The organism is Phyllobacterium sp. 1468, assembly GCF_031455525.1.
Taxonomy (GTDB): Bacteria; Pseudomonadota; Alphaproteobacteria; order Rhizobiales; family Rhizobiaceae; genus Phyllobacterium.
The window spans coordinates 51687-107979 of record NZ_JAVDSX010000002.1 but is presented as its reverse complement, the minus strand read 5'-3'; the positions used below and the strand labels follow the sequence as shown (position 1 = coordinate 107979).

56 protein-coding genes and 2 pseudogenes (2 of these 58 only partly in view) are annotated in these 56293 nt (G+C 56.3%); 30 read left to right on the top strand and 28 right to left on the bottom strand.

Features of this window, described 5'->3' with window-relative positions:
* A protein-coding gene (locus J2X72_RS06005) for an adenylate/guanylate cyclase domain-containing protein (RefSeq protein WP_310069659.1) crosses the window boundary here: on the top strand, positions 1 to 253 show its end. 1961 nt of this gene lie to the left of the window's left edge; 253 of the gene's 2214 nt are visible here — the last part of the coding sequence; the start codon falls outside the window, past its left edge; the stop codon is at positions 251 to 253.
* A gap of 8 nt (positions 254 to 261) precedes the next feature.
* Here the strand turns inward: J2X72_RS06005 and J2X72_RS06000 are convergent, their stop codons facing one another.
* From J2X72_RS06000 to J2X72_RS05980, 5 genes are all read right to left on the bottom strand, one after another.
* Complete coding sequence (locus J2X72_RS06000) at positions 262 to 786, bottom strand: YHS domain-containing (seleno)protein (protein ID WP_210004498.1); 525 nt, start codon at positions 784 to 786, stop codon at positions 262 to 264.
* Positions 787 to 833: 47 nt separating this feature from the next.
* The gene (locus J2X72_RS05995; RefSeq protein WP_210004739.1) at positions 834 to 1391 is read right to left on the bottom strand and encodes an ankyrin repeat domain-containing protein; all 558 of its coding nucleotides are present in this window, start codon (positions 1389 to 1391) and stop codon (positions 834 to 836) included.
* Between the two features lie 246 nt (positions 1392 to 1637).
* Positions 1638 to 3581: an elongation factor G gene (locus J2X72_RS05990; protein ID WP_210004499.1), complete on the bottom strand. Its 1944-nt coding sequence runs from the start codon at positions 3579 to 3581 to the stop codon at positions 1638 to 1640.
* Positions 3582 to 3725: 144 nt separating this feature from the next.
* Positions 3726 to 5012 carry a CynX/NimT family MFS transporter gene (locus J2X72_RS05985; RefSeq protein WP_310069657.1) on the bottom strand — a complete coding sequence of 429 codons (1287 nt, stop codon included), beginning with the start codon at positions 5010 to 5012 and terminating at the stop codon, positions 3726 to 3728.
* Positions 5009 to 5686 carry a FadR/GntR family transcriptional regulator gene (locus J2X72_RS05980; protein WP_310069655.1) on the bottom strand — a complete coding sequence of 226 codons (678 nt, stop codon included), beginning with the start codon at positions 5684 to 5686 and terminating at the stop codon, positions 5009 to 5011. The genes J2X72_RS05985 and J2X72_RS05980 overlap by 4 nt, the downstream gene beginning before the upstream one ends.
* 164 nt (positions 5687 to 5850) lie before the next feature.
* On the opposite strand from J2X72_RS05980, the gene gatB reads away from it, so the two are divergent.
* The 5 genes from gatB to J2X72_RS05955 all read left to right on the top strand — a co-directional run bounded on the left by gatB (position 5851) and on the right by J2X72_RS05955 (position 9341).
* On the top strand, positions 5851 to 7353 hold the full coding sequence (gene gatB, locus J2X72_RS05975; RefSeq protein WP_310069653.1) for an Asp-tRNA(Asn)/Glu-tRNA(Gln) amidotransferase subunit GatB: 1503 nt from the start codon (positions 5851 to 5853) through the stop codon (positions 7351 to 7353).
* Positions 7354 to 7863, top strand: a complete 510-nt coding sequence (locus J2X72_RS05970; protein ID WP_112531297.1) for a GNAT family N-acetyltransferase — start codon at positions 7354 to 7356, stop codon at positions 7861 to 7863.
* Positions 7864 to 7898: 35 nt separating this feature from the next.
* Positions 7899 to 8342: a GNAT family N-acetyltransferase gene (locus tag J2X72_RS05965; RefSeq protein WP_310070975.1), complete on the top strand. Its 444-nt coding sequence runs from the start codon at positions 7899 to 7901 to the stop codon at positions 8340 to 8342.
* A gap of 72 nt (positions 8343 to 8414) precedes the next feature.
* The gene (locus J2X72_RS05960; RefSeq protein WP_210004504.1) at positions 8415 to 8813 is read left to right on the top strand and encodes an NADH:ubiquinone oxidoreductase subunit NDUFA12; all 399 of its coding nucleotides are present in this window, start codon (positions 8415 to 8417) and stop codon (positions 8811 to 8813) included.
* Positions 8814 to 8894: 81 nt separating this feature from the next.
* On the top strand, positions 8895 to 9341 hold the full coding sequence (locus tag J2X72_RS05955; protein ID WP_310069649.1) for a DUF2155 domain-containing protein: 447 nt from the start codon (positions 8895 to 8897) through the stop codon (positions 9339 to 9341).
* Positions 9342 to 9361: 20 nt separating this feature from the next.
* Here the strand turns inward: J2X72_RS05955 and J2X72_RS05950 are convergent, their stop codons facing one another.
* The 8 genes from J2X72_RS05950 to J2X72_RS05915 all read right to left on the bottom strand — a co-directional run bounded on the left by J2X72_RS05950 (position 9362) and on the right by J2X72_RS05915 (position 18253).
* Entirely contained in the window at positions 9362 to 9775 is a 414-nt protein-coding gene (locus tag J2X72_RS05950) for a VOC family protein (protein WP_310069646.1), read from the bottom strand.
* Positions 9776 to 9913: 138 nt separating this feature from the next.
* A complete protein-coding gene (aat, locus tag J2X72_RS05945) occupies positions 9914 to 10483 on the bottom strand; it encodes a leucyl/phenylalanyl-tRNA--protein transferase (protein WP_310070973.1) in 570 nt (189 codons plus the stop codon).
* A 48-nt stretch (positions 10484 to 10531) separates the two neighbouring features.
* Positions 10532 to 11893: an acetyl-CoA carboxylase biotin carboxylase subunit gene (gene accC, locus J2X72_RS05940; protein WP_210004507.1), complete on the bottom strand. Its 1362-nt coding sequence runs from the start codon at positions 11891 to 11893 to the stop codon at positions 10532 to 10534.
* Between the two features lie 10 nt (positions 11894 to 11903).
* Positions 11904 to 12371: an acetyl-CoA carboxylase biotin carboxyl carrier protein gene (gene accB / locus J2X72_RS05935; protein WP_310069643.1), complete on the bottom strand. Its 468-nt coding sequence runs from the start codon at positions 12369 to 12371 to the stop codon at positions 11904 to 11906.
* Positions 12372 to 12408: 37 nt separating this feature from the next.
* On the bottom strand, positions 12409 to 12852 hold the full coding sequence (aroQ, locus tag J2X72_RS05930; protein WP_310069641.1) for a type II 3-dehydroquinate dehydratase: 444 nt from the start codon (positions 12850 to 12852) through the stop codon (positions 12409 to 12411).
* A gap of 101 nt (positions 12853 to 12953) precedes the next feature.
* Positions 12954 to 13751 carry a DsbA family protein gene (locus tag J2X72_RS05925; RefSeq protein WP_310069638.1) on the bottom strand — a complete coding sequence of 266 codons (798 nt, stop codon included), beginning with the start codon at positions 13749 to 13751 and terminating at the stop codon, positions 12954 to 12956.
* A 48-nt stretch (positions 13752 to 13799) separates the two neighbouring features.
* On the bottom strand, positions 13800 to 15185 hold the full coding sequence (locus J2X72_RS05920; protein WP_310069635.1) for a M48 family metalloprotease: 1386 nt from the start codon (positions 15183 to 15185) through the stop codon (positions 13800 to 13802).
* Positions 15186 to 15337: 152 nt separating this feature from the next.
* Complete coding sequence (locus J2X72_RS05915; RefSeq protein WP_310069632.1) at positions 15338 to 18253, bottom strand: ribonuclease E/G; 2916 nt, start codon at positions 18251 to 18253, stop codon at positions 15338 to 15340.
* Between the two features lie 704 nt (positions 18254 to 18957).
* Here J2X72_RS05915 and J2X72_RS05910 point away from each other — a divergent pair.
* Positions 18958 to 20163: an N-acetylmuramoyl-L-alanine amidase gene (locus tag J2X72_RS05910; protein WP_405044669.1), complete on the top strand. Its 1206-nt coding sequence runs from the start codon at positions 18958 to 18960 to the stop codon at positions 20161 to 20163.
* A 14-nt stretch (positions 20164 to 20177) separates the two neighbouring features.
* Positions 20178 to 20984, top strand: coding sequence for an alpha/beta hydrolase (locus J2X72_RS05905; protein ID WP_310069628.1), 807 nt, complete (start codon positions 20178 to 20180; stop codon positions 20982 to 20984).
* Between the two features lie 522 nt (positions 20985 to 21506).
* On the opposite strand, the gene J2X72_RS05900 is transcribed toward J2X72_RS05905, so the two are convergent.
* Positions 21507 to 23039, bottom strand: coding sequence for an acyl-CoA carboxylase subunit beta (locus J2X72_RS05900; protein WP_210004532.1), 1533 nt, complete (start codon positions 23037 to 23039; stop codon positions 21507 to 21509).
* A 126-nt stretch (positions 23040 to 23165) separates the two neighbouring features.
* Positions 23166 to 23606, bottom strand: coding sequence for a VOC family protein (locus tag J2X72_RS05895; RefSeq protein ID WP_112531313.1), 441 nt, complete (start codon positions 23604 to 23606; stop codon positions 23166 to 23168).
* 268 nt (positions 23607 to 23874) lie between these two features.
* Between J2X72_RS05895 and J2X72_RS05890 the strand changes: the two genes are divergently transcribed.
* From J2X72_RS05890 to J2X72_RS05870, 5 genes are all read left to right on the top strand, one after another.
* The gene (locus J2X72_RS05890; RefSeq protein ID WP_210004533.1) at positions 23875 to 24456 is read left to right on the top strand and encodes a cold-shock protein; all 582 of its coding nucleotides are present in this window, start codon (positions 23875 to 23877) and stop codon (positions 24454 to 24456) included.
* Between the two features lie 146 nt (positions 24457 to 24602).
* Positions 24603 to 25088, top strand: coding sequence for a DUF192 domain-containing protein (locus J2X72_RS05885; RefSeq protein ID WP_310069624.1), 486 nt, complete (start codon positions 24603 to 24605; stop codon positions 25086 to 25088).
* 11 nt (positions 25089 to 25099) lie between these two features.
* Positions 25100 to 25855: an alpha/beta hydrolase gene (locus J2X72_RS05880; RefSeq protein WP_310069621.1), complete on the top strand. Its 756-nt coding sequence runs from the start codon at positions 25100 to 25102 to the stop codon at positions 25853 to 25855.
* 211 nt (positions 25856 to 26066) lie between these two features.
* Entirely contained in the window at positions 26067 to 26891 is an 825-nt protein-coding gene (gene cysE, locus J2X72_RS05875) for a serine O-acetyltransferase (RefSeq protein ID WP_210004540.1), read from the top strand.
* Between the two features lie 107 nt (positions 26892 to 26998).
* Positions 26999 to 27205 carry a DUF3126 family protein gene (locus tag J2X72_RS05870; protein WP_099999261.1) on the top strand — a complete coding sequence of 69 codons (207 nt, stop codon included), beginning with the start codon at positions 26999 to 27001 and terminating at the stop codon, positions 27203 to 27205.
* A gap of 27 nt (positions 27206 to 27232) precedes the next feature.
* Here J2X72_RS05870 and J2X72_RS05865 read toward each other — a convergent pair whose 3' ends face one another.
* Complete coding sequence (locus J2X72_RS05865; protein WP_310069608.1) at positions 27233 to 27958, bottom strand: hypothetical protein; 726 nt, start codon at positions 27956 to 27958, stop codon at positions 27233 to 27235.
* 134 nt (positions 27959 to 28092) lie between these two features.
* Between J2X72_RS05865 and J2X72_RS05860 the strand changes: the two genes are divergently transcribed.
* Positions 28093 to 28620, top strand: coding sequence for a gamma carbonic anhydrase family protein (locus J2X72_RS05860; RefSeq protein ID WP_210004543.1), 528 nt, complete (start codon positions 28093 to 28095; stop codon positions 28618 to 28620).
* A gap of 47 nt (positions 28621 to 28667) precedes the next feature.
* On the opposite strand, the gene J2X72_RS05855 is transcribed toward J2X72_RS05860, so the two are convergent.
* The 3 genes from J2X72_RS05855 to J2X72_RS05845 form a co-directional block, all read right to left on the bottom strand.
* The gene (locus J2X72_RS05855) at positions 28668 to 29264 is read right to left on the bottom strand and encodes a transglutaminase-like cysteine peptidase (protein WP_405044655.1); all 597 of its coding nucleotides are present in this window, start codon (positions 29262 to 29264) and stop codon (positions 28668 to 28670) included.
* A 373-nt stretch (positions 29265 to 29637) separates the two neighbouring features.
* Positions 29638 to 30246: a PilZ domain-containing protein gene (locus J2X72_RS05850; protein ID WP_310069603.1), complete on the bottom strand. Its 609-nt coding sequence runs from the start codon at positions 30244 to 30246 to the stop codon at positions 29638 to 29640.
* Positions 30247 to 30352: 106 nt separating this feature from the next.
* Positions 30353 to 30994 (bottom strand): PAS domain-containing protein, encoded by a 642-nt coding sequence (locus tag J2X72_RS05845; RefSeq protein ID WP_310069600.1) that lies wholly within the window; start codon positions 30992 to 30994, stop codon positions 30353 to 30355.
* A 569-nt stretch (positions 30995 to 31563) separates the two neighbouring features.
* On the opposite strand from J2X72_RS05845, the gene J2X72_RS05840 reads away from it, so the two are divergent.
* Both J2X72_RS05840 and J2X72_RS05835 read left to right on the top strand, forming a co-directional pair.
* The gene (locus tag J2X72_RS05840) at positions 31564 to 32298 is read left to right on the top strand and encodes a rhomboid family intramembrane serine protease (protein ID WP_310069597.1); all 735 of its coding nucleotides are present in this window, start codon (positions 31564 to 31566) and stop codon (positions 32296 to 32298) included.
* Positions 32299 to 32408: 110 nt separating this feature from the next.
* Positions 32409 to 32840: a CBS domain-containing protein gene (locus J2X72_RS05835; RefSeq protein WP_210004556.1), complete on the top strand. Its 432-nt coding sequence runs from the start codon at positions 32409 to 32411 to the stop codon at positions 32838 to 32840.
* 6 nt (positions 32841 to 32846) lie between these two features.
* Here the strand turns inward: J2X72_RS05835 and J2X72_RS05830 are convergent, their stop codons facing one another.
* The 3 genes from J2X72_RS05830 to folE form a co-directional block, all read right to left on the bottom strand.
* The gene (locus J2X72_RS05830) at positions 32847 to 33815 is read right to left on the bottom strand and encodes a patatin family protein (RefSeq protein WP_210004560.1); all 969 of its coding nucleotides are present in this window, start codon (positions 33813 to 33815) and stop codon (positions 32847 to 32849) included.
* Between the two features lie 326 nt (positions 33816 to 34141).
* Positions 34142 to 34564 carry a phosphoribosyl-AMP cyclohydrolase gene (gene hisI, locus J2X72_RS05825; protein ID WP_271896460.1) on the bottom strand — a complete coding sequence of 141 codons (423 nt, stop codon included), beginning with the start codon at positions 34562 to 34564 and terminating at the stop codon, positions 34142 to 34144.
* A 17-nt stretch (positions 34565 to 34581) separates the two neighbouring features.
* Positions 34582 to 35208 carry a GTP cyclohydrolase I FolE gene (gene folE / locus J2X72_RS05820; protein ID WP_210004562.1) on the bottom strand — a complete coding sequence of 209 codons (627 nt, stop codon included), beginning with the start codon at positions 35206 to 35208 and terminating at the stop codon, positions 34582 to 34584.
* 272 nt (positions 35209 to 35480) lie between these two features.
* Between folE and J2X72_RS05815 the strand changes: the two genes are divergently transcribed.
* Both J2X72_RS05815 and yidD read left to right on the top strand, forming a co-directional pair.
* A complete protein-coding gene (locus J2X72_RS05815) occupies positions 35481 to 35927 on the top strand; it encodes an iron-sulfur cluster assembly scaffold protein (RefSeq protein WP_210004564.1) in 447 nt (148 codons plus the stop codon).
* A 5-nt stretch (positions 35928 to 35932) separates the two neighbouring features.
* Complete coding sequence (yidD, locus tag J2X72_RS05810) at positions 35933 to 36298, top strand: membrane protein insertion efficiency factor YidD (protein ID WP_310069588.1); 366 nt, start codon at positions 35933 to 35935, stop codon at positions 36296 to 36298.
* An 85-nt stretch (positions 36299 to 36383) separates the two neighbouring features.
* On the opposite strand, the gene J2X72_RS05805 is transcribed toward yidD, so the two are convergent.
* Positions 36384 to 36692 carry a hypothetical protein gene (locus J2X72_RS05805; RefSeq protein WP_310069584.1) on the bottom strand — a complete coding sequence of 103 codons (309 nt, stop codon included), beginning with the start codon at positions 36690 to 36692 and terminating at the stop codon, positions 36384 to 36386.
* On the opposite strand from J2X72_RS05805, the gene thrS reads away from it, so the two are divergent.
* Entirely contained in the window at positions 36686 to 38674 is a 1989-nt protein-coding gene (gene thrS / locus J2X72_RS05800) for a threonine--tRNA ligase (protein WP_310069582.1), read from the top strand. The genes J2X72_RS05805 and thrS overlap by 7 nt on opposite strands.
* A gap of 96 nt (positions 38675 to 38770) precedes the next feature.
* Positions 38771 to 39592 (top strand): lysophospholipid acyltransferase family protein, encoded by an 822-nt coding sequence (locus tag J2X72_RS05795; RefSeq protein ID WP_310069580.1) that lies wholly within the window; start codon positions 38771 to 38773, stop codon positions 39590 to 39592.
* A gap of 3 nt (positions 39593 to 39595) precedes the next feature.
* Here the strand turns inward: J2X72_RS05795 and J2X72_RS05790 are convergent, their stop codons facing one another.
* Positions 39596 to 40558, bottom strand: coding sequence for a hypothetical protein (locus tag J2X72_RS05790; RefSeq protein ID WP_310070968.1), 963 nt, complete (start codon positions 40556 to 40558; stop codon positions 39596 to 39598).
* 190 nt (positions 40559 to 40748) lie between these two features.
* On the opposite strand from J2X72_RS05790, the gene J2X72_RS05785 reads away from it, so the two are divergent.
* Together J2X72_RS05785 and J2X72_RS05780 are read left to right on the top strand one after the other, a co-directional pair.
* The gene (locus J2X72_RS05785) at positions 40749 to 41342 is read left to right on the top strand and encodes a nitroreductase (RefSeq protein WP_112531332.1); all 594 of its coding nucleotides are present in this window, start codon (positions 40749 to 40751) and stop codon (positions 41340 to 41342) included.
* Between the two features lie 39 nt (positions 41343 to 41381).
* Positions 41382 to 41996, top strand: coding sequence for a flavin reductase family protein (locus J2X72_RS05780; RefSeq protein WP_310069576.1), 615 nt, complete (start codon positions 41382 to 41384; stop codon positions 41994 to 41996).
* Here the strand turns inward: J2X72_RS05780 and J2X72_RS05775 are convergent.
* Together J2X72_RS05775 and J2X72_RS05770 are read right to left on the bottom strand one after the other, a co-directional pair.
* Positions 41985 to 42851, bottom strand: a complete 867-nt coding sequence (locus J2X72_RS05775) for a CoA ester lyase (RefSeq protein WP_310069574.1) — start codon at positions 42849 to 42851, stop codon at positions 41985 to 41987. The genes J2X72_RS05780 and J2X72_RS05775 overlap by 12 nt on opposite strands.
* A complete protein-coding gene (locus tag J2X72_RS05770; protein ID WP_310069571.1) occupies positions 42851 to 43306 on the bottom strand; it encodes a MaoC family dehydratase in 456 nt (151 codons plus the stop codon). Before J2X72_RS05770 ends, J2X72_RS05775 begins: the two co-directional genes overlap by 1 nt.
* Before the next feature lie 161 nt (positions 43307 to 43467).
* On the opposite strand from J2X72_RS05770, the gene J2X72_RS05765 reads away from it, so the two are divergent.
* From J2X72_RS05765 to lpdA, 5 genes are all read left to right on the top strand, one after another.
* Positions 43468 to 44610 carry a DUF2336 domain-containing protein gene (locus J2X72_RS05765; protein WP_310069569.1) on the top strand — a complete coding sequence of 381 codons (1143 nt, stop codon included), beginning with the start codon at positions 43468 to 43470 and terminating at the stop codon, positions 44608 to 44610.
* Between the two features lie 279 nt (positions 44611 to 44889).
* Positions 44890 to 46131, top strand: a complete 1242-nt coding sequence (locus tag J2X72_RS05760; RefSeq protein ID WP_310069566.1) for a 3-methyl-2-oxobutanoate dehydrogenase (2-methylpropanoyl-transferring) subunit alpha — start codon at positions 44890 to 44892, stop codon at positions 46129 to 46131.
* Positions 46132 to 46134: 3 nt separating this feature from the next.
* Complete coding sequence (locus tag J2X72_RS05755; protein WP_210004587.1) at positions 46135 to 47148, top strand: alpha-ketoacid dehydrogenase subunit beta; 1014 nt, start codon at positions 46135 to 46137, stop codon at positions 47146 to 47148.
* Between the two features lie 4 nt (positions 47149 to 47152).
* Positions 47153 to 48451 carry a dihydrolipoamide acetyltransferase family protein gene (locus J2X72_RS05750; RefSeq protein ID WP_310069561.1) on the top strand — a complete coding sequence of 433 codons (1299 nt, stop codon included), beginning with the start codon at positions 47153 to 47155 and terminating at the stop codon, positions 48449 to 48451.
* 18 nt (positions 48452 to 48469) lie between these two features.
* Positions 48470 to 49867 carry a dihydrolipoyl dehydrogenase gene (lpdA, locus tag J2X72_RS05745; RefSeq protein ID WP_310069558.1) on the top strand — a complete coding sequence of 466 codons (1398 nt, stop codon included), beginning with the start codon at positions 48470 to 48472 and terminating at the stop codon, positions 49865 to 49867.
* A gap of 957 nt (positions 49868 to 50824) precedes the next feature.
* On the opposite strand, the gene parE is transcribed toward lpdA, so the two are convergent.
* Complete coding sequence (gene parE, locus J2X72_RS05740; RefSeq protein ID WP_310069555.1) at positions 50825 to 52891, bottom strand: DNA topoisomerase IV subunit B; 2067 nt, start codon at positions 52889 to 52891, stop codon at positions 50825 to 50827.
* A 505-nt stretch (positions 52892 to 53396) separates the two neighbouring features.
* Between parE and J2X72_RS05735 the strand changes: the two are divergent.
* Positions 53397 to 53480: pseudogene (locus tag J2X72_RS05735) on the top strand (GIY-YIG nuclease family protein); the annotation flags it as partial.
* Positions 53481 to 53676: 196 nt separating this feature from the next.
* On the opposite strand, the pseudogene J2X72_RS05730 reads toward J2X72_RS05735, so the two are convergent.
* Positions 53677 to 53955, bottom strand: a pseudogene (locus J2X72_RS05730) (GIY-YIG nuclease family protein); the annotation flags it as partial.
* 356 nt (positions 53956 to 54311) lie between these two features.
* Here J2X72_RS05730 and J2X72_RS05725 point away from each other — a divergent pair.
* A complete protein-coding gene (locus J2X72_RS05725; RefSeq protein WP_310069553.1) occupies positions 54312 to 55238 on the top strand; it encodes an EamA family transporter in 927 nt (308 codons plus the stop codon).
* A 63-nt stretch (positions 55239 to 55301) separates the two neighbouring features.
* Positions 55302 to 56293, top strand: partial view of an acetyl/propionyl/methylcrotonyl-CoA carboxylase subunit alpha gene (locus tag J2X72_RS05720; RefSeq protein WP_310069550.1) — the 5' end (the start) only. It continues 1021 nt past the right edge of the window; only the first 992 of its 2013 coding nucleotides appear in the window; it begins with the start codon at positions 55302 to 55304; the stop codon falls past the right edge of the window.

Sequence of the window (56293 nt, the reverse complement as noted above, 5' to 3'; positions counted from 1 at the left end):
CAAGCACAAGAACGGCACCGAATTCATCCAGTATTTCGACACGGCGGGAAACACCGCATACCGCAGCGCCAACACGAATATTACCGGCTTGATCGAAGTTCGCGGCAACCGGCTATGCGAGCGGTTCGGGGGCTATTTCCTGGATCGGATGGTATGCGGCTATGTCTACCGCAACACGGCGCCAGAGCAGCGCGACGCGAAATATGTTCATGTCACGCCGCGCGCATTGATGTATTTTTCCATTACCCCCTGAGATTTCCGTCAGTTGGCGGGGGCCTTCTGCCAATCCGTCTGCAATTTCTCCGCAACGAGCGTGTGCTCCACATCGGACCAGTGCTTGCGGGAGTCGGTGAGCTTGCTCGGGTTCTTTTCAAATCCATCCGCTGCTCCCGGATCATAGCTTATGTACAGTTTGCCCTCGATGATCCGCCAGGCTTTCGGGTCGACATTGGTCGTGACCGTCCCGAACGAAACGCCGTCTGCGCAATAGCCGCCATATTGCGGCGCATATTTTGCAGGTTCTGCGATGAACAGATCGCGATTTTCTGCGCTGGCGAACTGCCAAGTCGCGCCAAGCCAGCGGTATGAATACTTGTCTGATCCCTGAACGGCCTGGTTTTGCGTGAAATAGGCGACCGGGTCATAGCCCTTGATCGCCACGTCGCCAAAATAGCCGGTGTTGACGAGTTCTTCGGCCCCGGCCGGCGGCGTGAACGAGAGCAGCATCACGGCCGCAGCCATAGATGCAGCAATTTGAAACCTGCGTTTCAAGCGATGTTCCAGCATTTCAGTTTCTCCCTTAGTTCCGGTGCGGCATTACCGGCGACCAGCCGTCATTTGCGCTTGGTGCACTCGGTAAAAAGCCATTGGCCAACCAGATCGGCCTTCTGGCATTCAGCGCCCGCCTTCATCAGCAGGGCAGCCGCATCCCAATGTTCCCGCCAACCAGCCTGGGTGAGGGGCGTATAACCGTTACGTTCTTTTGGTTCGACTTCAGCCTTGTTGGCCAAGAGGTACGCTACCACATCGGCATGACCTTCTTCGGCTGCCGCATGCAGAGGTGTCATGTGATAGAAGTTCTTTTCGTCATTGACCGCCGCGCCCTTCTCGACCAGCAACTTTACCGTATCGAGATTTCCGCCATAGGCAGCAGCGTGCAACGCCGTCAGCCCGCCTTTGTTGCGGATTTCGATGTTCGAACCGCGTTCGAGCAAAATAGCCACCACGTCCCGCTTTCCGGCGAGCGATGCGATAAGCAGAACCGGCTCGCCGGCATCGTCCGGTTGTGCAATGTCCGCGCCCTGATCCAGCAATTGTTTGACGGTCGCGACATCGCCATTTTTCGCGGCGTCATGCAGTGGCCCCGCCAGCACGGACGAGACCCCCAACATTCCCCCGACAAATGCAATGCAAAAAAAGTTCAACGAACGTCCCCCGTCTCAGCATCCATGAGCGGAACGCGGGAAAATATCACATTATGGCGTATACCGGAATTAACCCCTAGGGATTAGAAGGCATCGATATTCACGCCTTGACGGTCTGCGAGCGGTATTTTTCTGCGATACGGTGCTTACCCACTATAAATACGCTTCTCGGAAACCACCGTTTCCGCCTCGCAACGATCGCGAATCTCGTATTTAACTTGCGTGGGCGCTGATGATAGCATCGGCCTCTTTCCCATAAAGTTCTTCGAAATGATCGAAATTCTTCGAAAATGTGCCGATGCCCTGTGTAGCGGAGCGCAGCGAGCGCGCCAGCTCGTCGAGCGCGCTGCCGGGAATGAGCGCGCGGAACACATCCCATCCCTTGGCGGATTCATCGCGGTCGAAGCCAAGCACCTGGCCTTTGAAGGAAGAGACGATGGGTACGAGACTGCCGGAATAAATGGAGGGGATGTGGATCTCCACACGGAAGATTGGCTGCATCAGCACGGCGGATGCTTGGGCGAGCGCGTCCCGCACCCCCATTTTCCCCGCTGCCCGGAATGCGAATTCGGAACTATCGACTGAATGGTGCTGGCCGTCGGTCAGCGTCACGCCGACATCGATGACCCGCAGACCCAGTGGGCCCTTTTCCATCGCTTCGCGAGCTCCTGCCTCGACTGCGGGAATGAAATTGCGCGGAACGGCACCACCCTTCACCGTTTCGTCGAAGCTGAAGCCTTCGCCGCGTTCATTCGGGTGGATGCTCAGCTTCACATCGGCGAACTGTCCGGCACCGCCGGTCTGCTTGCGGTGCCGATAGTGAACATCGGATGTTTTCGAAATCGTCTCGCGGTAGACAGGGCTTGGTTGCCGGTCGGTCACGTTGACATGAAAGACTTCCGCCAGGGTCTTGCAGAGGTCGCGCAAATGCACCGGTCCCTGAACGCAAATCAGCTGGGCGCCGGTCCCTTCCTCCTGCGTGACCTTGAGGCCGTGATCGGTCTCTGCGAGCTTTGCCAGCGTTTCGGAGAGCTTGGTTTCGTCCCGTTCGCTGTCGGGCACCAGTATGCGTTCCAGCATCGGGGTGGGCGGCGTTGTCCATGCCGGCGATGCGACGGCGGCGTCAGCTGTCAGCAACGACGGAACCGGCAAATGGTCGGATTTGACAGTGGCGAAAACGTCGCCCGGGAGTATCGCCGCTGGAACAGGTTTGCCGGTTCCAGGATCCTGAACTGGTCCCAAACGGGACCCGCCAAGCAGGGACCCTTGCTTGAGACCATCACCGAGAGCACGGACAAGCACCGTCTTGCCGACATTCTGGCGGTGGTAGGCGTGAAAGCTCACGCCGACCAACGCCGCCTCCTTTATGTTGGCGGCCGCTGCAAGGCGCGCGCGAAGGACATCGTTCTGCGGCGCTTCGTGACGCAGGGCCTTCATCAGGCGCATGATGCCATTGCTATGGCTGGCGGCCCCGACAAGAACGGGAATGATCCGATTTTCCCGCAGAACGCGCGAAGAGATGGCATAAATGGCATCGCTGGCTGGCTCGCGGTCTTCGATGAGTTCCTCGAGCAGCCAGTCGTCGAATTCAGAAAGAGATTCGAGAAGTTCGGCACGCGCTTCGTGTTCGCGCTCCACGACATCGGCGGGAATTTCAACAAGGGCCGACGTCTGGCCCTCGCGGTAGCGCCAGGCACGCTCCGAAATAAGGTCGCAGCTGCCGACGATCTTGTCGCCCTCGCGGATGGGGATCTGCCGCAGGAGCAACGTGTGGCTGGCAAAATCCTGAAGCGAGGCGATGACGTCTCTGAGCCGCCCCCTAGGTTCGTCCATCCGGTTCACGAACACGATGCACGGTGTTCCCGAAGCTTCGATCACCCGCAGATAGGGAGCCGCAAGAACCGCTTCCTCGGGGTTTGGTGACACACACAGGATGCAAGCATCACTGGCCAAAAGCGCATGCTGGGCGTGGGCCAGAGCCTCGCCCGATCCGGGCGCATCCAGCGCGCACCATGCTTCGTTTCCGAACTCGAATTCCGTCAGGCCCAGTCCGTATGGAGAGATGGATTTTTTCGATGCACCTTCCAGTGCGGACAGTTTCTCCACGAGCGTGGATTTCCCGGCCTGCGAAGGACCGAGTACCGTAAAGCAGCGCATGGCGTTCCTCCCTGCCACGAACAACAATCTCCACTGGTAGGATGCCCCAGACTGGCGCAAAGCGCTAGGGTCAGGACCTGCTAATCTGGTCGAAATGGCATGCCGGGGGGAAGTCCCCGCCCTTCACGCTTCTCCTCGCCTAAGTCAAAGCTCGATTGTTTTCGCGCCAACGTGGATCGAGCGCCCGGCGCCCCAACCGAACATTGCCGCTCCAAGCCCGAGAAGGACGAATAGCCCAGCTGTAACCGCGAAGCTCCCGGTGAGGCTATGAATAAGGCCGACCAGAAGCGGACCGGTAGCGGCGAGCATATAGCCGATGCATTGCGCCATGCCGGAAAGATGCGACGCCACATGTGCATTCGGTGATCGCAAAACGATAATAGTCATGGCAATGGCGATCAGGCCGCCTTGACCAATGCCCTGGATGAAAGCCCACAGCCAGACCGTTGACAGTGGTGCGAACAGAAAACCGAGCAGGCCGGTGACCGCAAGCGCGACGAGCGCAACATTGATGAACCGCTGGTCCCTGCAGCGCACTGCGATCGACGGAACGAGGAGGCAGGCAAGAACCTGCGCCATAACCGACACGGAAACCACGACGCCCGCTGTAACTCCGTCGAGCCCGCGCTCGCGCAGGATCGGCGACAGCCAGCCGAAGACGCAGTAAGCCAAAGCCGATTGCAGTCCCATGAACAAGGTGACCTGCCAGGCAAGTCGATCGCGCCAGAGCCCTTCAACTCTGAAGCCGGCATGTTTCGTGCGGACCTTCCTGAGGAAGGCATGCGGGAACCAGATCACCGCGACGAGTATCGCCGGTATCGCCCATGCACCAAGCGCCAAGGACCAGGAACCGCCGAGCATGCGCTGCAAGGGCAGGGTGAGACCAGCTGCACTTGCTGCTCCTGCACAGAGCGCCATCGTGTAAAGGCCGGTCATCATGCCGGTTCTCGAGGCGAAGTCGCGCTTCACAAGACCCGGAAGCAGAACATTGCCCACGGCGATACAGGAGCCGGCAAGGGCCGTCCCGAAGAATAGCAATGGCAGCGAGCCAAAGCCACGCAACGCGGTACCCAATGCAAGAAGCAGCAGCACGGCCAGCAGCGTTCGTTCCGCGCCGATGCGCTGTGCCAGCCTTGGCGCGAGCGGGGCGAAGACGCCAAGGCAGACGACGGGCAGGGTTATCAGAACGCCGGCGCCGAACGAGGACAGCCCCGTCTCTTCAATGATCTCAGGCAAGAGCGCAGACGCACTGGAAAAGACCGGACGGAGATTGAAGGCGATGAGGACGAGGCTCAACCCCGTGACGATCTGTGCCGCGCGACTTGCAAAAACCGGAGGCCTGGGCTGTGGAACGCTGTCGGCTTCTGCATCGATCAATTGCTCGCTGGCGATATCCTGTGGTCCGGACCTGGCAGATATATGCTGATTCATGATGCGAGAAGCCGATCGAGTTCAAGAAGAATGGGAGCCATGAAAGCCCGGGTGGTGAGAGTTGCTTTCTCCGGATCGCCCGAGGCGATGGCATCGATGATCGCGGAATGGGCAGCCATGTCAGGCTCGGGGAGTTCGCCGGTCACCGTTGCCTTGATGATTTCCTGGGTCGAAGTCGAGAAGAACTCATAGACCTCGATCAGTGCTTTATTTCCCGAAGCGGCGACGACCGCCTTGTGAAATGCAAGGTCTTGTTCGACATAGCGATCATGATCGGCGGAATTGTACTCGCCGCGATCGCTAAGCATTTGCCGAAGTTCGGCGATGATCCCCGGTGTATGTCGCGTTGCCGCAAGGCGCGCGGCCTCTACTTCCAGCGCACAACGCGTCTCGACCTGATCGCGGAGCCCGGTTCGCCGGATTCGGAGCAGACGGTCCTCCGCATCGATCACCGAGCGGACATAGGTGCCGGAGCCCTGCCTGGTTTCAAGGATGTTCTGGGAAACAAGGACGCGAACAGCTTCCCGCACGGTACCCCGACTGACGCCCAACATGTCGGCAAGCGTCGCTTCATTGGGGATGCGCTCCCCGATCTGCCAGCGGCTGGCGGTGATTTCAGCACGAATATTTTGGATCGCGGTGTCCGCAAGATTGGTACGTATGGCGGGCTGCATCGGTATAATTCCTAAAGTCATCTGATGACTTAATGAGTACTCCCGACTTCCCCCTCTGTCAATTCATCGACATATCGGCCGCCTGAGGCGCGAAAGACTTGCCTCATGCGGCAGATTGCACTAGCCAATAAGGACAAATTTTTAGCCAGGAATTACACACCAGCATGACCCTCGTTGATACGCGTACGCCGGAACCCAAGCGTTTTGTTTCAGGTGCCACAGGCGATTGGGAGATTGTCGTCGGCATGGAAGTCCATGCGCAGGTCACCTCCAATTCGAAATTGTTTTCCGGTGCATCGACCACTTTCGGCGCTGAACCGAACGAGAATGTCTCGCTGGTCGATGCCGCCATGCCGGGAATGCTGCCGGTCATCAACGAATGGTGCGTGCGTCAGGCGATCCGTACAGGGCTCGGGCTTAAGGCGCAGATCAACCTGAAGTCGGTTTTCGACCGCAAGAACTATTTCTATCCCGACCTGCCGCAGGGTTACCAGATATCCCAGTTCAAGCAGCCTATCGTCGGCGAAGGCAAGATGATCATCTCGGTCGGCCCAGATAAAAAGGGCGAGTTCGAAGATATCGAAATCGGCATCGAGCGTCTGCATCTGGAACAGGATGCCGGCAAATCGCTGCACGATCAGAATCCGACGATGTCCTATGTGGATCTGAACCGGTCCGGCGTGGCGCTGATGGAGATTGTCTCCAAGCCAGACATGCGCTCCTCCGATGAAGCGAAAGCTTATCTCACCAAGCTGCGCACCATTGTGCGTTACCTCGGCACCTGTGATGGCAATATGGATGAAGGCTCAATGCGCGCCGACGTCAACGTTTCGGTGCGCAAGCCCGGCGGTGAATTCGGCACACGCTGCGAGATCAAAAACGTAAACTCGATCCGCTTTGTCGGCCAAGCCATTGAATATGAGGCGCGCCGCCAGATCGCCGTCCTTGAAGATGGCGGCTCCATCGATCAGGAAACGCGGCTTTTCGATCCGGTAAAGGGCGAGACACGTTCGATGCGCTCCAAGGAAGAGGCGCATGACTATCGCTATTTTCCTGATCCAGATCTCCTGCCGCTCGAATTCGAGCAGTCCTATGTCGAAGAACTGAAGGCCGACCTGCCGGAACTGCCGGACGACAAGAAGGCGCGCCTCGTCTCGGAGCTGGGGCTTTCCGTCTATGACGCATCTATTCTGGTGACGGAAAAAGCCATTGCCGATTACTACGAGGCTGTTGCCAAGGGCCGCGATGGCAAGCTTTCCGCCAACTGGGTGATCAATGATCTGCTCGGGGCACTGAACAAGGCTGGCAAGGGAATAGAGGAATCGCCTGTGTCGCCGGCGCAGCTCGGCGCGGTGATCGATCTGATCAAGGAAGGGACGATTTCCGGCAAGATCGCCAAGGATCTTTTCGAGATCGTCTGGAATGAAGGTGGCGATCCCCGCGAACTCGTGGAAAGCCGGGGCATGAAGCAGGTCACGGATACCGGCGCGATCGAAAAAGCCATCGATGATGTCATCGCCGCCAACCCGGACAAGGTGGAGCAGGCCAAGGCAAAGCCAAGCCTTGCCGGCTGGTTTGTCGGACAGGTGATGAAATCGACAGGTGGCAAGGCCAATCCGCAGGTTCTCAGCGACATGGTCAAGGCAAAACTCGGGATAACCGAATAGATGTGGGTTCGCAGCGCAACGAAGGAAGATCTGGATGCGGTGCGCGACATGCTCGCCCTGACCTGGCACGCGACCTATGACGATGTTTACGGCGTTGAAAAAGTGAAGGCGATCACGGATCGCTATCATTCCCTCGATGCGTTGAAGAAGCAGTTGGCAAAACCCTATTCGGAATTCATCATCGCCGATGATGGCGCCGATATCATGGGAATGGCCTATGCGTCTCAGAAGGATCACAAGCTTTCGATCCTCAACCAGCTCTATGTGCATCCGGAACATCAGAAGAAGGGTGTGGGTTCGTTGCTGCTGGCGGAGATGGAGAGTGCCTTTCCCGGTGTCTACGCGCTGCAGCTCGAAGTTATCGAATCGAATCAAAGGGCTCTGAGCTTTTATGAAAGCAGGGGATTCGAGCGTACCAACAACCGGATCGAAAACTGGGGCGAGCCGAATTCCGGTATTTCCGTGGTCGTGCTGGAGAAATCCCTGACTGGATTTGAGCTCGCGCCGTGACAACAGAAGTTGATGTGACGTTCCGGCAGGCAACGATGGATGACCTGCGAGCGGTGATCGCGCTGTTTGCCGACGATGCAATCGGTGGTCACGGCGACACAACCGATTCCTCGGCGTTGCCACTTTATGAAAGTGCCTTTGCCGCGATCGAAGCCAGTCCAAACGATCTGCTCTTCGTCGGCGTTCTCAGGGATGAGGTGGTTGCCACCGCACAAGTGACCTTCATTACGTCGCTCACGGGCCGGGGAACGAAGCGCATGGCTATCGAAGCGGTGCAAACACGAGCCAACATGCGCGGCAAGGGAATTGGCGCGAAGTTGATCCAGCATTGTCTCGATGTTGCGCGCGATCGGGACATTGCTCTCGTGCAACTGACATCGAACGCCAAGCGCCAGGACGCGCACCGTTTCTACGAGCGCCTTGGTTTCGAGAAGAGCCACGCGGGATTCAAAATGCGCTTGGCTCCAGCGTCAACTTGACCCTTGCTATCGAGCAATGATACGGCCATAAACCGATGAGTTGCCAATGGCGACATTCCAGGCAGGATTGCTATGAAGACCTTCATGACCCAGTTTTTCACGTGGTGGAATGGACCGACACTCGGTACCCGCTTCTTCACATGGCGCAAAGGCACGAAAGTTGGCGAAGATCAGTTCGGCAACGTCTATTACGAGGGCACCTTCGATTCGGAAGGGCGCAAGCGACGCTGGGTAATCTACAACGGCTATGCCGAAGCTTCGGCTATCCCTGCCGGCTGGCATGGCTGGATACACCACAAGGTTGACACTGCGCCTTCGCAGGAAAACTATAAACCATATCCTTGGGAAAAGAATCATCAGGCGAATCTTACCGGTTCTGCCGCTGCCTATCGACCGCAGGGCTCGATTGCGCATGGGGATAACCGGCCGACCGTGACCGGCGATTACGATGCCTGGACACCGGGCGCCTAGTCGGATCTTCTTCTGCCACATTTGCTCTTTATCGACAGGCTGGAATCGAAATCCTCTTGTGCGCGCTTAACCGGAAATGACATGATCAGTCGGAAATTTCGCTCTCTTGCCGTCGGGCTGATCATTGCTGGTCTATGCGGTGCTGTGTCCGGCGCATCGGCCCAGTCGGCCGACAAGATTTCGAATCCGATTGCCGTCTTTTCCGGTCTCGACAAGATCACCGGACGAATCACCACCTTCGACGTCTACATCAACGAGACCGTGCAATTCGGGGCGCTGCAATTGACGCCGCATGTCTGCTACACGCGTCCCGATACGGAGGCGCCGAAGACAGATACATTTGTCGAAGTGGACGAGATCACGCTGGATCGCAAAATCCGCAAGATCTTTTCCGGCTGGATGTTTGCCGATAGCCCCGGCCTGAATGCGGTCGAGCACCCGGTGTACGATGTATGGCTGAAGGCCTGCAAACAGAAGTCGGACGTTCCAGCCCCGGATGCCGCCCAGACGGGCGGAACCCAGAATTAACTATTCCCCAAGCTGATAGCCTACATCGGCTTCGGGCAGTTGATCATCCAGGGTGTGCCGTAGCGATCGACGAACATGGCAAAGCGCTGAGCCCAAGATGTTTCGCCAATCGGCATCATGATGCTGGTCGCGCCTTCAGAAAGTTCGGCGAACACACGGTCTGCTTCTTCGGGTTTATCCGTGTTGATGCTCACGGTCATGCCCTGTGCCTTCTGAAAATAGGGCGGCGGTGCATCTGATCCCATCAGCATCGAATCCCCGACTTTCATGCTGACATGCATGATGTTTTTGGCCAGTTCCGGCGCCGATGAGTTGCCTTCGGGCATCTCGTCATAGCGGACCATGAACTCGATCTTTCCGCCCAGCACTTTCTCGTAAAATTTGAAAGCTTCCTCACATTGACCGTTGAAGTTCAAATAAGCATTGAGTTTCACGATAGTTCTCCTTGTGGCTTTGGGTTGTTCCGTTTCAAGGACGAACGGAATGGCAGCTCCCCGACATTCTTCTCAGGAATGTTTCGGACATCGGCCGGGTTCCGACAAAGGAGCATACAACCGGATATGCGACGGTTTTTAGAATTCAGCCGGCTGTGCCAAGGCATTTTCCAGCATCTTCTGGTATTGACGCCGGGGCACCTCGACGGCGCCAAAGGTTTCCAGATGATTGGTGGTGAACTGCGTATCGAGCAGCGTAAAATTTTTTTCAATCAGACGGCTGACCAGATGGACGAGGCAGACTTTCGATGCATCCCGCTCGCGTGAGAACATGCTTTCACCGAAAAATGCTGATCCCAGCGCGATGCCGTAAAGGCCGCCGACAAGTTTACCATCGCGCCAGGCTTCAACCGTGTGGCAATAGCCAAGATCGAACAGCCTGCCATAGGCTTCGCGGATCGGGCGATTGATCCATGTGCGGGCGCGTTCGCCGCTGCCGCTGGCGCAGCCGGCAATAACGCCGGCGAAATCGTTATCGTAGCGAATGTCGAAGCGGCCCTGGCGCACCGTCTTGCGCAGGCTGCGCGAGACGTGGAAATTCTCGAAGGGGAGGACCCCGCGCTTTTCCGGACGCACCCAGAAGATTTCCGGATTGTCTGCCTCTTCGGCCATGGGAAAAACCCCGGTTGCATAGGCGCGCAGCAACAATTCGGGGTCTATTCTGTATGCTTCTTGCGGGTTCTTACCCGTCATACCTTATTCTTCTGCAGCGTCTGCTGCGTCACCAGCCAGATAATGTTCCAGCCAATGGATATCATAATCCCCATTGGCAATGTCAGGATTATTGATCAGATCCTGAAACAGCGGCAGCGTGGTCTTGATACCGTCGACAACGAACTCGTCGAGCGCCCGGCGCAGGCGCATCATGCATTCGACGCGGTTACGGCCGTGAACGATGAGCTTGCCGATGAGGCTGTCATAATAGGGCGGGATCTTGTAGCCGGTATAGACGCCTGAATCGACGCGAATGCCAAGGCCTCCCGGCGTATGCCAGTGGGTGATCGTACCCGGCGACGGCGTAAACGTGCGCGGATCTTCTGCATTGATGCGGCATTCGATGGCATGACCGGAGAAGCGAATATCCTCCTGCGTTACCGATAGTCCGCCGCCCGAGGCAACGCGGATCTGCTCGTGCACAAGATCGATGCCGGTTATCGCCTCGGTTACGGGATGTTCGACCTGGAGGCGGGTGTTCATTTCGATGAAATAGAACTCGCCATTCTCGTAAAGGAATTCGATGGTGCCTGCGCCGCGATAACCCATGTCGGCCATGGCGTTGGCGCAGATCATCCCGATACGCTCGCGCTCATCGGAATTGAGGGCAGGCGAGTTGGCTTCTTCCCAGACCTTCTGGTGCCGGCGCTGCAGCGAACAATCGCGTTCACCGAGATGGACGGCTTTGCCGAAGCCATCGCCCATGACCTGAACTTCAATGTGGCGCGGCTGCTGGAGATATTTTTCGATATAGACAGCATCGTCGCCGAAGGCTGCGCCCGCCTCGGTGCGGGCGGTTGACAGGGCGACCGACAGCTCGTCTTCGTTCATCGCGACCTTCATGCCGCGACCCCCGCCGCCGGCCGAGGCCTTGATGATGACCGGGTAACCGATTTCGGCACAGATGCGCGCTGCTTCCTTATCGTCAGTCACGCCGCCGTCGGAACCCGGGACAACCGGAATGCCGAGCCGCTTCGCAGTGCGCTTGGCCTCGATCTTGTCGCCCATGATGCGGATATGCGCGGCAGTCGGGCCAATGAAGGTAATGTTGTGCGCTTCGAGGATTTCGGCGAACTTGGCGTTCTCCGACAGGAATCCGTAACCTGGATGGATCGCATCAGCGCCGGTGATTTCGCAGGCCGCAACGATCTGATGGATGTTCAGATAGCTATCGCGGGAAGGAGGCGGACCGATGCAGACACTTTCGTCGGCAAGCCGCACATGCATGGCATCGGCGTCGGCAGTTGAGTGGACCGCAACGGTCTGGATGCCGAGCTCCTTGCAGGCGCGCAGGATGCGCAGGGCAATCTCGCCGCGATTGGCTATGAGTATTTTCTGAAACATTACGCTCTCGCTACTCGATCACAACCAGAAACTCACCATATTCGACGGGTTGGCTGTCTGTGACGAGGATAGCGGTAACCGTACCAGAACGTGGAGACGGTATCTGGTTCATCGTTTTCATGGCTTCGATGATCAGAAGCGTCTGGCCTTCCTTGACCTGTGTTCCGACCTCGATAAAGGCGCGGGCACCAGGCGCGGGGGAAAGATACACGGTTCCGACCATCGGTGAAGGAACGGCATTCTTCGAGGGATCCGCGACGGCAGATGCGACCGGAACAACCGTTGCCGCCGGAGCGGGAGCCCCGCCCGCCGGAGCTTGGGCATAGACGGGAGCTGCAGCCTGCACCGTTATCTGCCGCGATACGCGAATGCGAAGGTCGCCCTGCTCGATCTCAATATCCGTGAGGTCGGTGTCATTCAGGATTTCCGCGAGATCGCGGATCATGACCTTATCGATCCCGGTGGTTCTGTTAGCCATGCTTTTTCAAGCCCCTTATACCTGTTTTGGCGGTACGCTATTGCGACGCTGCCAGCTTGACGAGTGCGCGCAGGCCCATCACGTAGCCATCGACCCCGAAGCCACATATCACCCCTTTAGCCAAAGGGGAAACGTAGGAGTGATGGCGAAATGACTCGCGCGCGTGAATGTTGGAAAGATGAACCTCCACCAGCGTGACGGCGGCAGCGCGGATGGCATCATGCAATGCGATGGATGTATGCGTGTAGGCGGCGGGATTGATCAACACCAATGCCTTCTGCTCGCCTGCCTCCTGAATCCAGCTCACCAGATCACCTTCGTGATTGGACTGGCGAAACACGACGTCGACGCCCAGATTTTCACCTTCGGCCCGGCACAAACCTTCGATATCGCTCAACGTCGCGGCGCCGTATATTCCCGGCTCACGCTTACCAAGCATATTCAGGTTCGGGCCGTTGAGGATAAAGATCTGCTGTTTCATGGTGGTCCCATATAGACGGCTTATCGCCAAGCGAAAAGCCCGCAAAGCACCCTTATTGCTTGTCCACAAAGGGTTTTGCCAAGCAAAAGTAAATATTCAGGCTATTTGTTGCGAATATGGCTGATCTTTTCAGCAAGGACATCCGCACCAAGTGCGCCGGGCACGACTTCATTGCCCACGACGTAGGAGGGGGTTCCGGTAATGCTCAAGCTGTTTGCCAGTTCGAAGTTTTCATTGAAAGCCTTCGTGACTTCGGGAGAGAGCATTTTCTCGCGGATTTGAGCTTCGTTTGCGCCCAGCTTGACCGCAATGGCGATCGCCGAGGCTTCGGTTGCGCGTCCTTCGCCACCGAGGAGATCACGGTGGAACTCGAGATATTTGTCCGGCATGAGCGCTTTGAACGCCTTGGCGACGATATGCGCGCGCGTGGAATCCGCACCAAGAATGGGGAATTCCTTCATCACGAAGCGCAGGTTTGGATCACTTTTCAAGAGAGCATCCATGTCCGGCAGAGCTTTTTTGCAATAGCCGCAATTATAGTCGAAGAACTCGACGATCGTGACATCGCCTTTCGGATTGCCGAAAACCGCATCCATCGGCGAGTGAAAGATCTTGTCCTGGTTTTCGCTGATGACCTCGGTCGAAGCTTCCTTCTGCGCGGCTTCCTGCTTGGCATTGAGAGCCGTCTGGACCTCGATCATGACCTCAGGATTATTGATCAGATAATTCCGCACAATCCCTTCGATCTCAGCTCTGTCGGTCGCGGAGGCGGTGGTCGACGACATTTCCGGCGCAGGGCTGGCAACAACGACATCAGACCGTCCGGCCTGATAGCCCAGAGCGAGGGCGGCAACGCCAACAATGCCGGCGGCGGCACCGATCAGAGCGACTTTTGTCATGATGAACTGTCCTTTTTCAAATTCTGCCGGAACGCGTGTTGCCGCGTCTCACTTGCGCTTTGCATTGATGATATCTTGAGCCTGTATCCACTCGGGCGTGCCGTTTTTCAAGCCGCGCTGTGCACGAATGGCAAAGATTTGTGCGTCCTGGATCTTGCCTGAATAATATTTCTGCTCTGCACTGGCGAGATCGGACCTGACCATGTCGCCCGTCTGGGCATAAGCCTGGGCCAAATAGCCATAACCCGATGGATATTCGCGATCGCTGGCAATTCCGGCCTTGATTTCCTTTATGGAGGCCTTGAGATTATCCGGCGTACCCGACAGCATGAGAGCCCGCCCATAGCTCATGCGGATCAAACTGGATTTGCGCGGATCGAGCGCATTTGCCTTCTGAAAAGCATTCGCCGCGTCGCTCGCCTTGTTCTGCTTCAACAGGATCTCGCCCCGGATCTCCTGGAAATAGGGGTTCTTCGGTTGTTCCTTGATCAACACATCGATCTTTGAAAGCGCGGACTGGGAGGAGCCGTTGAGATAGGTCGCGACGGCATCGCCGTAGCGCGCTCCGATATTGCGCGGATCCTTGCGGAAGGTCTGCAACACGCTTGCACCACCGCCAGTATAGGCCGCAATCTTGCCTCGCATCATATCATGACGTTGCTGCAGTGCCGGACTGTCAAGCTTGTCGTAATACGGACTTGCGCGGGCCAAAACCTCAAGGTTTGCAATACGTTCCCGTGGCATCGGATGGCTGATGCGGTATGGGTCGACGCTGGTTCCCGTCAACGCGAGCGCATTGGAAAAGCGCTCGAACGTCGTGAGCATGCCTTTGGCGGATTGTCCGGTGTTTGCGAGATAAGTAATGGCGGAACGGTCAGCGGCCATTTCTTCGGAGCGTTGATAGTTGAGTAGGTTACGCATGGCGGCTTCGGGACCAGCCATGGCGACGCCCATACCCGCTTTAGACAGACCGTTGGCACCGCCGGCAGCTCCGCCGACGACCGCGCCGATACCAAGCAGACTTGTAACGACGGCCATGGTCTTGGCGGCGGCCAATTGTTCGCGCAGTTTGAATTCGTGACCGCCAGCCAGGTGACCCGTTTCATGCGCAAGAACGCCGATGATTTCATTGGGCGTCTGCGCTTGGAGCAGGGCACCCGTATTGATGAAGATGCGCCTGCCGTCGACGAATGCATTGAAGCTGTTGTTATTGACCAGAACTATCCTGATCGCGTTTCTGGAAAGTCCTGCTGTTTTGATTATCGGCGTCGCATAGTCGGTGACCAGCGCCTCGATTTCCGCATCGCGAACAATAGGTACGGATGATGATTGGGCAGTCGCGATGGCGGTTTGTGCCAAGCACAGCGCGCTTGCGGCGGCCGCAGCAATCGCACCACGTGCAAAATTTGCTATTGGTCGAAATAAACCAGTCATTTGAAACGCTGCCATATCTATTCGTACCGAAATCGATGTTTGAAGGAAAGTGAGCTTATTAGAACTCCTTGAATTGTGAAAAGCCCTAAGGCCCACCAAAGAAAAACCGGCACGTGTGCCGGTTTTTCAAATCACTTACAGTTCAGCGCTTTTCAAAAGAAGCCTTTTTTCTGCCACCAGCCTTTTTTGGCCGGCTCGCTTTCGGATTTCTTCTCTTTGCCTGTCGATGTGACGACAGGTGTGCTGACCTCAACCACTTTGGGCGCGGGTGCCGGTGCAGGCTCCACTGCGGGCTCCTTTGCCTCCACCGGTTCAACTGCGGCGGTTGGCTCCGGAGCTTCTGCTACAACGGGCGCATCAGCCTTTTTCGCCGATTTACGCGGAGCGCGTTTCGGCTTTACAGGGGCTTCGGGTTCCGCTTCGGCCAGAACTTCAGCAACGGCGATCTCGGCTGCTTCGATTGCCGCCTTGGAGCGTGATCTGCGTTTTACCGGCTTCTTTGCTAGGATTTCCTCGATTGCCACGGGCTCTTGGGCAGCAAGCACCTCAGCCGTCACTGGTTCCGAAGCAGCTTCAGCTGCATCCGCGATCGCTTCGATCGTCTTCGGCTTGAAGAAGTCGGGCAATGGGATCGACACGAATACGGGCTCGGCATCCGGCACCGTCTTGGCCGTTACGCGATTTTCGGCATCGTCACCATCGTCGAAGCGCTTGTTCTTGCGCCCGCCGCGACGACCCCGGCGGCGCTTCTTGCGCCGTTCGTTTTCTTCCTCGCGTGCTTTGGTTGCAGCCGCATCTTCGCCTTCAACCGCTGGCTGGTCGGCGTCATCGTCATCGCTGATGGCCTGCTGGCCATGCTCGGCACCGGCCGATTCCTGGCGATCGCGACCGCCGCGCCGCCGCCGCTTGCGCTTGCGTTTGCGCGACGCGTCGTCATTGTCAGCGCTCCGTGCGGTATCGCCGGTTTGCACTTCGGCGCCATCATCATCCGCATCTTCGATGACCGGATCGCTTTCGTCGAAATCATCGGCGATGCCGAGAGTTGGTGTCTCGGTCAACGGAACGATCGGGCCAAGGGCTATCGAGCCCTTGTCGATGGCGAAGTGCTGGGCGCCAACGCTATCATCGGCTTCAATGCTGATGGTCAGGCCAAAACGCGCTTCGAGATCGGCGAGATTCTGGCGCTTGTGGTTAAGAACATAGAGTGCGGTCGCGACGGTCGTGCGAACGATGATGTTGTTCTGCGAATGACGTAGCAGATACTCCTCGATCGAGCGCATGACGTGCAACGCGACGGAGGAGGCGGAGCGTACATGTCCCGTGCCACCGCAAACGGCGCAAACCTGGGTCGTTGATTCGAGAACGCTGGCACGGATGCGCTGACGCGACATTTCAAGCAGGCCGAAATGGGAGATGCGGCCGACCTGGATGCGGGCACGATCATCTTTCAGACAATCCTTCATCCGCTTTTCAACCGCCCGGTTGTTGCGGTTTTCTTCCATATCGATGAAGTCGATGACAATCAGGCCGGCTAGATCGCGCAGACGCAGCTGACGCGCGATTTCATCCGCTGCTTCAAGATTTGTCTGCAACGCGGTGTCTTCAATGGAGTGTTCGCGTGTCGAGCGTCCAGAGTTGACGTCTATCGCGACCAACGCCTCGGTCTGGTTGATGATGATATAGCCGCCCGACTTCAACGTCACTTGCGGCTGCAGCATGCGATCGAGTTGTGCCTCGATGCCGTTGCGCGCAAAGATCGGCGTCAGTTCGCGGTAGGGTTGAACGACTTTCGCGTGGCTCGGCATGAGCATGCGCATAAAGTCCTTGGCCTCGCGATAGCCTTCTTCACCGGCAACGGCGATCTCGGTGATGTCCTTGTTGTAAAGATCGCGGATCGAACGCTTGATCAGGCTGCCTTCCTCATAAACGAGAGTGGGTGCAGACGATGCAAGTGTGAGGCTGCGGACATTCTCCCACAGCCGCATCAGATATTCGTAGTCGCGCTTGACTTCCGGCTTGGTGCGCATGGCACCAGCGGTGCGCAGGATCACGCCCATGCCTTTCGGCACTTCAAGATCCTTGACGATGTCCTTCAGGCGCTTGCGATCCTGGATGCTGGTGATCTTGCGCGAAATACCGCCGCCACGTGCGGTGTTCGGCATCAAGACAGAGTACCGGCCCGCGAGCGAGAGATAGGTCGTGAGAGCTGCACCCTTGTTGCCGCGTTCTTCCTTGACGACCTGAACGAGCAGGATCTGACGGCGCTTGATGACGTCCTGAATATTGTACTGACGGCGCTGGAACCGCTGATGCGTCGGAACTTCTTCCATCGCATCTTCGGCGCCGACCGATTCGACTTCATCGAGTTCGTCGTGGACCTCATCTTTGTCCTCGTTCGAGCGACTCCGCGATCTCCTCGAATTGCCTTCGCCGGCATCATCAGATACCGGCCTTTCACTGTCGCTTGCTGCAGCTTCGTCCGCAGCGCCGGTATTGACGGCTTCCGAGATCACATCCGCTTCAATGGCAGCGGCCATCGTCTGGCTATCACCTTCAGGTGTGGAGTCGTCGTCGCTTGATTCGGGCGAAGCGGCCTGTGCAGAGGTTTCGCCCTCGTCATCGGAAGTGGCGCCGTCTTCGTCGGAGGCGTCGAGCTTGGGTGCGTCGTCTTCCTGCCGTGGACCACGGCGCCCGCGACGGCGATTGCGCGTCCCGCGATCATTGCGATCACGACTGCGCTGTTCGCTGGCATTTTCCTCGTGATCTTCATCCTGGCTCGCGGCTTCCGCCTCGGCATCGATGAGGGCCTGCCGATCGGCGACCGGGATCTGATAGTAATCAGGGTGAATTTCGCTGAAAGCGAGAAAGCCATGACGATTACCGCCATACTCGACGAATGCAGCCTGAAGGGAAGGTTCTACACGCGTTACCCGCGCCAGATAGATATTGCCTTTGATTTGCTTCTTATGTTCAGATTCAAAGTCAAATTCTTCAATTCGATTGCCGCGAACCACGACAACCCGTGTTTCCTCCTGGTGGGAGGCGTCTATTAGCATTTTGTCCGACATTATACTTCTTCTCCCCGGCCGAAACGCTGCCAACGCGAGACAGCCAGGAAACCTTCAAGGTTTCTGGCGCCGCGTCTTCACGTTTGCCGGATATATTAAAGTTCGCAGAAACAGACAGACACGGCGACACGCGGAGTTGCCCTCGGGCAGCCGCGGCTTGCAAGCCGGTTATATTCACGTCTGTATTAAACATTCCTGTTCCTGACGAAACGACCTCTACGAATGGCACGCTTCTCAGCTGTGCCGACACTGTTAATACCCCCGAGAGGGCTGGCTCGATGCGCCTTGGCTGCGCGATCTGCCGTTCACAAAAAGCGTTGCCGACAATCCCTGTCGGCTCGCGCTAAATTCTTTTTTGGTTACCCCCAGCGAATTCGCCGATGCCGCTCCAAGCCCTGTCTTCGTTGTCAGCCGGTCATTTACCGTGACATCAAAGAGCCCGATTCTGGACGGCAGAAAAGTAACCCACCTTTGCTTTTAGGAGGTGCGCCGCGTTATGACAAGGCCTTCTTCATAATCGTGTCATCCGCGCATCATGCACCGGGACCGCATAAGATAATATTAACCATGCTTCCATACCTACTGCTTATACATAGTGTGTCATTGGCAGGGTTCCAATGTGTGCCATGTCTGATACAACGATGGAGAGGGGAAGCCTGTCCATCGGCGGGCCAAGCGAGATGAGCGTGATCTGTCGGATATTCATGGCTGCCGTATTTGGCCTTCTTGTCTTTGTGCAGGCAGGCGAGCCTTCTCATGCAGCAGGTGAGCTGGCCGCATTGACCTATCAAGCCGCCGGAGACGAGCTGCGTACGCGCGTCGTCATCAACTTCGACCGCGAACCTGATGTGTCGACAATGCTGCTAGATCAGCCGCACCGGCTGGCAATCGACATTCCAAAAGCGGTTTTTGCCTTTGACAAGAAATCTGTGGAGCCGCGCGGGCTGATAACAGATGTGCGCTACGGATTGATCGACGATCAGCGTTCGCGCCTCATCTTTACACTCAAGGGGCCGTTTGTGGTCGAGCAGCTCAACGTCATCAAGAATGACACTAGTCCTGGTTACCGGCTGGTGGCGGATTTCGTCGCTTCGTCGGACCGTGCATTTGCGGAAGCCTTGAAGACACAAAATGCGACCACTGCTTCGACGAATGCCGCGCCTAAGGGCGACCGGCTCGCATCCGCTGCGCCAGATGAGGCAAGCAAGGGGCCGAAACCGTTTACTATCGTCATCGATCCTGGTCACGGCGGTATCGACAGTGGCGCGGAAAGTGCGGGCGGCATCATGGAAAAGAACGTTACATTGATGTTTGCCCAGCAATTACGCGATGAGCTTGCCAAGCTTCCGGGTCTGCGGGTCGAGATGACCCGTAGTGACGACACTTTTTTGCGCCTGACCGAACGGGTTCGTATCGCCCGCCAATACGAGGCAAACCTCTTCATTTCGATTCATGCGGATACGATCAATCGCGGCAATATACGGGGCGCTACCGTCTATACTGTTTCGGACAAGGCGTCGGACGCGGAATCGCGTGCCATGGCCGATCGCGAAAACCGTGCCGATGCGGTGGCTGGCATCGCCTACGACAGCGAGACACCGGAAATCGCCGATATTCTCATGGACCTGACGCGGCGTGAAACCCACACATTCTCGCTCAGCTTTGCTAAAACTGTGGTGAAATCACTCAAGAAAGACGTGAACATGATCAACAACCCGCATCGTTTCGCGGGGTTTCAGGTGCTGCGCGCCCCGGATGTGCCGTCTGTGTTGGTCGAGATTGGCTATCTTTCCAACGCCGAGGACGAGAAGCTCATGCTTGATCCAGTGTGGCGAAGCCATGTTGCGGAGAGGCTTGCCTCCGCTGTCGGCGAGTTCGCCACCATGAAGACGGCCGGAGCGCTGAACTAGGTCAGGTCTCTTCAATGCTGCCGAATGACGACGATCTCGAGAATTTCGCAGCGCATGGCGCCGCGCCCTTGCCGGTCACGAACGATCAAGGTTACGTGGACCATGATGGCGCGCGGATCTGGTTTGCCACTTACGGCGCCGGTTCGCCCGTAATCCTGCTGCATGGCGGCCTCGGCCATAGCGGCAATTGGGGTTATCAAATTCCAATGGTGGTTGGCTCCGGCCGTCGCGCGATCCTCATTGACAGCCGGGGTCATGGGCGCAGCACGCGCGATTTGCGGCCGTTTACCTATGAGTTGATGGCGTCCGATGTGCTGGCCGTAATGGATGCACTGCACGTCGAAAAGGCGGCCGTTGTAGGCTGGAGCGACGGCGCGTGCATAGCCCTTGTCCTCGCCATGCAAGCTCCTGCACGAATTGCTGGCGTATTCTTCTTTGGTTGCAACATGGATCCCAGCGGCACAAAGGAAATCACACCCAGCCCGGTCATCGATCGATGTTTCAGCCGTCACGCCAAGGATTACGCCGAGCTTTCGGCCACGCCGGATCAATTCATGGCGTTTGTTGATGCGGTTGGCCTGATGATGAAAACCGAGCCCAACTATACTGCGAGCGATTTGGCTGACATCCATCTACCTGTCGCGATCGTACAAAGCGAGCATGATGAGTTTATCAAGCTCGAACACGCCCAATATCTCGCTGGGAGTATTCCGCGGGCGGAGTTGTTCCTCTTGCCTGGCGTGAGCCATTTCGCACCGCTGCAAAGACCTGAGCAATTCAATAGTATAATGCGGGCCTTCCTCGACAAGGTTCTGGCGTGAAGAACGAGAATGCTCGCATTATGACTCAACCAGACCGCGGCAGTAATTTACGCAAGTTTTTTACATACGGGAACATAAGTATTGCGCTGCAGCATGACGATTTGAAACGAATAGCTATTTTATGCACTGGTGAAGGAACCTTTTACCAATCCATTGGTTTCATTCAAATGCAAGTCAAAATCCGATACAAATAGTGATTTGTTAAATCGGTTTAGTTCTCGTACATAGTGTGCAGTGCAACGGAATATAAATCCGATTGCGGTAAGGATTGCTCGCGTAAAGAGCGGCTTTAATAGAGGGTGTTCTAAGAATGATAACAATAACCAAAGACACATCATTAGCAAATGAAACAAATGTATTGAAGATGGCACAAGTGGCCACTGCCAAGACGATCGTCAAGGCGACCAAGAAGCTAAGCGAGCCTTGCGACAAGCGGACGATTTCCCAGATTTTGCGGGAATCCAATGGTGGTTTCAGCTTCCGTCGCTGAAACCATAGTTCAATTCAGAACATACCAGACTGTCAGAGCGGAATATTATCGTGCTTTTTCCAAGGATTTTGGAGATCCTTGTTGCGTAACATGCGAAGTGCCCTCGAAATCCGCTTGCGGGTTGAATGGGGCATAATGACCTCATCGACATAACCCCGCTCTGCAGCGACAAATGGCGAAAGAAAACGATCCTCGTAGCGCTTTGTATGCGCTGCGATCTTTTCCGCGTCGCCAATATCCTTTCGATAGATAATTTCGACCGCGCCCTTGGCGCCCATCACCGCGATTTGGGCCGAGGGCCAGGCATAATTGATATCGCCGCGCAAATGCTTTGACGCCATCACGTCATAGGCGCCGCCATAGGCTTTGCGGGTAATCAGGGTGATCTTCGGCACGGTGGCCTCGGCATAGGCAAAGAGCAACTTGGCGCCGTGCTTGATCAAGCCGCCATATTCCTGTGCCGTCCCCGGAAGAAAGCCTGGAACGTCGACAAAGGTCACGATCGGAATGTTGAAACAATCGCAGAAGCGTACGAAGCGCGCTGCCTTGCGGGAGGCGTCACTGTCGAGAACACCCGCAAGAACCATGGGTTGGTTGCCGACGATGCCGACAGTGCTGCCTTCGATCCGGCCAAATCCGATGACGATGTTTCGTGCGAAATTCTCCTGGATCTCGAAGAAATCGGCCTCATCGACGATTTTACGGATCAGCTCCTTGATGTCGTAGGGCTTGTTGGCATTGTCCGGCACCAGGCGATCCAATGAGTAATCCATTTCGTCAATCGACTGATAGCACTCGACCGTGGGAATTTCGGCCGTATTGGAAGCAGGCAGGAAATCAATCAGGCGGCGCATCTGCAGGAGCGCGGCAACGTCATTGTCGTAGGCGCCATCGGCAATCGAGGACTTGGTCGTGTGGATAGATGCGCCTCCGAGCTGCTCCGCCGTCACCGTTTCATTGGTAACGGTCTTCACCACGTCGGGGCCGGTGACGAACATATAGGACGTGTCGCGCACCATGAAGATGAAGTCGGTCATGGCAGGCGAGTACACGTCGCCGCCAGCGCAAGGCCCCATGATGACGGAGATTTGCGGGATGACGCCGGAGGCGAGCACGTTGCGCTGGAAAATCTCCGCATAACCGCCGAGAGCCGCCACGCCTTCCTGAATACGGGCGCCGCCGGCGTCATAGAGACCTATGACCGGGGCACGATTGCGCAGCGCCATGTCCTGGATTTTTTGAACCTTCTCCGCATGGGCCTCGGAAAGTGATCCGCCGAAAACCGTGAAATCCTTGGCGAAGACGAAGACCGTGCGGCCATTGATGGTGCCCCATCCGGTGACGACGCCGTCGCCCGCAAATTTCGTATCTTCCATGCCGAAATCGGTCGAGCGGTGTTCGACGAACATGTCGAACTCCTCGAATGAGCCTTCGTCGAGAAAAATATCGATGCGTTCGCGTGCTGTGAGCTTGCCGCGCTTGTGCTGTGCTTCAATCCGCACCTTGCCACCGCCCTCGCGCGCAATGTTCCTGCGGCGCTCCAGCTCGATCAGCACATCCTTCATGGCGTCCTCCTCTTTTGTCGTTTGATAACAGGAGAGCGCAGCGCGGGGAAGGAGTTTGTCTGGCGTACCCGAACGCCGCAAGCGGTGCACGGGTACGCGTTTAAGTTGTATTCGTGAGCTAAGATTTTACCAGGTGCCGGTGTTCGGCATCGACAGCCAAGGCTCCTGTTGCGGTAGCGCGGGACCCTTCTGGATAAGCTCGATCGAGATTCCATCCGGCGAGCGGATGAAGGCCATGTTGCCATCGCGCGGCGGCCGGTTGATCACGACGCCCTTGTCCGCCAGGTTTTGGCACGTCTCATAGATATTGTCGACGACGTAGGCAAGGTGGCCGAAATTGCGCCCGCCGGTGTATTCCTCCGGGTCCCAATTATAGGTCAACTCGAGCTCAGGAGCCCGTTCCGCGGCCGATCTTGCCTTGTCTTCCGACGCTGCGAGAAAGATCAGGGTAAAGCGCCCTTTCTCATTTTCGGTGCGGCGAACCTCCTCCAAGCCAAATTTATTGCAGTAGAAATCCAGGGACTCATCGATGTCCCGGACACGGACCATTGTGTGAAGATAGCGCATCTTTTGCCTTTGATTTCTTTCATGGGGTTGAAAGTCGGCGGCAACCGGCAATGTTGCACGGATTGAACGCCGTCCAGTTTTCGTAACACTTCCTGTTTAGCTCCACAAACTTGTGATGTAGCCGAGAGCAACATCGTTGAGGATAAACACGCGTTTCGCGTGTGGTTTTCAACAAAACATGCAGATGATACTTGCTCTTCGGCGTTGGACAGGTGTTATTCTTCAAGCAGAGAATCAGTACCTCGCTGGAGAGGAGGGGCTTCGCTTCATGTCTGACCGAACAGTATCAGCCCGGCCGTCCCCCGCCGACGAAGGCGTAAGCGACGGTTTGGACCTTATCGAAGTTTCGGGCGCAATAAAATGGTTTGACGTGGCCAAGGGATACGGGTTCATCGTTCCCGACAATTCTGATCTGCCTGACATCCTTCTCCATGTTACCTGCCTGCGCCGGGACGGCTTCCAGACGGCTCTGGAAGGGGCCCGTGTCGTTTGCGAAGTCAAGCAGGGCGAGCGCGGCATGCAGTGCTTCCGCGTCAAGTCCATGGACAACGCGACCGCTGTTCATCCGACCGAAATGCCACCCGTCCGCACGCACGTGACGGTAACACCCTCTAGCGGACTTGAGCGTGTCCTGGTCAAGTGGTTCAACCGTACGAAGGGCTTTGGCTTCCTGACCCGCGGCGAGGGGACCGAGGATATTTTCATTCACATGGAAACGCTTCGGCATTTCGGTTTGACCGAACTGCGTCCAGGCCAGGTCGTCTTGATCCGCTTCGGCCACGGCGAGAAGGGCCTGATGGCTTCGGAAATTCATCCTGACATCGGTACCCAGCTGCCGTCTTCCCACTAGGGTTGACATTCGGGCCACGACGGTCTCCACGGCGCATTTCTTTGCTTCCGGTGCTCACGGACTTCAAGTACGCTCCGCTCCGGTTCTCGAAATCGCCGTTTCGCCTGGTCATGATCGGCGAATCTCAACGCACCCTGGAGCAATTGATGTATCGCCTGAAATCAGTTTTCGCCGTGGTTGTTTGTCTGCTTTTTTCAGGGATTCCTGCTCTGGCGCTCGATCAGACGCCGATGCATCTGCCCATCGATCACACGGCGCTGACGATCAATAGTGCCAAGGGCGACATTCCGTTCCAGGCAGAAATCGCCGATACCGACGAAGAGCGCGAGCGCGGTTTGATGTTCCGTACTGATCTGAAAGACAACAGCGCCATGCTGTTTGTTTTCGACGATACCCGTCTTGTAACCATGTGGATGGAGAACACGCCCTCCGCGCTAGACATGCTCTTTCTGGACGATAATGGCCGTATTTCCGCCATTCGCGAAAATGCCGTGCCATTCTCCCGCTCGATCATTTCGTCGGGCGGCCCCGTGCGTTTCGTTGTCGAGGTCAAAGCCGGCACCGCGAAACGTCTTGGCTTGACAATTGGCGACAAGGTGCGGCATCCCGCTATCGAGGCGATTGCGCACTAACGGATCCAACAATGCAGTTTTTCGACAATGACGGACTGAAGCTTGCTTATCTGGATGAGGGCGAGGGCGAGCCGGTCCTGCTCATTCATGGCTTTGCCTCGTCCTCGTTCTACAATTGGGTTCAACCCGGCTGGATACAAACCCTGACGTCTGCCGGTTATCGCGCTATCGCAATTGACAATCGCGGTCACGGCCAATCGGACAAGCCGCACGACAAGGCCGTCTATACGCCGACGCTTATGGCGGGGGACGCTGCCGCATTGCTGGATCATCTTGGCATTCCGACGGCGCATGTCATGGGGTATTCCATGGGCGCACGCATCAGTGCATTCCTGGCGCTCGAACATCCCGCTCGCGTGCATGATCTTGTTTTTGGCGGTCTCGGCCTCGGCATGGTCGAAGGTGCCGGAGACTGGTCGCCTATCGCTGAAGCGCTTATGTCCGCCGACCCGGAGGGCATTACGCATCCGCGCGGAAAAATGTTCCGGATGTTTGCCGACAAGACCAAGAGCGACAAAATCGCGTTGGCTGCCTGCGTTATCACCTCCAAGGAAGAAATCAGCGCGGAAAACATGGCCCGGATTACCCAGCCAACGCTCGTCGCTGTCGGCACCAAAGACGATATTGGCGGAAATCCGCAGGATCTTGCGGCGCTCCTGCCCCATGGTGAGGCGATCGATATTCCTGGCCGGGACCATATGCTCGCGGTCGGTGACAAGGTGTTCAAACAGGCCGTTCTGGACTTCCTGAAACGCCATCGCATTTGACGAAGCGGGAGCTTCCGGACGCTCGTTCCTTGCGAGACAAGGCCGCATAAGCTATGGCAATCTTGGAATGGCGTGGCCTGACATCAGCCAAATCAATCGCAGGTTCAAAATTTCTTGCGCTATTGGTCTGGAAATCAACGTGTCAAGCAACCAATTTTGTCTTATGGTCGTTGTTTGAGAAATATTGTTGGCCAAATGCCTGGAGTAGGAAATGTCCGCAAGCAGTCCGATAAAGATGACCGGATCGGTCAAGCAGATGGACCCGATCTGGCTCGCAATCCGCGCCGAAGCCGACGAGGCTATCCGTAACGAACCGCTTTTGGCGACGTTCCTCTATACGACAATTCTCAACCATCAATCGCTTGAAGAAGCGGTCATCCATCGCATTTCCCAGCGGCTAGACCACCCTGATGTGGAATCGGAATTGCTGCGGCAGACCTTTACGGCGATGGTCGAGGCAACTCCGTCCTGGTCGCAGACCCTGCGGGTCGATATCCAGGCCGTCTACGATCGTGACCCGGCCTGCGACCGTTTCATCGAACCCGTGCTTTATTTCAAGGGTTTCCAGGCAATCCAGACGCATCGGCTTGCCCATTGGCTATGGAAGGAAGGGCGGAAGGATTTTGCGCTCTACCTGCAAAGCCGTTCGTCTTCGGTTTTCCAGACCGATATCCACCCGCAGGTTCCCATGGGCCAGGGAGTGTTCTTCGATCACGCGACGGGCATCGTCGTCGGAATGACCGCGGTTATCGAAGACAACGTCTCGATCCTTCAGGGCGTCACGCTTGGCGGTACGGGCAAGGAAACCGGCGACCGGCATCCAAAAATCCGTCGTGGCGTGCTTATCGGCGCTGGAGCCAATATTCTCGGTAATATTGAAATTGGCCACTGCTCGAAAGTAGCTTCGGGCTCGGTCGTGCTAAAACCTGTTCCGCATAATGTCACGGTTGCCGGCGTTCCCGCACGTATCGTAGGTGAGACTGGCTGTGCCGAGCCCTCCCGCGCCATGGACCAGCTGGTCACAAATTTCGATTGAATCGCGGCTTCACAGGTCTCCGCGCTCCACGGCAGTCGCAATCAACCCTTTACAGGGGCGACTCCCGCATGCCAAAAGCGCCTGAATTCATATGACAGGAGACCTCCGTGAAACCCGAAGAACTGAAGAAACTCGACAGCTATTTCAAGCGGACATTCAGAAATACGGAGCTCACGGTAAAGGCTCGTCCCCGCAAGGATGATTCCGCCGAACTCTATCTCGGCGACGAATTTCTTGGTTTGATCTACAAGGATGAAGACGAGGGTGAACTCTCCTACAATTTCTCGATGGCGATCCTCGAGATGGATCTCTAAGTCTCAAGATCGAGTGACGCTCTAGCGTCACTTCTGCCCTTTGATATGGGCTTCGGCAAATGTTCGCATTTGTTGATCCAGCTTTTGCCAGTCTTCAAGCATTTCCCTTGGAAAGCGGTAGGTTAGCTGCAAATCATCACCAAGGAATATATCCCGCTGGCACGATGCAAGGTTGGTTTTCGAGGTTTCCTCGTCAAGACAGCGGGCAACGAACGGCATCTGTCCTGCATATTCCCTCGAAACCGTCAGTTCCTCGTTTACAAAGCCGCTGTCGGCTCGAAACTTCTGTACTGTTAATCCAGCCGGACCCTTCGAGCCGGGACCCTCGGTCAGCGTGCTATAGATCGGACCGTATCGCCCAGACATATCCTGCGTGGTAGCGCGCGGCTCGAAGGTTAGGAATAACAGACGCTTTTCCGGCCCCGCTCCGTTGAAATCCGACAGGAAAGCCGGCTGGTATCCGAGCAAATCCGGCCAATGCAGATAGAGATCAACGCGTTCGGCCTCTCCGTTTCGGCGCTGCTTGTCGAAGCGGATCATGTTTGCCGGAAGCTCAAGCACGTTGTTGCCAATGACGATCTCCCGAGGCGTTGTGTCTTCCGTATGGCCGCCAAGCGAGATCGTGTGGCCGAGATAATGGCCGGCGATGGCCAAAAACAGCGATAGGAGTGCGAGCGCTGCAATGGGATAAAAGACGCGCCGCAGGAATGCCCGGCCAAAAATCGGCTCGATTCTCTGTGCTCGATACTGCATGACTTGCGGACCAACCGTGTTGAGTGCACTCAACTTAACGCGACATGTGCTGATTTATGGTTAATCCAAAGTGAAGGTGGCCTCGCCAAGCCTTCCGCCCTTCGCTAAGCTTGCATGCGAATCCAGGAGAAGCTATGCCGATTTTCATACTTGATGGGCACTCACCGGAATTTGAGCGCCGGGCGTCCAATTGGATAGCGCCGGACGCTACCATTGTCGGCAAGGTGTTCCTGGGTGAAAACGCCAATATCTGGTTCGGCGTTGTGCTGCGCGGCGACAACGAGTTGATTCGCATCGGTCGGGACACCAATGTTCAAGAACATACCGCCATGCACACGGATATGGGCTATCCGCTGACAGTTGGCGAGGGCTGCACGATTGGCCACCGCGCCATGCTGCATGGCTGTACCATTGGCGACAATTCGCTGGTCGGCATTGGCGCCATTGTCTTGAATGGCGCCAAAATTGGCAGGAATTCGTTTGTCGGGGCAGGCGCACTCGTGACCGAGCGCAAGGAGTTTCCGGACAATTCATTGATTGTCGGTTCACCGGCGCGAGTCATTCGGACGCTGGACGATGCAGCGATCGAGGGTCTCAGGCTTTCGGCTGCTCATTATGTCGAAAATGGCAGACGCTTCATGCGGGGCCTGGAGATAGACTGACAGCAAAAAGCCGGCCCGATGCGGGCCGGTTTTGGGTATCGACGTCCCTATTTGATACTGCCGACCAAGAGCTGGCGGTCGTCGTTGATCGAGACCCACGCGCCGGTGTTATTTGAGGCCTGACGCTTCAAGTAGTCGTAGTTGGTCTCGTTCCACGGCTTTATGCGCAATTCAAGGTTGTCGAGAATGTAGTCGCCGCGATCGGTGCGAACGGTGAGAACCGCATGACCTTCCCCATTCATCTGGCGAACGACAGTAATAAGGAGATCACTGATCGGCACGCCGCTCTCGTTCAGCAGCTTTCGCTTGAGAAGAACGTAGTCTTCGCAATCGCCGACGGTCGTCGGATATGACCAGACTTCCGCCTTGCCCCAGATGTCCATATCCGTCGCGGGCTGGATCTGTGCATTCACCTGGCTGTTGATCTGGACCATGAGGTTCCAGATCGCGGGCGTTAAGTGAGCAGGGCTGTTATCGCTGCTCTTTATACTGCATTCGTTTCTGTAGGATTGGCAAAATTCGTAATGTCCGATTGGCTGAGACGTACGCCCGCCTGTCTTCATGAATGCCATGCTCGAATCGGCTTGTGCGGTCATGCACATCAAAAAGAACGCCGCTCCAAGCAAGATTGTATTTTTTATCATTTCCCGTCGTCTCCCCGGTTGAGGCGACAATGGCAGAGAGAGTTTGACCGAGCGGAAATGTCGACGAGTAAATATGAATCAAGTTAGTAGCAAAAAATAAACTAATTAGACTATAACTTGGTATTAATATATATTACTATTTTATTTAAATAAGAGATATAATGCAATTCTGTAAGTAGAACACAATTAAGTATTCATTGATGCGACTATTCATTGCTTTATGATCGTTTAATGCCTGATTGCGGATAGGCGGTGCCTTGCCGAAATTCTGCGGCAATTTCGTCAAAAAAATATCCGGGACGTGAAAAAAATCACGACGGAATGCAGCCGATTGCGGCGGGTTGGGAGAAATTTATTGAGGAAGCAGAGGGTTTTACCCCTCGAAGGCGATATCGATCGCTTCGCGGCTTTGCACCGTCGCGAATTCGATTGCGATGCCTTCTTCGAAATGACGCACGACACGCCCGCGCATGGAACCGAGAATAACTTGGCTGTTCAGGGCTGGGCGCATGCGCAATTCAACGGCAGCTCCCGATATGGAGAGGTCGAGGATACGGCAAGGATATTGCCTGCCATCGGCCATCGACAGCGTCGTAATGGGATTACGCGGCGCAACGCGCTGGTGACGCCGGTCTTCCGGCATGTCCAGTTCGTGCTTATTGGCGAGCCAAGTCAGTTGCGCGGCAATCTTGTTCTTCTTGCGGTCTGATGCGGTCAGCGAAACTTGGAACCCGCCATTGACCATGCGCTCGATAGTACCTTCAACGCGGCCGATATGGTCAATGTAGGCAACAACCCGCTCGCCATTGTTCGCCATCACATCCGTAGTGATGATGACATCGCCGGGCGACATTTCATCGATCTGGCAGACATGCTCGGTGCGATCCTGAAGCATAAAGCGACCATATAGTTGCACTTTCACACTATAGTACTTGCCCGCGGCGGCAGGATTGGTGCTCGAAACGTCACGGTATATTTGCATGAAGGCTGTCCAGATATGGGAATCGACAGTGTCTGATGCTGAAAGATTACGTCACAAGTCTTAACGCGAAGGTAACGATGACGGCCGTTGCTTAGAAATTGCTAACCTAGCCGGTGGTTTTTCCGCCCTCGAAGACGAGCAGATGCCCGACCTTGCGGCTGATGATCGTCCGTGTGGCGGGCAGGGTTGTGGATGCCATAGTCTCCTGACCTGGTAGAATAGTATCACCGGGCAAAGTGCGTGCCGGGTAACGTGGGTCGATAATTGAAATCGATTGGAGGCGGTTTTCGACGATAAGGTCGGATTCGAGCCAGAAGGGCCTGCCGAGGGAGCTGATCATCCCCATGAGATGCCGTTCATTGGCCTCGCTGGCGAGTGGCAAAAGAATCAATTCGAACAGAGCCCGGCGGCCACGGGTACTCTTACCTTCGTAAGTCAACTGAACGACCGACTTGTTCGTCATACTGTTCTTGATGAGGCGTGCGATATTGCTTCGGTCCTTAATCTGCCAGAGTGCGCCAAATAACGCGCCCCTCAATTCCCGGCCATAGACCGAGCATATGCGGGTTCCGGCGAGACGGAACCGCGGCTCGCCCGGTCCGATTGCCTGCAAGATGAAGGTATCGGCGAGATATTTCCTGATCGAAGCGGGGGCTATCTCCCGGCGCTCCGGCGCGGCGCGGGCGCCACGCAGCCTGTTCCAATAGGCAAAAAGCTCGCTTGTTCCATCATGCCGCATAGGGTTCATCTGCTTTCGGCGCTCAACGCGATTCTTCTTGTCATTCGGACTCTGTCACTGACAAACTGCCGGCGCCACCAAAGATGGCGTAGTCTCCACCGCGGCACCCGATTAAGGTTAACAAGTGGTTTCGATTGAGCCGTGAGCCGCGCTGTGACAAGGTGCTTGCACTAGGTCGTGAACTCATAAATCTGATGGAAATGGTATGAGGCCATCTTTTCGCATACGAGGAGCAAGGGCGATGGAAATGTTTATCCATTTTCAAGTCCCTTGCGACGCTGTTGCCGGGAAGATGGCCCATATCCTCCGGACGCCGAAACGGCTGCAAGCTGCAGTGTCGAACCGCTCGGCCGGGGGAAAGACCCCGCCCGTCACGCTTCTCCTCGCATCTTCTTGCCGTTTCAGGCGCCATTTCTACCAGATTTATGAGTTTACGACCTAGAGTTTGCATGATGAACTATCCTGAAATTCGAGGCCGCCCAGACCCACTGTGCGGTCTTTTTTCTGTTCATGGGGCTTTGCACCCGAGACCCGAACCAGATAGCGTTCGTCATGAGCAACAAAGGCCATGAACAAGAATGAACGATCCAGCGGATATCCGGAACCGGTCCACAAGGGGCGAGCCGATCTTCAATATTCCGGGTGTCATATTGGCCATCATGGGTCTATGCGGCATCGTCTTCGTTCTGGAAACCTATGTCCTGAGCGATGAGCAGAACAATGAATTTCTTTTGAATTTTGCTTTCATTCCAGCCCGTTTTTCTGAGTATGGCGGGTTCACGTCACCAGCCGCCTGGCTGACAACCGTGACCTACTCACTGATGCATGGGAGCATCGCCCATATAGCGCTCAACATGATCTGGCTGGCTGCCTTCGGGTCACCATTGGCGGCGCGGATTGGTCCGTTGCGGACGACGCTGTTCTGGATCACGACGTCGATCGCTGCCGTGATGACGCATTTTGCTGTCTATCCAGACAGTATAGCACCTTTGGTGGGGGCCTCCGGCGCAATCTCCGGCATGATGGGCGCGGCGGCGCGCTTCGGTTTCCGCCGCTCGCCCTTGCGCAATTCGGCGGCCTTTGTCGGCGATATCCTGCCCATCGGGGTTGCGCTTCGCATGCGAACCGTCCTGACCTTCCTCGGTGTGTGGTTTGTCACCAATATTCTCACCGGGATGCTCTCCGTCGGCGTCGATAGTTCTGCGACAATTGCCTGGGAAGCCCATATTGGCGGCTTCCTTATCGGCTTCCTGGGCATTTCCCTGTTCGACAGGCGTGACAATGGTCGAATGGATCCGGAATTGATGGTATAATTGCAAAATAGTTGCAATAGGCAGCGCATACGCGCACCATCAACTAGATCATCGGATGTATCCGGGGGATGAAACGGTGATCGAGAAGCCAATGTGCAAGGAGGATGTACATGACTGTCAAACTGATTCTTGAACGAAAAGGCTATGACGTATTCAGCACGCCGCCGGAGACGACGCTCGGCGATGCAATTACGATCCTCGCAAAGCACAAGATCGGTGCAATTGTCGTTTGTGACCGGAACAACGCCATCAAGGGCATTTTGTCCGAGCGCGACGTTGTCAGGCAAATTGCCGCCCAGGGCGCCGATGCCTTATGGAAGCCGATTTCGGAAAGCATGACCATGAAGGTCAAGGTCTGCAGTGAGAATCACACGATCAATCAGGTCATGGAAATCATGACGCAAGGCCGGTTTCGCCATCTGCCCGTGGAAAAGGACGGACATTTGCACGGAATTGTCTCGATCGGTGACGTCGTCAAACTTCGTATCGAGGAAGTGGAGCGCGAATCGGAAGAGATTCGCAGTTATATCGCTACTGCCTGAAGCGGTTCAAAAAACGAGTTTTTGCATGCGTTCCAGTTCGCCGACGCGCGCCATGGTTTCTTCATAACCGAGTTTGATCGCCTCGTCGGCACGATGGAATTCAGCGAGACCAACATGACCGATCTTCGGCATCAACATGATATCGGGCGGATCGCCTGCCATGCGTGCACGTGAAATGCGATCCTGGATTATGTTGAAAGATTCCATCATGACACCGGTGATGCCCAGCCGCTTGGAGTAGGATGGATGCGCGCGTGCGGCTTCGCCATCGACTGAACCAGGATTTGGAGCTTCCGCCGCATGTTTGATGACAGCGGCACGCCCAAATTGGTCATAGTGCAGGTTCACGGCGACAACTAGCGGATGCTCGTAAGACCGGCAGACCGCGACGGGAACCGGGTTTACAAGCGCACCATCGACGAGTGTCCTGCCGTTGCATTCTACAGGTTCGAACACGCCGGGAAGGGCATAGGACGCGCGCATCGCGGTTATCAGGCTGCCGCGTGTCAGCCAGATTTCATGACCGGTATTGATTTCGGTGCAGACGGCAATAAAGCGCTTTGGCAGATCTTCGATAGCGAGTTCTTCCAGGTGTTCGCGCAGGCGGCGATCGAGTTTCATGCCGCCGAAAAGGCCGTTGCCGCGAAAACGCAGATCGAGCAGGCTGAAAAGGCCTCGCTTGGTCAGGCTGCGGGCAAAGTCCTCAAGCTGATCGAGCTTGCCGCCCAGATAGCAACCGCCAACAAGGGCGCCAATCGATGTTCCGGCAATCATGGAAATTTCGATACCGGCCTCATCAAGGGCACGCAGTACGCCGATATGCGCCCAACCGCGGGCAGCGCCGCCACCAAGCGCTAGCGCTATGGGCGTCTTGCGGTTGCGAGGCACTTCCGGCGTGATTACTGGCACGTCCGGAGTGCTATCGATACCGATCGGTTCTGCCGCGCGCAACCGGCGCGATGCCCATTCGAGCATGACATATACTCCTGAAACACTGCTCTTTCATTATTCCTTCGTATTGGTATCCAAAGGATGAATATTGCGGATTTGTGACCCATTAGCCAACCAATGAAATGGGATTACAAAAGACGATGATGGCGGTTGCGAGGCACAGAGGTTTTCCTCACCACTATTGTCCCTATGGCTAGGCCGTGAATACAATATGGGGTCGAAATGGTGTGAGGCCATCTTTTCGGATAGAAGGAGTGGAGGCGATGAAATCCATGTCACGTCCTCGCCTCTTCTTGCCATTCCAGCCGCCATTATCGATCCTGTAGTGAGTTCATGACCAGGGAGAGCCTCTACTTGGTCTCTAACTGCATTACCAATGACGATGTTCCATTCGTCGTGACGATCTGACGATAAAAGCATGAGCGGCGCCCCGTGTGGCAGGTCGGACCATCACCGGCGACAGTTACTTTCAGCCACAATGCATCCTGGTCGCAGTCCGTGCGCATTTCGACTACCGTCTGCAAATTTCCGGATGTTTCGCCCTTTTTCCAGAGGGACTTGCGTGAGCGCGACCAATAATGTGCGATGCCGGTTTCCAGCGTCAATTTCAGCGCATCGGCATTCATGTGCGCGACCATCAGCAGTTGACCGTCACGGGCATCTGTAACGACCGTCGTTACCAATCCGGACGCATCGAAGCGCGGTGCAAACACCGCGCCTTCTTCATTGTCGTGTTTGTCGCTCAGGGAAGCGGAAAACAAATCGTTCGGCATAATACCAATTCTGGAAACTACCGGCCCCTGACGAGTGTCATGAACCGTACCTGCTCGTTGACTTCAGTCTTGAACGATCCTGTAAAGGTCGTCGTGGTGGTCGTCGAACCGGCTTTGCGAATGCCGCGCATAGCCATGCACATGTGTTCCGCCTCGATCATGACCGCAACACCGCGCGGGCGCAGTGACTCCTGGATTGCATTGGCAATCTGCGCTGTCATGCTTTCCTGCGTCTGCAGGCGATGCGCAAACATGTCGACCACGCGGGCGATTTTGGACAAGCCGACGACCTTCTCGCCGTCGGGCAGGTAAGCCACATGTGCCTTGCCGATGATCGGCACCATATGATGTTCGCAGTGCGAGAAGAACGGAATATCCTGAATGAGGATCATGTCCTCGTATCCGGCGACTTCCTCGAAGGTACGGCCAAGCACGTCGGCCGGATCCTGCGCATAACCCGAGAACAATTCCTTGTATGTGTTCGCTACTCGTTGCGGCGTATCCAGCAGACCTTCGCGGTCCGGATTATCGCCAGCCCAAAGCAGCAGCGTACGAACGGCTGCTTCGGCTTCTTCCTGGGTGGGGCGTCGATTATTGTCCTGCTTGGCGGCTGCCGACTGCAGGACTTTGATTATAGCATCCATCGCGATCTCCCGTAGCCGCCCTCAAAGGAGCGACGAGTTAAACGGCAATACACGATAGTCGCTCCATCGGAACGGACGGTGTATTGAAGGCGAGCCGGAAGAGGTTTCCAGCCCTGACCAACACAATAACGCATCGCGAAAATTTAATACATGCGACTTTGTGCTGGTGCGCTCAAATACTATATAGAGATTGAAATCGGAATTCATAGGGTCAAAGCGATGCACAATGACGCGTTTGCGGTGAACACTGTGTCGGAAAATAGGCATTCATTATGATCAATGACGTCTACAACACGCGTATCCTGGAATTTGCCGGAAACATCCAGCGGCTCGGGCGTCTCGAGGAGCCGGATGCATCGGCCACCGCTCATTCAAAACTTTGTGGCTCGACTGTTACCGTCGACCTCAAGGTCGAGGATGGCGTCGTGTCGGATTTTGCCCATGATGTGAAGGCCTGCGCGTTGGGGCAAGCTTCGTCGTCGATCATGGCGCGGCATGTCATCGGCGCGACGGCACAGGAGCTGCGCGACGTCAGGGACAGAATGTTCAAGATGCTGAAGGAAAATGGCACGCCGCCGGACGGCAGGTTCGAAGATCTGAAGTTTCTCGAGCCCGTGCGCGACTACAAAGCGCGCCATAATTCCACGATGCTGACCTTTGACGCAGTGGTGGATTGCCTTGACCAGATCGAGAAGAAAAACGCCGAAGCCGCAGCCTAATACCCATGTGTGAAAAACCGGCACATGATCATCCGCCGAAGAATGCCAGCAAATATTCGCGTAACTGGCAAGGATCCTGGCGGAAGACACCGGGACGCTTGTTGGGAACAGGGCTGATCAGGCTCTACCAGCTGACGTTGTCCGGTTTTATTGGAAATTCCTGCCGCCATATTCCCACCTGCTCGGAATATACCTACGAATCCGTCGCCCGGTATGGCTTGTGGTCTGGAGGCTGGATGGGCCTCTTCCGCTTTGTACGCTGCGGGCCGGGCGGCACATATGGGCTGGATCCGGTCCCGACCGAACTGGACGGTCGGTTCGTATGGTATATGCCCTGGCGCTTTTGGGGCCTTCATCGCCCTCGGTCTTGAACTTAGAGTCTCGGGCGATAATATAGGCGCAGTTCTGTTTCCCGGTTGGCGAGACAATCCACGCGAAAGGTTGCGAGGCCGAGGTTCAATCATCGGACGAAGCGACCTGACAAAGTGGTTGGCCGTCAGCCGGCAACCCGAAGGGCCGGGTGACTTCGAGCCCAATCCATCGGGCTTCGGCATCGTCCGATGGAAAGGCATCGGCCTTGCCAAAACCCTTGACCTTGTCCACGAATTCCCTCCGGCAGAACGCGTCTATATTGTCGCCCGAGGCTCTTGGCACTTTACGCCGGGCAAAACAGCATTTAGAAGTGCGCCCGCCGGAGCGGTTTCCGGCAAGCTGGATACCACCCGCAATCGTTGGCGGGACTGGATAGGAGAAAATCGATGTCACAAACAGTTGCCAAAACTGTATCCATGCAATTCCCCGATGGCTCGAAGCGCGAATATGACGCTGCCATGACCGGTGCGGAACTTGCTGAATCCATTTCCAAGTCACTCGCCAAAAAAGCTGTCGCCTATGCGGTGGATGGCACTGTGCGCGATCTGTCCGATCCGTTGCAGGGTTCGGGCGCTATCGAGATCCTGACGCGGGAAGACCCGCGCGCGCTGGAGTTGATCCGGCATGATTGTGCACATGTTCTCGCCGAGGCTGTGCAGGAGTTGTTTCCCGGAACGCAGGTCACCATCGGCCCGGTCATCGAGAACGGCTTTTACTACGATTTCGCCAAGAACGAACCATTCACGCCGGATGACCTGCCGGTGATCGAGAAGAAGATGCGGGAGATCATTGCCCGTAACAAGCCGTTCACAAAGGAAATCTGGTCCCGCGAAAAAGCGCGCAAGGTTTTCGCCGAAAAAGGCGAAGCCTATAAGGTCGAGCTCGTCGATGCCATTCCCGAAGGCCAGGATCTGAAGATCTATCGCCAAGGCGATTGGTACGATCTTTGCCGCGGCCCGCACATGGTCTCGACGGGCCAAATTGGCAATTCCTTCAAATTGATGAAGGTTGCGGGGGCCTACTGGCGCGGCGACAGCAACAATTCCATGCTCAGCCGTATCTATGGAACGGCTTTCAATAATGATGCCGATCTCAATTCCTATCTGCACATGCTGGAGGAGGCGGAAAAACGCGATCATCGCCGTCTTGGGCGCGAAATGGACCTGTTTCACTTCCAGGAAGAGGGCCCGGGGGTCGTATTCTGGCACCCGAAAGGCTGGAAGATGTTCCAGAGCCTCGTCAGCTATATGCGGCGCCGGCTGGACAGCCATGGTTACAGCGAAGTCAATGCGCCGCAAGTACTCGACAAATCGCTGTGGGAGACTTCGGGTCATTGGGGCTGGTACCGTGACAATATGTTCAAGGTCACGGTCGCGGGAGACGAGACCGACGACGAGCGTGTGTTCGCGCTGAAGCCCATGAACTGTCCCGGCCATGTCATGATCTTCAAGCATGGGCTGAAATCATACCGCGATCTGCCGGTAAAACTTGCGGAATTCGGCAATGTGCATCGTTATGAACCTTCCGGCGCTTTGCATGGCCTCATGCGCGTGCGTGGCTTCACGCAGGACGATGCGCATATTTTCTGCACAGACGAGCAAATGGCGGCGGAATGCCTGCGCATCAACGATCTGATCCTCACGACCTATGCCGATTTCGGATTTGAAGGCATCACTGTGAAACTATCGACGCGTCCCGACAAGCGCGTCGGTTCGGATGAATTGTGGGATCGCGCCGAAGAGGTAATGGGCAAGGTGCTCAAGACGATCGAGGAACAGTCTGACGGAAAGATCAAGACGTCGATCAATCCAGGCGAGGGTGCCTTCTACGGTCCAAAGTTCGAATATGTGCTGCGCGATGCAATCGGGCGCGACTGGCAATGCGGCACGACGCAGGTGGATTTCAATCTCCCCGAGCGTTTCGGCGCTTTCTACATCGACTCTACGTCGGAGAAGAAACAACCGGTTATGATCCATCGCGCTATTTGCGGTTCCATGGAACGCTTTCTCGGCATCCTGATCGAAAACTATTCAGGTCACATGCCACTGTGGTTTGCGCCTGTGCAGGTTGTGGTAGCAACGATCACCTCCGAAGCCGATGAATATGGCAAGCAGGTCGCCAAGGAACTGAAGGCTGCCGGTCTGCAAGTTATCACCGACTTCCGCAACGAGAAGATCAACTATAAGGTTCGGGAGCATTCCCTGCAGAAGGTGCCGGTCATACTTGTTTGCGGCATGCGCGAAGCTGAGGAGCGTTCCGTCAATATGCGCCGGCTCGGTTCGCAGAATCAGACCTCGCTAAAGCTGGATGATGCGATCGAGCAGCTCAGGAACGAAGCAACGCCGCCTGACCTGTTGCGCGCCGCGGCCGAGTAATCTAATCGAACATGAAATATGACAGCGTGGTGGCTTCATCACGCTGTCATATAGTGCTGAGAAAATCTGAGCCGTTTCAATATTTGCGGAGTCCACGTGCAGTTTCCAGAGCTTTCTTATGCCAACGACACGCAGACCCGCCTGACCCAATGGCTTATCCGCTCGATCGAAGGCCTTTCCGGCCGCAATTATTATGCCGGGCTCTATAATACGTGGCGGAGCGACATCGTCCCCGCAGGTATCGATGTTTTCTGTCGCATGATGGATCTGATCAACATCCGTCTCGATGTTCAAGACCAGTGGCCACCGCAAAATCTGCCCGATACGCCATTGGTGATCATCGCCAACCATCCTTTTGGCATCGGCGACGGCATTGCGTCTCTGGCATTGGCCGAGCAGCTGGGCCGGCCGTTCCGCGTTCTCATCAACAATGATCTGATGAAGGTGCCGGAAATTCACCCTTATGCGCTTCCTGTCTGTTTCGACGAAACGAAGGAAGCCATGACGATGAATATGGCGACGCGTCACGAGGCCGTGCGGCTTTTGAAGCAGGGCGTGACGATTGTCGTCTTTCCGGCCGGCGGTGTTGCGACAGCGCCCAAGGGCTTTGGCCGGGCCGAGGATTTGTCGTGGAAGATCTTTCCGGCAAAGCTCGTGCAGCAAGCCAAGGCCTCGGTGATTCCGGTCTATTTCGGCGGGCAGAACGGGCGCTTCTTCCACCTGGCGAGCAAAGTTTCGATGACCTTGCGCATTTCGCTGCTGATACGCGAATTTCGCAGATTGTCCGGTAAGGCAATCAACGTGCGGATCGGCCGGGTTATCGGTTGGGACGAACTGAAGCCGATGGAAGACCGCAAGCTATTGCTCGAATATCTCTACAACGCGGTTTTTTCGCTGCAACCCAGGTCTTCTCGATAGCGATCAATCGAGCGGCTCTTCGCCCTCGGCCGGTTGGTTCGTCGTTGCTGGTGAACTTGCAGCTTCGGATGCGATCACTTCGACATCCTGATTGCGACCTGCAACGACCTTGTAGTCGCGCTGATAGATGCGATCCTTGTTCTTGGCGATGATGACATACTCGCCTTCCGCCAAGACAATCGAAGCAAAGGCTCCGACGCTTTCCCGCACAATATCGCCGGATGTGGTCAGGACGGACCAGGCAGTATCGGCCAGCGCCTCACCGCCAGCCTCGCGCACAAGCTTCATCGTCAGCAATGCAGCGCGGTGTTCGACATTGGCTTCGGTGATCTTGCCAGCCTCGACCCGTATATCCGAGCGGATCACAGCGTTCGCGGTGCCGTAGTTGGAGACGATCTGGTATGTGCCGGTATTGAGGCGCACCACGCTATCCGGTTTGACGTCGGGGATGATCAGTGCACGTTCGCCGCTCTGGTCGGCGTGATCTTCATAGATGGAAAACCGCAGCTGATCCGGCGGTATGCGCCCGCCGCCTGAAAGCGTCGCATTGAGTTTCACCCCGCCGGCATCGAGGATCATGGTTTCCGTGCGCTTGGCGCGGGTCATGGTAATGCGCTTCGTCGCACCCGCACGTCCGAATGCTACATGGACCAGATAGCTGCCAGGGGCAAGGTTGAACGAGGTTGTTCCACCCTTTGCAGTTGCCAGCAATGCCAGCTTTCCGTCGCCGCTTGGCTCCGGCGAGAATACACGCCAGACGAGACCGCGCGGGATCGCTTGGCCATTGTCGGTAAGCTTGGCTGACAGCACGAGTTCCGGTTCGTTGGCAAAGGGGTTGTTCTCGGGAGCCTTGGGATTGGCATATCCTTTAAGATTGGGGATGTTGGGAATATCGAGTGGCGGGACTTCAGGCAGTTCGGGAGCAAGCGCCTGCGCAGATGCGCCGGAGATGCTGGCAAACCCCATGGTTACAAGCAGCAGCGCACATTTTAGGGACTTGCCGCCCGTTGAAATAAACTGGAATACACCCATGAAACGGTTTGATCCGAAGCCGATGGCAATTTCAAGGCTTTTTCTTAGCGTGCTACCTTTACTTGGCGGATGAAACCACCACATTGTCCGCGCATCGTAAAAATCAGGACCGCCGTTTTAAAACATGGATACATCTGCTCCCAATTCGATCATAGAATTCCTGTCAACCCGCAGTTCGACGCCTATCTCGGCTATTGGTCTTCCGGCGCCTTCGGACGATGAGATCCAGACCATGATTCGTATCGCCTCGCGGGTGCCGGATCATGGCCGGCTCACCCCATGGCGCTTTATCCTGTACCGGGGAGAAGCGCGCGTGCAGATCGGCAAATATCTTGCGGATCTTGCCGAAGAGCGCGAAGGTCCGTTAACCGAGCAACGCCGCGATCAGGAACTCAAGCGCTTTGCACGAGCGCCATTGGTCATCGGCGTGGTGTTCTCGCCGGTCGAGCATCATATTCCCGAATGGGAGCAATTCCTGTCGTCCGGCGCCGCGGCAATGAAGCTTTCTCTCGCGGCCAACGCGCTTGGCTATGCCACCAACTGGATCAGCAACTGGTACGCTTCCGATGAAAAGGGCCGTGCCCTGCTTGGTCTGGCGCCGCATGAGCGTGTCACCGGCTTTGTCCATATAGGTACTTGCGCCCAGAAGGTGCCGGAACGTCCGCGACCCGAGATCAAGGACATACTGTCCGAGTATTCGGGGCCGTGGGAAGGCTAGGCCCCTAAAGCCTGTCCATCCAAGCATGAAAGGCTTTAGATGTTCTACAAATACGAGGATGGTCACGGCCTGCCGCATGATCCATTGAAGGCTATCGTTGCCCCGCGACCGATCGGATGGATCTCGAGTCGTTCGAAGGAAGGCAAGATCAACCTCGCGCCATATTCCTTTTTCAACATGATCAGCACCAAGCCCTGTCTCATCATGTTTTGTTCCGAAGGCCACAAGGACAGCGTGTCCTTTATCGAGGAGACGGGCGAGTTTGCTGCCAATCTGGTCAGCGCGAACCTTGCCGTTGCCATGAATGCAACGTCGGTGAATGCACCGCGCGGTGTCAGCGAATTCGAGTATTCCGGGCTGACGCCGGTCGAGTGCACGATGATCAATGCGCCTCGTGTGGCCGAGGCATTTTCGACGCTTGAATGCGTCGTGACTGAAATCCGCAATCCGAAAGATCGCCACGGTAACCCGGTCGCTTCAATCATGGTCATCGGCGAAGTGGTCGGCGTGCATATCAGCGAGGAAATTCTCACCGGCGGCCTCGTGGACATGACGAAAGCCCAGCCGGTTTCACGCCTCGGCTATATGGATTTCGCCTCGGTTTCCGACACGTTCCAGATGTTTCGCCCAAAGTGGGATGAATCAGCGGGCTGAACGAGCGATAAGCCGCTCCGCCCTTCGCAGATGCGGACGGTCGACCATCTCGCCGTCGATACCGATCACACCTGCAGCCGGATCAGCGGCAAACGCGTCGATTATCCGTTGGGCCTGTGCTACCGATTCCGGCGGCGGTGTAAACGCGTGATTGATGATTGGTACCTGCGCCGGATGAATGGCAAGCTTGGCGGTGAACCCGTCACGTTCAGCCTCGGCGCATTCACGCGCAAGCCCTTCATCATCGCGGTAGTTGATATAGACCGTGTCGATCGAGGCTACATCTGCCGCTGATGCACCGAGGATCGTCACTGCCCGAGCCAGCCGGAAGAGATCCGTATAACGCCCGGACTCGTCGCGGGTGGTGTGAGCGCCGATTGCCGCAGACAGGTCTTCAGCCCCCCAACTCAAGCCGACCAGCCGGGTTGATGCGCCAGGATAACTTGCCGCCGAGAGCGTCCCGATCGCAGTTTCGGTGATGATAGCGATTATCTGTGTCGCTCCTTCCTCGACGCCTGCCCGTGCTTCGTGAACGTTGAGTTTGGCCGAGAGCCGCGTCACGTCCTTGCCGCTGTTGGATTTCGGCAGGAGTATGCCGTGGGGCAGGGATGGCATGACGGCGGCCAAATCGTCATCGGCAAGTCCACTGGCAAGGTCATTGATGCGAACGAACAGGCGCGGCGAAGGCCTGCCTTGGCTTGCAGCGAGGAACTCGGCGGCTATTGTTCTTGCCGCTTGCTTGCGCTCCACGCTTACCGAATCCTCAAGGTCGATCAACAGCACGTCGGCCCCGCTGGTCAGGCCCTTTTCCAGCTTCCTTTCCGAATCGCCCGGGACGAACAAGAGCGAGCGCATCAGGCTGCGGTCTTCGATTTCATCATGGCCTGCCGCGTGCATTTCGCGACAAGGACACCGAATTGATTGAAAGCCCGGTGTTCGAATTCGACGATGCCACGATCCGGTTTTGATTTGGATTTCCGCGCGGAGATCACCTGCGTTTCGACCCGGACGGTATCGCCGTGAAACAGCGGGGCGGGGAACGTCACGTCGGTCATGCCAAGATTGGCAATCGTCGTGCCAACGGTTGTGTCATTGACCGAAATGCCAATCATCAGGCCGAGCGTAAACAGGGAATTCACCAGCGGCTTCCCCCATTCTGTCTTGCTCGCATAGTCGAAATCGATATGCAGCGGCTGCGGATTGAGGGTCATGACCGAAAACAGCATGTTGTCGCTCTCAGTGACAGTCTTGCGCAGCGCGTGCTGGAACACATGTCCGATTTCAAAGTCTTCCAGATATAGCCCTGCCATGATGTCTCGCATCTCCCCTTTTGCATGAGTCTAGGTCGGCTTTGCCAACATCGCAACATGCGCGTGCTGGCACCTTGTTATGGTTAACCGACATGGTGAACCGTTCGTAAACCTTTTGCTACTAAAGTCTATTGTAACAAAGACTGTGGGGCGCAAGATAAATGTCGGTACAGCACTATCTGAAAATGATCGATAATGTTTCGGTTGCGCAGCGTTGCCATGCAGCGGCTGCGTTGGCTCATATATACCTGCATTCCGACCTGGATTTCGAGGAGCGTTGTGCTACAGAGACCGTGCTGACGCTGCTCCTGGATGATCCTTCGCCCAAAGTGCGGTTGGCGCTTGCCGACGTGTTTTCCACAAGCGCGCATGCACCAATCCACATCGTCGCCGGTCTTGCCCGCGATCAAATAGAGATCGCAACCTATATGCTGGCGCGATCCCTCCTTCTCAGCGATGCCGATCTGATCGATTGTGTTGCGGGCGGAAGCGGCGACGCACAGAAAGTCATAGCAGCGAGGCCCAGGGTGTCGATTGCGGTCAGCGCTGCAATCATTGAGATCGGCGAGACCATTGCCGTACTCGAGCTTCTGACCAACACCCAAGCGCAGATAGCCGACATCAGCTTTCGCCGCTTGATCGAGCGCCTGGGCCATGTGGCTGAAATTCGCGCCCTCCTTGTCGACAATGAGCGTTTGCCTGCCGATTGCCGCCATGCCCTGGCAATCTGCATCGCCGAAGCGCTGTGCCAGATGGACATTGTTGTGGCATTGATGGGCGAGCGGCGGGCCAGGCGCGTAACGCAGGAAGCTTGCGTCAAGGCATCGATCAGTCTTGTGGCGGAGACTTCCGTTGAGGAATATCCCGCACTGATCGAGCACTTGCAGCTACGCGGTGACCTCACGACTGCATTCGTCATCCGGGTTGTTGCGTGCGGAAAGATCGATTTCTTCGGTGCGATTCTTGTCATGCTCTCGGGCTACAGCCTGGCGCGCGTGCGGAGCCTTTTGATCGATGGCCGGGCCACGGCGTTGTTTGCATTGTTCAGCGCTGCCGGACTTCCCGCGAGCACACATCAACCGCTGCGCGTAGCGCTCAACAGTTGGCACGGCGTTGCCAACGGCAAACTGTCTATAGGTGCGCAGGAAATCGCGCGCAGGATGATCGAGCACGTCGCACCGGCTACCGATGGCGGTGTTCCTGCCGCTGCCAATGACGACATGCTGTCGCTGCTCAAGAGGATCTATCTCGAGGCAATCCGGGAAGATGCGCGCGAGCATGCAACGGCAATTGCCGCGGCATAAGGGGTTTCGCCAACATTTCATTACAAAATACGTTCAGGCTTTGATCGCATAAATGCGCGCGCCGCCGGTGAAGTGGCGAAAAATTGCTTTTTTGCCGGGCTCGATTTTACCCGCCAGTAAAATATTCGCCGGAACTTTCAACAAGTTCAGGGTGTTATGCGGAATATCTCATCAGAAAAGCGCGGTAACCGTCCGGAATTCCTTGGAAAAGCCAATGCTCACCGCATGATTTTTCATGATAGTGTACGGCGCAATACGCGTGATTGGGAGGTCTGTATAATGTCCGATAATGGTGAATTTGGTCCGCTCAGCCTGCACGTGCCCGAACCGGCGGTGCGGCCTGGTGGTGCACCAGATTTTTCCAATGTGGAGCTTGATGAGGCCGGCGCGATACGGCGTCCGGAAGTCGACGCCAATCCCGAGGATATACGCGATCTGGCCTTCTCGATCATTCGGGTTCTAAACCGCGACGGTGAGGCCGTCGGCCCTTGGGCGGGATTGTTGACCGACGAGCAACTGACCGAGGGGCTGCGCCATATGATGACGCTGCGCGCCTTTGACGCGCGGATGCAGATCGCCCAGCGTCAAGGCAAAACCTCGTTCTATATGCAGCATCTGGGAGAAGAGGCAGTCAGCTGCGCTTTCCGCAAGGCGCTTGCGCCCGGTGACATGAATTTTCCGACCTATCGGCAGGCAGGCCTTTTGATTGCGGATGATTATCCGATGGTCGAGATGATGTGTCAGATCTACTCCAACGAGCGCGATCCGCTTAAAGGCCGTCAGCTGCCGATCATGTATTCATCGAAAGAGCATGGCTTCTTTTCAATCTCGGGAAATCTTGCGACGCAATATATCCAGGCAGTCGGATGGGCGATGGCATCGGCCATCAAGCATGACACCAAGATTGCAGCTGGATGGATTGGCGATGGGTCTACGGCCGAATCCGATTTCCATGCATCGCTGGTGTTCGCATCGACGTACAAAGCACCAATCGTACTGAACATCGTCAACAACCAGTGGGCGATTTCCACCTTTCAGGGCATTGCACGGGGCGGTTCCGGCACATTTGCTGCGCGTGGTCTCGGATTTGGCATTCCCGCTTTGCGTGTCGACGGTAACGACTATCTCGCGGTTTTTGCAGTGGCGAAATGGGCAATCGAGCGTGCCCGGCGCAATCTCGGGCCCACGCTGATCGAGTATGTTACCTACCGCGCCGGCGCCCATTCCACGTCCGACGATCCGTCGGCCTACCGGCCCAAGACAGAATCCGATGCCTGGCCACTGGGTGATCCTGTCATCCGGCTAAAGAACCATCTGATCGGGCGGGGCGTCTGGTCCGATGATCGTCACAAGCAGACCGAGGCGGAAATTCTCGACACTGTCGTTGCTGCGCAAAAAGAAGCGGAAAGCTTCGGAACATTGCATGCGGGAGGCAAGCCATCGGCCCGCGACATGTTCGAGGGTGTGTACAAGGAAATGCCGCCGCATCTGCGTCGCCAGCGCCAGCAGGCAGGAGTCTGATAGATGCCGCGCAAAACTATGATTGAAGCCATTCGCGACGCGATGGATATCATGATGGAACGCGACGACAATGTTGTCGTGTTCGGTGAAGATGTGGGCTTTTTCGGCGGTGTTTTCCGCTGTACCCAGGGACTGCAGGCAAAATACGGCAAAACACGGTGCTTCGATGCGCCGATCAGCGAAGCGGGCATTGTCGGCGCGGCGATCGGGATGGCCGCTTATGGCCTAAAGCCCTGCATCGAGATCCAGTTCGCCGATTATGTCTATCCGGCATATGACCAGATCGTTTCGGAGGCCGCGCGCCTGAGGTACCGGTCCAATGGCGACTTTACCTGCCCGATCGTTGTGCGAATGCCGGTTGGGGGCGGCATTTTTGGTGGTCAGACTCACAGTCAGAGCCCTGAGGCGCTCTTTACGCACGTTTCGGGGCTGAAAGTAGTCGTTCCCTCCAATCCGCATGACGCCAAGGGCTTGCTGATTTCGGCTATCGAAGATCCCGACCCGGTGATCTTCCTCGAACCCAAGCGCCTCTATAACGGGCCGTTCGACGGTCACTATGACAGGCCGGTAACGCCTTGGTCGAAGCACGATCTCGGCGAGGTTCCGGATGGGCATTATACGGTACCGCTTGGTAAGGCGATCAAGCGCCGCGAAGGTTCGAAGCTCACGATTCTTGCTTATGGCACAATGGTTTACGTGGCCGAAGCCGCTGCAGAGGAACATGGCATAGACGCGGAAATCATCGATCTTCGCACGCTTTTGCCGCTCGATCTCGAAACCATCATCGAATCGGTTTCAAAGACTGGCCGATGCGTCGTGGTGCACGAAGCAACGCTGACCTCGGGTTTTGGTGCGGAACTCGCGGCCCTGGTCCAGGAACATTGTTTCTACAAGCTCGAAGCGCCGGTCGCGCGGGTGACCGGGTGGGATACGCCTTATCCTCACGCCCAGGAGTGGGATTATTTCCCGGGACCGGTGCGTCTTGGACGCGCGCTTGTCGAAACGCTGGAGGGATAGAGCTATGGGTGAGTATATCATCAAGCTGCCGGATGTAGGTGAAGGCGTTGCGGAAGCCGAACTTGTTGAATGGAATGTGAAGATTGGCGATCTGGTACGCGAGGACACGGTCCTTGCCGCTGTAATGACCGACAAGGCGACAGTCGAGATCCCGTCACCGGTGGACGGCGAGATCGTCTGGCTCGGCGGCGAGATTGGCCAGGTCCTTGCCATTGGATCGCCGCTGGTCCGCTTGAAAATTGAGGGCGAAGGCCACGTTGTGGTAGCGCCAGCCAAATCGGTGAAGACCGAGGCGCCGGCACCGGAAGTGGAGAAAAAGGCCGAAGCGCCGAAAGCTCCAGCCGAAAAACCAAGGTCGATAGTACCTCCAACAGCGCAAAAAACGCCGGGTTCACCAAGCCCGTTTGGCGCCAACGCGCCACGCAATGAAGGCGAAAAGCCGCTTGCGTCTCCCGCTGTCCGGTTGCGCGCCAAGGAGGCAGGCGTGGACCTTCGTCAGGTCAGCGGCTCGGGCCCGGCGGGGCGCATCAGCCATGAAGACCTCGAAGCCTTCTTCGCGCGGGACAAGCAAAAGCCCGGTATTACGGCACTTGCGCCGGACAATTCCGTCAAGGAAATCAAGGTTGTAGGCCTGCGCCGCAAAATCGCGGAGAAAATGGCAATTGCCAAATCGCACATTCCCCACATCACTTATGTCGAGGAAATCGATGTCTCGTCGTTGGAGGAGTTGCGTGCAACATTGAATGCCAACAAGCGCGCCGACCAAGCAAAATTGACCATTCTGCCGTTTCTGATGCGGGCGATGGTGCGGGCAATCGCCGATCAGCCGCAGCTCAACGCGCTTTACGACGACGAGGCCAATGTTATCCATCAGCATGGCGGTGTTCATATCGGCATAGCGGCGCAGACGCCGAACGGCCTGGTGGTTCCGGTGGTCAAGCATGCCGAGGCGCGCACGCTCTGGGATTGTGCCGCGGAGGTCAATTTGCTGGCAGATGCGGCCAAAACCGGCACGGCAACCCGCGAGCAGCTCAGCGGATCGACGATCACGATCACTTCGCTCGGCAGTATGGGCGGGGTGGTGACGACGCCAGTCATCAACTATCCGGAGGTGGCGATCATCGGTGTCAACAAGATCATGACACGGCCGATGTGGGACGGTACGAACTTTATCCCACGCAAGATGATGAACCTGTCCTCGAGTTTCGACCATCGCGTTATCGACGGCTGGGATGCTGCTGTTTTCATTCAACGAATCAAGACGCTGCTCGAAACGCCAGCGCTGATTTTCGTCGATGCTTAGGGACGGGAAGGTTGAGCGATGAAGGATATTTCCTGCAAATTGCTGGTCATCGGCGCGGGTCCAGGGGGCTATATCTGCGCCATTCGGGCCGGCCAGCTGAATGTCGATACGGTTATCGTCGAAGCGGCAAAGGTTGGCGGCACCTGCCTGATGGTGGGGTGCATCCCTTCCAAAGCATTGATCCACGCCGCACAAGAGTTTGAAAAGGTTGCGCATTTCGCCGCCAATCATACGCCGCTCGGTATTTCCGTAAGTGAGCCGGCTATCGACTTTTCGAAAACCATCGCCTGGAAAGACGGGATCGTCAGCCGTCTGAACAATGGCGTCGCCGGGCTGCTCAAGAAGGCCAACGTCAAGATCGTCACCGGCAAGGCCAGGTTTCGCGACGGCAAGACCGTCGAGGTCGAAACGCTGACGGGCCAGCAGATTATCAGGGCAGAAAACGTAGTGATTGCAACGGGTTCGGCTCCTGTCGAGATTCCGTCGCTACCATTTGGCGGCGATGTCATTTCCTCGACCGAGGCGTTGGCCCTGCAGAAAATCCCCGAGAAGCTGGTGGTTGTCGGAGGGGGCTATATCGGTCTCGAACTCGGGACAGCCTTTGCCAAACTCGGCTCCAGAGTGACGGTTGTCGAAGCTTTGCCCAAGATCCTGCCGCAATATGATGCGGAGCTGACCCGGCCAATCGTCAAGCATATCAATGAGTTAGGTATGACCATACTGACTGGCGCCAAAGCCAAGGGCATGAGCACAAAGGGCGATGCGCTGCTGATTGAAACCGCGGACGGCAAAGACGAGAGAATCCCGGCCGACAAGGTGCTGGTGACCGTCGGCCGCAAACCGGTGACGACCGGCTGGGGACTTGAGGAAATCGACCTCGACATGGACGGAAAGTTCGTCAGAATCGATGATAAGTGCCGCACCTCGATGCGCGGCGTTTATGCCATTGGCGACGTGACCGGCGAACCCATGCTCGCGCACCGGGCCATGGCGCAGGGCGAAATGGTGGCGGAAATCATTGCCGGCGAAAACCGCAGCTGGGACAAACGCGCCATCGCGGCAGTGTGTTTTACCGATCCGGAGATTGTTTCTGTTGGCTTTTCTCCCGAAGAGGCAAAGCAGGCCGGGCACGAAATCAAGATCGGCCTGTTTCCTTTCGCCGCCAATGGCCGCGCCATGACGCAGGAAGGCGAGGAAGGTTTTGTCCGTGTCGTCGCCGCTGCCGGCAATCATCTTATCCTCGGAATCCAGGCGGTCGGGCAGGGCGTATCCGAGCTCTCGGCTTCCTTTGCCCTTGCCCTGGAGATGGGTGCGCGGCTGGAAGATATCGCCGGGACGATCCACGCGCATCCGACACAGAGCGAAGGTTTTCAGGAAGCCGCCCTCAAGGCGCTGGGACACGCGCTGCATATCTGAACACAACCCAGCACAATCAAATTGAAGCTGGAGGTGGAAAATTTTGCGCCGGTTTCGCTGATTCTTGCATGAGAATCGGGATGTTTCGCGCAGGCATCGCCCGGACTTGCATCAAAATGGTTTTGAAATAGCGGTTCATAGGGGTGAAATGGCGAAAAACCGCCAGGAAAAATGCGTCTCGTCGAAGGATTAATTGAACGAGCGTTCGATTAATTTTTCGAGAGCTTCGGGTTTAAAAAATAGCCGGACTTGCGTCCGGCTTAAATGGGGGGAACCAGGCGCGCGCCAAAAGCAGGGAGGAGGAGCCGCGCCTAGTCTTTATGATGTACGCCTGTTTGGGGAAAACTTCAAGGACTAATACTTTTGATGTATATCACTCTAATACCGCCACTGTATTGATCGGACGCCGGGGACCTGCCTAAGTCGCACGTTGGAACAGTCTTCGAATACCATAAAGTATCCATCCAAGGGCGTGGCCCAAGAAACAGATCGTCAAGATAACGTAGCCGCAAATGACCAGCATCAGCGTACGGGCCGTAGGCTCCAATCCTGCTACGGGCACAAGGTCATAAAACAAACTTATAAGCCAACCGAATTTCACGCCCCACTGACAGCCGACGTTCGAACAACTTGATTGAATGCTTGGTATTGTGACTGCGAGCCATGCGAGAGAGAGTAAACCAAAGCTTCTCCATGAATAATCGCCGGCGATCAGGCTCTTTTGGACTTGAACGACCACTCGCATGATCGCGATTAGTCCTGCAACAAGTACCGCAAATGTCAAAAACCAAATCGCCATCGGAACCCTCTTAGTTAGATCGAGGGTCTGTTGTAACGCGGGATCGGTTCCTATCCCATTTATTTGATTGCTAAACGTTTATCAACAGGACTTCTATACCAAAGCTGTCGCGCAGAACCTGTGATGTTAGATCTTCTGCAAGATCTATCGCCGAAACGCTAAATATCCAGCTCTTCAACAAACGCTGCGCGATCCTGGATGAAGCGGAAGCGCGCATCGGGGCGGGTGCCCATCAGATCGTCCACGGCGAGCTTGGTTTCGTTGGCCCATTCCTCGTCGATCTGGACCCGCAGCAAGGTGCGCTTCTTGCGATCCATCGTGGTTTCCTTGAGCTGGTCGGCGCGCATTTCGCCAAGGCCCTTGAACCGGCCGATCTCAACCTTGCCCTTGCCGGTAAACAGCGTCTTCAGAAGCTCGTCCTTGTGTGCATCGTCGCGGGCATAGGCGACCTTGCCGCCCTGCGCGAGACGGTAGAGCGGGGGGACACCAAGGAAGAGGTGGCCGTTGCGGATCAGCTCCGGCATCTCCTGATAAAAGAAGGTGATCAGCAGCGAGGCGATATGCGCGCCGTCGACGTCGGCGTCGGTCATGATGATGATGCGATCATAACGCAGGTCCTCGTCCCGGTATTTCGAGCGGGTGCCGCAACCGAGCGCCAGGATGAGATCGCCGATCTGCTGGTTGGCCGTCATCTTTTCGCGGCCGGCGCTGACGACATTCAAGATCTTGCCGCGCAGCGGTAGCACCGCCTGTGTGGCGCGGTCGCGCGCTTGCTTGGCCGAACCGCCAGCGCTGTCGCCCTCGACGATGAAGAGTTCCGCTCCCAGCGCGCCGGATTGGCTGCAGTCGGCAAGTTTGCCCGGAAGCCGCAGCTTCTTGACGGCGGATTTGCGATTGACCTCTTTTTCCTGGCGGCGTTTGACGCGCTCTTCAGCCCGGTCCACCACCCAGTCGAGCAGCTTCGATGCTTCCTGCGGCGAGGCGGCAAGCCAATGATCGAATGGATCGCGAATGACATTTTCAACGATGCGCTGCGCTTCTACAGTCGCCAGCTTGTCCTTGGTCTGGCCAACGAACTCCGGCTCGCGAATGAACACCGAAAGCATGGCGGCTGCGGAGATCATCACGTCATCGGTGGTGATGATCGATGCGCGCTTGTTGCCGGTGAGTTCCGCATAGGCCTTGAGGCCACGGGTGAGGGCGATACGCAGCCCTGCTTCATGGGTGCCGCCTTCGCCGGTCGGAATGGTATTGCAGTAGGAATTGACGAAACCATCACCGCCATACCAGGCGACCGCCCACTCCATCGCGCCATGGCCGCTGGTTTTTTCCGTCTTGCCGGCAAACATCTCGCGCGTGATCTGAAAATCCTTGCCGAGCGAGGCGCCGAGATAATCCTTGAGGCCGCCCGGGAAATGGAAGACGGCCTTGTCCGGCGTCGGGTCCTTCGGATCGAGCAGTGACGGGGCGCAATTCCACCTGATCTCGACGCCGCCGAAAAGATAGGCCTTGGAACGCGCCATCTTGTAAAGCCGCGCAGGATCGAACTTGGCGCCCTGACCGAAAATCTCGGCATCCGGATGGAAGGTCACACGCGTCCCGCGGCGGTTCTGCACTTCGCCGACTTCTTCGAGCGGGCCAAGCGCCTTGCCGCGCGAAAAGCGCTGGCGATAAAGGCGGCGGTTGCGCGCGACCTCGACTTCGACATGGTCCGAGAGTGCGTTAACGACCGAAACACCGACGCCATGCAAGCCGCCGGAGGTTTCGTAGACCTTGGAGTCGAACTTGCCGCCCGCGTGCAGCATCGTCATGATGACTTCAAGCGCGGATTTGTCCTTGAATTTCGGATGCGGATCGACCGGCATGCCGCGACCATTATCCGTGACCGACAGATAGCCGTTTTCGTCGAGATCGATATCGATGAAATTGGCGTGACCGGCGACAGCCTCGTCCATGGAATTATCGATGACTTCGGCGAACAGATGATGCAGCGCGCGCTCGTCGGTGCCGCCAATATACATGCCCGGGCGGCGGCGAACGGGCTCCAGCCCTTCCAGCACCTCGATATCGGCGGCATTGTAGTTGCCGCTGGCCTCGGGAGCGGTGCGCGCGGATTTGACGGGCGCGGCGGGGGCAACGGACGCAGGGCGTGCCGGTTCACTCGCCGCTTGCCGTTCGCGGGCGGTTTTTACGATCGCTGAAAAGAGGTCGTTGTTGTCATCCATGGTCTTGTTCGGCCAATTTCATAGAGATTCGAATCACCCTTGATATTTGCACGCTTCATGGTGAAACGCGATGGGAGTTCGCTGTCTGTTCCGGTGTTCACCCACAGAACTATACGCGCAGACGCTGACATTCAAGGGTGAGGAGAAACTGAGCAAGGTATCGTGGAAAGTAAAACGGGGCAAAACGGCATGTGCGTGGTTCGTCGTTTGACAAGCTCACGATGAAGAAGCTCACCATGAGGGAGGTTGAGTGCTGCAAGGTTAATCAGCAAAACCGGCATGTGCGTGGTTCGACAAGCTCACCATGAGGGTGGTGGTTTGATTGCAGGAGCTTAATGCTGGGATGGCTCAGATGTTGGTGATTAAGTTTGCAGCACTCAACCTCCCTCATGGTGAGCTTGTCGAACCACGCACATGGAATCGATGCAATGGAATTTTCGAACTTTCGTTGAATTGCCCGAACTGACTATCGTTTCTACAGTCTCACAAGTTGGGCGAGGTCCTTATGGAAGTAACCGTTTATATTCTCCGTTGTGCGGATGGTTCATATTACACAGGGCTCACGAAGCAAGAAGCTCACCATGAGGGTGGTTTAATCAGCAACGTTTGAGGTTGAGTGCTGCAAGGTTAATCAGCAACGTTTGAAGTTGAGTGCTGCAAGGTTAGTCACCAACGTCTGAGCCATCACAGCATTCAAGCTTCTCTGCAATCAAACCACCACCCTCATGGTGAGCTTGTCGAACCACGCACATGGCGGTTTTGCCAAGCCTACCCGAACGCTTTGAGCGATTCTGGGAGAGCTCGGGAAGTCCTTCATAGTTCATGGCAATAAGTGCTTGCTTCTTCACACGCGACCATCCTTTGATTTGCCGTTCCCGCGCGATCGCATCCAAAATGCGATCATAGGTCTCGGTAAAAACAAGTTCGACAGGAAGCCGCGAGCGCGTGTAACCATTGTAGATCGCCGCGTTGTGCTCCCACAACCGGCCTTCAACTTCTTGCTTCGTGAGCCCTGTGTAATATGAACCATCCGCACAACGGAGAATATAAACGGTTACTTCCATAAAGACCTCGCCCAACTTGTGAGACTGTAGAAACGATAGTCAGTTCGGGCAATTCAACGAAAGTTCGAAAATGCAATTGCATCGATTCCATGTGCGTGGTTCGACAAGCTCACCATGAGGGAGGTTGAGTGCTGCAAACTTAATCACCAACATCTGAGCCATCCCAGCATTAAGCTCCTGCAATCAAACCACCTCCCTCATGGTGAGCTTGTCGAACCACGCACGTGGAATCGATGCAACCGGTGAGCGTCCTGAGCCTGTCGAAGGGCGAACCAGACACTGTCACGATTGCTTTTTTCGGCTGGCGCGGTATTCCAGCAAGCCGCATCGTCGCGGCGTCCAGAGGAATCATGAGCATGGAAAATACAACCGCACAACAGGTGCAGGGTGTTTCGATGATGGCGGCGGCCTTGTTTTTCCTGCCCGTGATGGATGCCATTGCCAAATGGCTCTCGACGGTGGACAGCGTATCGCCGGCAACCGTAACCCTCTTCCGCTTTGGATTTCAGGCCGTGCTTGCCGCGATGATCATCATTGCCATGACCGGGGTAAAATCCTTAAAGCCCGTCAAGCTTTGGGGTAACCTGTTTCGCGGCGTCCTCATGGGTGTCGGCGGTCTCTGTTTTTATGCAGCGATCAAATACATGCCGTTGGCGGACGCCATAGCTGTGTTCTTCGTTGAACCGTTGATGCTGACGACCCTTTCGGCAATCCTGCTGAAGGAACATGTCGGCTGGCGCAGGTGGATGGCCGTGGCGATAGGGTTCATCGGCACGCTGATCGTTATTCAGCCCAGCTGGGAACTCTTCGGCTGGGTTTCGCTTTTGCCGCTCGGCACGGCAGCATCCTTTGCTTTCTATCTTATCCTGAACCGAAGGTATGGTACTGCCGACACAACGCTTGTCATGCAGTTATACGCCGGGGTAGGCGGCACGCTGACGACTCTGGTCGCGCTCTTTTTCGGCGCGGCCTTTGAAATCGGCGATATGACATTCGGCCTTCCTGCCAACGCCCTGTCGTGGTCCTTGCTCTTCGCAATGGGGGTCATTGCGACAACGGGACACCAGCTTATCACCACCGCCTCGCGGCTTGCCCCCGCCTCGCTTCTGGCGCCGTTTCAATACCTCGAAATCGTCATGGCAGTGCTCATCGGGCTCTTTGTCTTCAGGGAATTTCCTACCGCATCCAAGTGGCTGGGGATCGCCATCATCGTTGCTTCCGGCGCCTATCTGATCTGGCGTGAAGGGAAAAGGCGGGACGCGAACGAACCCGCATACAATTGACAAGAATCAGTTGAGTAGAACGAAGTTTGGCAATAGAAACAAAGACCTGTTGGGAGGTTCGCTTTGTTCAAAAAAATACTGATTGCCAACCGCGGCGAAATTGCCTGCCGCGTCATCAAAACCGCGCGCAAGATGGGGATTGCCACGGTTGCGGTGTATTCCGATGCTGATCGCGATGCGGTGCATGTGGAGATGGCCGACGAGGCCGTGCATATCGGGCCGGCTGCTGCTGCCGAAAGCTATCTCGTGGCGGACAAGATCATCGCTGCATGCAAGGACACCGGCGCAGAAGCCGTTCACCCCGGCTACGGGTTTCTCTCCGAGCGCGCCTCCTTTTGCGAGGCGCTGGAAAAGCAGGGCATCGTCTTCATCGGACCGAAGCCCAAGGCGATCATCGCCATGGGCGACAAGATAGAATCGAAAAAATTCGCCAATGCGGCCAGGGTGAGTACGGTTCCGGGCTTTCTCGACGTCATCACCGACCCGGCCCATGCCGAGCGGATTGCGGGCGAGATCGGCTACCCGGTGATGATCAAGGCTTCCGCAGGCGGCGGCGGCAAGGGCATGCGCATTGCCTGGAACAAATCGGAAGTGCGCGACGGTTTCGAGCGTGCGACCTCCGAGGCGCGCAATTCCTTTGGCGACGAGCGGGTTTTCATCGAGAAGTTCATCGTCGATCCGCGTCACATCGAAATCCAGGTGCTGGCTGACGCGTTCGGTAACAGCATCTATCTTGGCGAGCGCGAATGTTCGGTACAGCGCCGCAACCAGAAGGTGGTGGAGGAAGCGCCGTCACCTTTTCTGGACGAGGCGACGCGCTGGGCCATGGGCGAGCAGGCGGTGGCCCTGGCCAAGGCGGTCGACTATCAAAGCGCCGGCACGGTCGAGTTCATCGTCGACAAGGACCGCAATTTCTATTTCCTCGAGATGAACACGCGGTTGCAGGTGGAACACCCGGTGACCGAACTGATCACCGGGATCGATCTGGTCGAACAGATGATCCGCATTGCCGCTGGCGAAAAGCTGGCGATCAAGCAGGCGGATGTGAAGCTCAA

Coding starts and splice junctions, on each gene's coding strand:
- J2X72_RS05755 (WP_210004587.1), top strand. CDS start 46,135: ATGCCGCGCAAAACTATGATTGAAGCCATTCGCGACGCGATGGATATC.
- J2X72_RS05760 (WP_310069566.1), top strand. CDS start 44,890: ATGTCCGATAATGGTGAATTTGGTCCGCTCAGCCTGCACGTGCCCGAA.
- J2X72_RS05790 (WP_310070968.1), bottom strand. CDS start 40,558: ATGGGGTTTGCCAGCATCTCCGGCGCATCTGCGCAGGCGCTTGCTCCC.
- J2X72_RS05865 (WP_310069608.1), bottom strand. CDS start 27,958: ATGCAGTATCGAGCACAGAGAATCGAGCCGATTTTTGGCCGGGCATTC.
- cysE (WP_210004540.1), top strand. CDS start 26,067: ATGTCCGCAAGCAGTCCGATAAAGATGACCGGATCGGTCAAGCAGATG.
- J2X72_RS05915 (WP_310069632.1), bottom strand. CDS start 18,253: ATGTCGGACAAAATGCTAATAGACGCCTCCCACCAGGAGGAAACACGG.
- J2X72_RS05725 (WP_310069553.1), top strand. CDS start 54,312: ATGGAAAATACAACCGCACAACAGGTGCAGGGTGTTTCGATGATGGCG.
- J2X72_RS05985 (WP_310069657.1), bottom strand. CDS start 5,012: ATGAATCAGCATATATCTGCCAGGTCCGGACCACAGGATATCGCCAGC.
- J2X72_RS05965 (WP_310070975.1), top strand. CDS start 7,899: ATGGATGACCTGCGAGCGGTGATCGCGCTGTTTGCCGACGATGCAATC.
- J2X72_RS05765 (WP_310069569.1), top strand. CDS start 43,468: ATGTCGGTACAGCACTATCTGAAAATGATCGATAATGTTTCGGTTGCG.
- J2X72_RS05815 (WP_210004564.1), top strand. CDS start 35,481: ATGATCAATGACGTCTACAACACGCGTATCCTGGAATTTGCCGGAAAC.
- J2X72_RS06000 (WP_210004498.1), bottom strand. CDS start 786: ATGCTGGAACATCGCTTGAAACGCAGGTTTCAAATTGCTGCATCTATG.
- accB (WP_310069643.1), bottom strand. CDS start 12,371: ATGGCTAACAGAACCACCGGGATCGATAAGGTCATGATCCGCGATCTC.
- lpdA (WP_310069558.1), top strand. CDS start 48,470: ATGAAGGATATTTCCTGCAAATTGCTGGTCATCGGCGCGGGTCCAGGG.
- J2X72_RS05845 (WP_310069600.1), bottom strand. CDS start 30,994: ATGAACCCTATGCGGCATGATGGAACAAGCGAGCTTTTTGCCTATTGG.
- J2X72_RS05860 (WP_210004543.1), top strand. CDS start 28,093: ATGCCGATTTTCATACTTGATGGGCACTCACCGGAATTTGAGCGCCGG.
- J2X72_RS05880 (WP_310069621.1), top strand. CDS start 25,100: ATGCAGTTTTTCGACAATGACGGACTGAAGCTTGCTTATCTGGATGAG.
- J2X72_RS05895 (WP_112531313.1), bottom strand. CDS start 23,606: ATGCGCTATCTTCACACAATGGTCCGTGTCCGGGACATCGATGAGTCC.
- J2X72_RS05785 (WP_112531332.1), top strand. CDS start 40,749: ATGGATACATCTGCTCCCAATTCGATCATAGAATTCCTGTCAACCCGC.
- J2X72_RS05995 (WP_210004739.1), bottom strand. CDS start 1,391: ATGTTGGGGGTCTCGTCCGTGCTGGCGGGGCCACTGCATGACGCCGCG.
- J2X72_RS05925 (WP_310069638.1), bottom strand. CDS start 13,751: ATGACAAAAGTCGCTCTGATCGGTGCCGCCGCCGGCATTGTTGGCGTT.
- folE (WP_210004562.1), bottom strand. CDS start 35,208: ATGGATGCTATAATCAAAGTCCTGCAGTCGGCAGCCGCCAAGCAGGAC.
- J2X72_RS05980 (WP_310069655.1), bottom strand. CDS start 5,686: ATGCAGCCCGCCATACGTACCAATCTTGCGGACACCGCGATCCAAAAT.
- gatB (WP_310069653.1), top strand. CDS start 5,851: ATGACCCTCGTTGATACGCGTACGCCGGAACCCAAGCGTTTTGTTTCA.
- J2X72_RS05885 (WP_310069624.1), top strand. CDS start 24,603: ATGTATCGCCTGAAATCAGTTTTCGCCGTGGTTGTTTGTCTGCTTTTT.
- J2X72_RS05780 (WP_310069576.1), top strand. CDS start 41,382: ATGTTCTACAAATACGAGGATGGTCACGGCCTGCCGCATGATCCATTG.
- J2X72_RS05855 (WP_405044655.1), bottom strand. CDS start 29,264: ATGATAAAAAATACAATCTTGCTTGGAGCGGCGTTCTTTTTGATGTGC.
- J2X72_RS05840 (WP_310069597.1), top strand. CDS start 31,564: ATGAACGATCCAGCGGATATCCGGAACCGGTCCACAAGGGGCGAGCCG.
- J2X72_RS05850 (WP_310069603.1), bottom strand. CDS start 30,246: ATGCAAATATACCGTGACGTTTCGAGCACCAATCCTGCCGCCGCGGGC.
- J2X72_RS05835 (WP_210004556.1), top strand. CDS start 32,409: ATGACTGTCAAACTGATTCTTGAACGAAAAGGCTATGACGTATTCAGC.
- J2X72_RS05955 (WP_310069649.1), top strand. CDS start 8,895: ATGATCAGTCGGAAATTTCGCTCTCTTGCCGTCGGGCTGATCATTGCT.
- J2X72_RS05830 (WP_210004560.1), bottom strand. CDS start 33,815: ATGCTCGAATGGGCATCGCGCCGGTTGCGCGCGGCAGAACCGATCGGT.
- J2X72_RS05750 (WP_310069561.1), top strand. CDS start 47,153: ATGGGTGAGTATATCATCAAGCTGCCGGATGTAGGTGAAGGCGTTGCG.
- J2X72_RS05960 (WP_210004504.1), top strand. CDS start 8,415: ATGAAGACCTTCATGACCCAGTTTTTCACGTGGTGGAATGGACCGACA.
- J2X72_RS05910 (WP_405044669.1), top strand. CDS start 18,958: ATGGCTGCCGTATTTGGCCTTCTTGTCTTTGTGCAGGCAGGCGAGCCT.
- J2X72_RS05905 (WP_310069628.1), top strand. CDS start 20,178: ATGCTGCCGAATGACGACGATCTCGAGAATTTCGCAGCGCATGGCGCC.
- aroQ (WP_310069641.1), bottom strand. CDS start 12,852: ATGAAACAGCAGATCTTTATCCTCAACGGCCCGAACCTGAATATGCTT.
- J2X72_RS05775 (WP_310069574.1), bottom strand. CDS start 42,851: ATGCGCTCGCTCTTGTTCGTCCCGGGCGATTCGGAAAGGAAGCTGGAA.
- J2X72_RS05890 (WP_210004533.1), top strand. CDS start 23,875: ATGTCTGACCGAACAGTATCAGCCCGGCCGTCCCCCGCCGACGAAGGC.
- J2X72_RS05970 (WP_112531297.1), top strand. CDS start 7,354: ATGTGGGTTCGCAGCGCAACGAAGGAAGATCTGGATGCGGTGCGCGAC.
- yidD (WP_310069588.1), top strand. CDS start 35,933: ATGTGTGAAAAACCGGCACATGATCATCCGCCGAAGAATGCCAGCAAA.
- J2X72_RS05770 (WP_310069571.1), bottom strand. CDS start 43,306: ATGGCAGGGCTATATCTGGAAGACTTTGAAATCGGACATGTGTTCCAG.
- J2X72_RS05990 (WP_210004499.1), bottom strand. CDS start 3,581: ATGCGCTGCTTTACGGTACTCGGTCCTTCGCAGGCCGGGAAATCCACG.
- thrS (WP_310069582.1), top strand. CDS start 36,686: ATGTCACAAACAGTTGCCAAAACTGTATCCATGCAATTCCCCGATGGC.
- hisI (WP_271896460.1), bottom strand. CDS start 34,564: ATGCCGAACGATTTGTTTTCCGCTTCCCTGAGCGACAAACACGACAAT.
- J2X72_RS05900 (WP_210004532.1), bottom strand. CDS start 23,039: ATGAAGGATGTGCTGATCGAGCTGGAGCGCCGCAGGAACATTGCGCGC.
- J2X72_RS05920 (WP_310069635.1), bottom strand. CDS start 15,185: ATGACTGGTTTATTTCGACCAATAGCAAATTTTGCACGTGGTGCGATT.
- accC (WP_210004507.1), bottom strand. CDS start 11,893: ATGTTTCAGAAAATACTCATAGCCAATCGCGGCGAGATTGCCCTGCGC.
- parE (WP_310069555.1), bottom strand. CDS start 52,891: ATGGATGACAACAACGACCTCTTTTCAGCGATCGTAAAAACCGCCCGC.